The 55,571-nt window shown below is 58.4% G+C and carries 54 protein-coding genes and 7 pseudogenes (1 of these 61 running past the window's edge); 26 read left to right on the top strand and 35 right to left on the bottom strand.

What is annotated here, in order from left to right:
• Positions 1-175 precede the first annotated feature (175 nt).
• From EOHIBHHM_RS23685 to EOHIBHHM_RS23665, 5 genes are all read right to left on the bottom strand, one after another.
• Complete coding sequence (locus tag EOHIBHHM_RS23685) at positions 176-457, bottom strand: DUF7521 family protein (RefSeq protein ID WP_497258445.1); 282 nt, start codon at positions 455-457, stop codon at positions 176-178.
• On the bottom strand, positions 454-831 hold the full coding sequence (locus EOHIBHHM_RS23680) for a helix-turn-helix domain-containing protein (RefSeq protein ID WP_497258443.1): 378 nt from the start codon (positions 829-831) through the stop codon (positions 454-456). Before EOHIBHHM_RS23680 ends, EOHIBHHM_RS23685 begins: the two co-directional genes overlap by 4 nt.
• A 96-nt stretch (positions 832-927) precedes the next feature.
• A complete protein-coding gene (locus EOHIBHHM_RS23675) occupies positions 928-1,155 on the bottom strand; it encodes a transcriptional regulator (protein WP_497258441.1) in 228 nt (75 codons plus the stop codon).
• Between the two features lie 62 nt (positions 1,156-1,217).
• Positions 1,218-2,192, bottom strand: a complete 975-nt coding sequence (locus EOHIBHHM_RS23670; RefSeq protein ID WP_497258439.1) for a transcription initiation factor IIB — start codon at positions 2,190-2,192, stop codon at positions 1,218-1,220.
• A 206-nt stretch (positions 2,193-2,398) separates the two neighbouring features.
• Entirely contained in the window at positions 2,399-2,938 is a 540-nt protein-coding gene (locus EOHIBHHM_RS23665) for a plastocyanin/azurin family copper-binding protein (RefSeq protein WP_497258437.1), read from the bottom strand.
• 241 nt (positions 2,939-3,179) lie between these two features.
• Here EOHIBHHM_RS23665 and EOHIBHHM_RS23660 point away from each other — a divergent pair, with 241 nt between their 5' ends.
• The 7 genes from EOHIBHHM_RS23660 (at position 3,180) to EOHIBHHM_RS23630 (ending at position 10,999) form a co-directional block, all read left to right on the top strand.
• Positions 3,180-4,604 carry a cytochrome ubiquinol oxidase subunit I gene (locus EOHIBHHM_RS23660; RefSeq protein WP_497258435.1) on the top strand — a complete coding sequence of 475 codons (1,425 nt, stop codon included), beginning with the start codon at positions 3,180-3,182 and terminating at the stop codon, positions 4,602-4,604.
• Positions 4,597-5,598, top strand: coding sequence for a cytochrome d ubiquinol oxidase subunit II (gene cydB / locus EOHIBHHM_RS23655; protein ID WP_497258433.1), 1,002 nt, complete (start codon positions 4,597-4,599; stop codon positions 5,596-5,598). Before EOHIBHHM_RS23660 ends, cydB begins: the two co-directional genes overlap by 8 nt.
• 151 nt (positions 5,599-5,749) lie before the next feature.
• Positions 5,750-5,941 (top strand): hypothetical protein, encoded by a 192-nt coding sequence (locus EOHIBHHM_RS23650; RefSeq protein ID WP_497258431.1) that lies wholly within the window; start codon positions 5,750-5,752, stop codon positions 5,939-5,941.
• A 240-nt stretch (positions 5,942-6,181) separates the two neighbouring features.
• A complete protein-coding gene (locus EOHIBHHM_RS23645; protein ID WP_497258429.1) occupies positions 6,182-7,189 on the top strand; it encodes a hypothetical protein in 1,008 nt (335 codons plus the stop codon).
• Between the two features lie 147 nt (positions 7,190-7,336).
• On the top strand, positions 7,337-7,732 hold the full coding sequence (locus EOHIBHHM_RS23640; protein ID WP_497258427.1) for a hypothetical protein: 396 nt from the start codon (positions 7,337-7,339) through the stop codon (positions 7,730-7,732).
• 266 nt (positions 7,733-7,998) lie between these two features.
• The gene (gene ddh / locus EOHIBHHM_RS23635) at positions 7,999-8,934 is read left to right on the top strand and encodes a D-2-hydroxyacid dehydrogenase (RefSeq protein ID WP_497258425.1); all 936 of its coding nucleotides are present in this window, start codon (positions 7,999-8,001) and stop codon (positions 8,932-8,934) included.
• A gap of 277 nt (positions 8,935-9,211) precedes the next feature.
• Positions 9,212-10,999, top strand: coding sequence for a 5'-nucleotidase C-terminal domain-containing protein (locus EOHIBHHM_RS23630; protein WP_497258423.1), 1,788 nt, complete (start codon positions 9,212-9,214; stop codon positions 10,997-10,999).
• A gap of 74 nt (positions 11,000-11,073) precedes the next feature.
• Here the strand turns inward: EOHIBHHM_RS23630 and EOHIBHHM_RS23625 are convergent, their stop codons facing one another.
• Positions 11,074-11,382, bottom strand: coding sequence for a DUF488 family protein, N3 subclade (locus EOHIBHHM_RS23625; protein WP_497258837.1), 309 nt, complete (start codon positions 11,380-11,382; stop codon positions 11,074-11,076).
• Positions 11,383-11,797: 415 nt separating this feature from the next.
• Between EOHIBHHM_RS23625 and sugE the strand changes: the two genes are divergently transcribed.
• Positions 11,798-12,121 carry a quaternary ammonium compound efflux SMR transporter SugE gene (sugE, locus tag EOHIBHHM_RS23620; protein ID WP_497258421.1) on the top strand — a complete coding sequence of 108 codons (324 nt, stop codon included), beginning with the start codon at positions 11,798-11,800 and terminating at the stop codon, positions 12,119-12,121.
• 28 nt (positions 12,122-12,149) lie between these two features.
• Here the strand turns inward: sugE and EOHIBHHM_RS23615 are convergent, their stop codons facing one another.
• The 6 genes from EOHIBHHM_RS23615 to EOHIBHHM_RS23590 form a co-directional block, all read right to left on the bottom strand.
• The gene (locus tag EOHIBHHM_RS23615) at positions 12,150-12,614 is read right to left on the bottom strand and encodes a nucleoside deaminase (protein WP_497258419.1); all 465 of its coding nucleotides are present in this window, start codon (positions 12,612-12,614) and stop codon (positions 12,150-12,152) included.
• Between the two features lie 31 nt (positions 12,615-12,645).
• On the bottom strand, positions 12,646-13,380 hold the full coding sequence (locus EOHIBHHM_RS23610) for a uroporphyrinogen-III synthase (protein ID WP_497258417.1): 735 nt from the start codon (positions 13,378-13,380) through the stop codon (positions 12,646-12,648).
• A gap of 80 nt (positions 13,381-13,460) precedes the next feature.
• A complete protein-coding gene (locus EOHIBHHM_RS23605; RefSeq protein ID WP_497258415.1) occupies positions 13,461-13,802 on the bottom strand; it encodes a hypothetical protein in 342 nt (113 codons plus the stop codon).
• Positions 13,803-13,872: 70 nt separating this feature from the next.
• The gene (gdhB, locus tag EOHIBHHM_RS23600) at positions 13,873-15,174 is read right to left on the bottom strand and encodes a glutamate dehydrogenase GdhB (protein WP_497258413.1); all 1,302 of its coding nucleotides are present in this window, start codon (positions 15,172-15,174) and stop codon (positions 13,873-13,875) included.
• 2 nt (positions 15,175-15,176) lie between these two features.
• Entirely contained in the window at positions 15,177-15,320 is a 144-nt protein-coding gene (locus EOHIBHHM_RS23595) for a rubrerythrin-like domain-containing protein (protein WP_497258411.1), read from the bottom strand.
• Between the two features lie 113 nt (positions 15,321-15,433).
• Positions 15,434-18,316 carry a bacterio-opsin activator domain-containing protein gene (locus tag EOHIBHHM_RS23590; RefSeq protein WP_497258409.1) on the bottom strand — a complete coding sequence of 961 codons (2,883 nt, stop codon included), beginning with the start codon at positions 18,314-18,316 and terminating at the stop codon, positions 15,434-15,436.
• 259 nt (positions 18,317-18,575) lie between these two features.
• On the opposite strand from EOHIBHHM_RS23590, the gene EOHIBHHM_RS23585 reads away from it, so the two are divergent.
• The gene (locus EOHIBHHM_RS23585) at positions 18,576-19,808 is read left to right on the top strand and encodes an MFS transporter (protein WP_497258407.1); all 1,233 of its coding nucleotides are present in this window, start codon (positions 18,576-18,578) and stop codon (positions 19,806-19,808) included.
• A 265-nt stretch (positions 19,809-20,073) separates the two neighbouring features.
• On the opposite strand, the gene EOHIBHHM_RS23580 is transcribed toward EOHIBHHM_RS23585, so the two are convergent.
• Genes EOHIBHHM_RS23580 through EOHIBHHM_RS23570 form a run of 3 tightly spaced genes read right to left on the bottom strand, consistent with a single transcriptional unit; the run spans position 20,074 to position 21,388 of the window.
• On the bottom strand, positions 20,074-20,547 hold the full coding sequence (locus EOHIBHHM_RS23580) for a hypothetical protein (RefSeq protein WP_497258405.1): 474 nt from the start codon (positions 20,545-20,547) through the stop codon (positions 20,074-20,076).
• Positions 20,544-20,699: a hypothetical protein gene (locus EOHIBHHM_RS23575; protein WP_497258403.1), complete on the bottom strand. Its 156-nt coding sequence runs from the start codon at positions 20,697-20,699 to the stop codon at positions 20,544-20,546. Before EOHIBHHM_RS23575 ends, EOHIBHHM_RS23580 begins: the two co-directional genes overlap by 4 nt.
• On the bottom strand, positions 20,699-21,388 hold the full coding sequence (locus EOHIBHHM_RS23570) for a DUF6166 domain-containing protein (RefSeq protein ID WP_497258401.1): 690 nt from the start codon (positions 21,386-21,388) through the stop codon (positions 20,699-20,701). The genes EOHIBHHM_RS23575 and EOHIBHHM_RS23570 overlap by 1 nt, the downstream gene beginning before the upstream one ends.
• 243 nt (positions 21,389-21,631) lie before the next feature.
• Here EOHIBHHM_RS23570 and EOHIBHHM_RS23565 point away from each other — a divergent pair, with 243 nt between their 5' ends.
• Positions 21,632-21,973 (top strand): hypothetical protein, encoded by a 342-nt coding sequence (locus EOHIBHHM_RS23565; protein ID WP_497258399.1) that lies wholly within the window; start codon positions 21,632-21,634, stop codon positions 21,971-21,973.
• 13 nt (positions 21,974-21,986) lie between these two features.
• On the opposite strand, the pseudogene EOHIBHHM_RS23560 reads toward EOHIBHHM_RS23565, so the two are convergent.
• From EOHIBHHM_RS23560 to EOHIBHHM_RS23535, 6 genes and pseudogenes are all read right to left on the bottom strand, one after another.
• Positions 21,987-22,285: pseudogene (locus tag EOHIBHHM_RS23560) on the bottom strand (hypothetical protein).
• A gap of 55 nt (positions 22,286-22,340) precedes the next feature.
• On the bottom strand, positions 22,341-22,562 hold the full coding sequence (locus EOHIBHHM_RS23555) for a DUF8129 domain-containing protein (protein ID WP_497258397.1): 222 nt from the start codon (positions 22,560-22,562) through the stop codon (positions 22,341-22,343).
• Positions 22,563-22,612: 50 nt separating this feature from the next.
• Positions 22,613-22,888, bottom strand: a complete 276-nt coding sequence (locus EOHIBHHM_RS23550; RefSeq protein WP_497258395.1) for a DUF7389 domain-containing protein — start codon at positions 22,886-22,888, stop codon at positions 22,613-22,615.
• Positions 22,889-22,907: 19 nt separating this feature from the next.
• Positions 22,908-23,312 carry a DUF6166 domain-containing protein gene (locus EOHIBHHM_RS23545; RefSeq protein ID WP_497258393.1) on the bottom strand — a complete coding sequence of 135 codons (405 nt, stop codon included), beginning with the start codon at positions 23,310-23,312 and terminating at the stop codon, positions 22,908-22,910.
• A gap of 150 nt (positions 23,313-23,462) precedes the next feature.
• The gene (locus tag EOHIBHHM_RS23540) at positions 23,463-23,648 is read right to left on the bottom strand and encodes a winged helix-turn-helix transcriptional regulator (RefSeq protein ID WP_497258391.1); all 186 of its coding nucleotides are present in this window, start codon (positions 23,646-23,648) and stop codon (positions 23,463-23,465) included.
• Positions 23,575-24,327, bottom strand: a complete 753-nt coding sequence (locus EOHIBHHM_RS23535; protein WP_497258389.1) for a TrkA C-terminal domain-containing protein — start codon at positions 24,325-24,327, stop codon at positions 23,575-23,577. Before EOHIBHHM_RS23535 ends, EOHIBHHM_RS23540 begins: the two co-directional genes overlap by 74 nt.
• Before the next feature lie 457 nt (positions 24,328-24,784).
• On the opposite strand from EOHIBHHM_RS23535, the gene tnpC reads away from it, so the two are divergent.
• The 3 genes from tnpC (at position 24,785) to EOHIBHHM_RS23520 (ending at position 27,751) form a co-directional block, all read left to right on the top strand.
• Positions 24,785-26,335: an IS66 family transposase gene (tnpC, locus tag EOHIBHHM_RS23530; protein ID WP_497258387.1), complete on the top strand. Its 1,551-nt coding sequence runs from the start codon at positions 24,785-24,787 to the stop codon at positions 26,333-26,335.
• Positions 26,271-27,245: a deoxyhypusine synthase gene (locus EOHIBHHM_RS23525; protein ID WP_497258385.1), complete on the top strand. Its 975-nt coding sequence runs from the start codon at positions 26,271-26,273 to the stop codon at positions 27,243-27,245. The genes tnpC and EOHIBHHM_RS23525 overlap by 65 nt, the downstream gene beginning before the upstream one ends.
• Positions 27,246-27,583: 338 nt before the next feature.
• Positions 27,584-27,751 (top strand): DUF5786 family protein, encoded by a 168-nt coding sequence (locus EOHIBHHM_RS23520; protein WP_497258379.1) that lies wholly within the window; start codon positions 27,584-27,586, stop codon positions 27,749-27,751.
• A 162-nt stretch (positions 27,752-27,913) separates the two neighbouring features.
• Here EOHIBHHM_RS23520 and EOHIBHHM_RS23515 read toward each other — a convergent pair.
• Positions 27,914-28,003: pseudogene (locus tag EOHIBHHM_RS23515) on the bottom strand (DUF8072 family protein); the annotation flags it as partial.
• Positions 28,004-28,123: 120 nt separating this feature from the next.
• On the opposite strand from EOHIBHHM_RS23515, the gene EOHIBHHM_RS23510 reads away from it, so the two are divergent.
• Positions 28,124-29,398, top strand: coding sequence for an IS4 family transposase (locus tag EOHIBHHM_RS23510; RefSeq protein ID WP_497258377.1), 1,275 nt, complete (start codon positions 28,124-28,126; stop codon positions 29,396-29,398).
• 9 nt (positions 29,399-29,407) lie between these two features.
• On the opposite strand, the pseudogene EOHIBHHM_RS23505 reads toward EOHIBHHM_RS23510, so the two are convergent.
• A pseudogene (locus EOHIBHHM_RS23505) lies at positions 29,408-29,610 on the bottom strand (DUF8072 family protein); the annotation flags it as partial.
• Between the two features lie 307 nt (positions 29,611-29,917).
• Positions 29,918-30,337 (bottom strand): hypothetical protein, encoded by a 420-nt coding sequence (locus EOHIBHHM_RS23500; protein ID WP_497258375.1) that lies wholly within the window; start codon positions 30,335-30,337, stop codon positions 29,918-29,920.
• A 143-nt stretch (positions 30,338-30,480) separates the two neighbouring features.
• On the opposite strand from EOHIBHHM_RS23500, the gene EOHIBHHM_RS23495 reads away from it, so the two are divergent.
• Entirely contained in the window at positions 30,481-30,945 is a 465-nt protein-coding gene (locus EOHIBHHM_RS23495; protein WP_497258373.1) for a nucleoside deaminase, read from the top strand.
• A 67-nt stretch (positions 30,946-31,012) separates the two neighbouring features.
• Here the strand turns inward: EOHIBHHM_RS23495 and EOHIBHHM_RS23490 are convergent, their stop codons facing one another.
• Positions 31,013-31,333 (bottom strand): hypothetical protein, encoded by a 321-nt coding sequence (locus EOHIBHHM_RS23490; RefSeq protein ID WP_497258371.1) that lies wholly within the window; start codon positions 31,331-31,333, stop codon positions 31,013-31,015.
• 55 nt (positions 31,334-31,388) lie between these two features.
• Complete coding sequence (locus EOHIBHHM_RS23485; RefSeq protein ID WP_497258369.1) at positions 31,389-31,610, bottom strand: DUF8129 domain-containing protein; 222 nt, start codon at positions 31,608-31,610, stop codon at positions 31,389-31,391.
• Positions 31,611-31,880: 270 nt separating this feature from the next.
• On the opposite strand from EOHIBHHM_RS23485, the gene EOHIBHHM_RS23480 reads away from it, so the two are divergent.
• Positions 31,881-32,396 (top strand): hypothetical protein, encoded by a 516-nt coding sequence (locus tag EOHIBHHM_RS23480; RefSeq protein ID WP_497258367.1) that lies wholly within the window; start codon positions 31,881-31,883, stop codon positions 32,394-32,396.
• A 142-nt stretch (positions 32,397-32,538) separates the two neighbouring features.
• Here EOHIBHHM_RS23480 and EOHIBHHM_RS23475 read toward each other — a convergent pair whose 3' ends face one another.
• From EOHIBHHM_RS23475 to EOHIBHHM_RS23465, 3 genes and pseudogenes are all read right to left on the bottom strand, one after another.
• On the bottom strand, positions 32,539-32,817 hold the full coding sequence (locus tag EOHIBHHM_RS23475; RefSeq protein WP_497258365.1) for a DUF7389 domain-containing protein: 279 nt from the start codon (positions 32,815-32,817) through the stop codon (positions 32,539-32,541).
• A 23-nt stretch (positions 32,818-32,840) separates the two neighbouring features.
• A pseudogene (locus EOHIBHHM_RS23470) lies at positions 32,841-33,242 on the bottom strand (DUF6166 domain-containing protein).
• A 128-nt stretch (positions 33,243-33,370) separates the two neighbouring features.
• Positions 33,371-34,645, bottom strand: a complete 1,275-nt coding sequence (locus EOHIBHHM_RS23465) for an IS4 family transposase (RefSeq protein WP_497258363.1) — start codon at positions 34,643-34,645, stop codon at positions 33,371-33,373.
• A gap of 493 nt (positions 34,646-35,138) precedes the next feature.
• Between EOHIBHHM_RS23465 and EOHIBHHM_RS23460 the strand changes: the two genes are divergently transcribed.
• Positions 35,139-36,284 (top strand): ISH3 family transposase, encoded by a 1,146-nt coding sequence (locus EOHIBHHM_RS23460; protein WP_497258361.1) that lies wholly within the window; start codon positions 35,139-35,141, stop codon positions 36,282-36,284.
• A 25-nt stretch (positions 36,285-36,309) separates the two neighbouring features.
• Positions 36,310-36,462, top strand: a complete 153-nt coding sequence (locus EOHIBHHM_RS23455) for a hypothetical protein (RefSeq protein ID WP_497258359.1) — start codon at positions 36,310-36,312, stop codon at positions 36,460-36,462.
• Between the two features lie 464 nt (positions 36,463-36,926).
• Here the strand turns inward: EOHIBHHM_RS23455 and EOHIBHHM_RS23450 are convergent, their stop codons facing one another.
• On the bottom strand, positions 36,927-37,772 hold the full coding sequence (locus EOHIBHHM_RS23450; protein WP_497258357.1) for a formate/nitrite transporter family protein: 846 nt from the start codon (positions 37,770-37,772) through the stop codon (positions 36,927-36,929).
• A gap of 497 nt (positions 37,773-38,269) precedes the next feature.
• Between EOHIBHHM_RS23450 and EOHIBHHM_RS23445 the strand changes: the two genes are divergently transcribed.
• Positions 38,270-39,607 (top strand): MFS transporter, encoded by a 1,338-nt coding sequence (locus EOHIBHHM_RS23445; protein ID WP_497258355.1) that lies wholly within the window; start codon positions 38,270-38,272, stop codon positions 39,605-39,607.
• A 56-nt stretch (positions 39,608-39,663) separates the two neighbouring features.
• Here the strand turns inward: EOHIBHHM_RS23445 and EOHIBHHM_RS23440 are convergent, their stop codons facing one another.
• Positions 39,664-40,110: a universal stress protein gene (locus EOHIBHHM_RS23440; protein ID WP_497258353.1), complete on the bottom strand. Its 447-nt coding sequence runs from the start codon at positions 40,108-40,110 to the stop codon at positions 39,664-39,666.
• Between the two features lie 154 nt (positions 40,111-40,264).
• Here EOHIBHHM_RS23440 and EOHIBHHM_RS23435 point away from each other — a divergent pair, with 154 nt between their 5' ends.
• The gene (locus EOHIBHHM_RS23435; RefSeq protein ID WP_497257546.1) at positions 40,265-41,455 is read left to right on the top strand and encodes an ISH3 family transposase; all 1,191 of its coding nucleotides are present in this window, start codon (positions 40,265-40,267) and stop codon (positions 41,453-41,455) included.
• 302 nt (positions 41,456-41,757) lie between these two features.
• Here EOHIBHHM_RS23435 and EOHIBHHM_RS23430 read toward each other — a convergent pair whose 3' ends face one another.
• From EOHIBHHM_RS23430 to EOHIBHHM_RS23415, 4 genes and pseudogenes are all read right to left on the bottom strand, one after another.
• Entirely contained in the window at positions 41,758-42,198 is a 441-nt protein-coding gene (locus EOHIBHHM_RS23430) for a universal stress protein (RefSeq protein ID WP_497258351.1), read from the bottom strand.
• 118 nt (positions 42,199-42,316) lie between these two features.
• Positions 42,317-42,832 carry an HPP family protein gene (locus tag EOHIBHHM_RS23425; protein ID WP_497258349.1) on the bottom strand — a complete coding sequence of 172 codons (516 nt, stop codon included), beginning with the start codon at positions 42,830-42,832 and terminating at the stop codon, positions 42,317-42,319.
• A 1,040-nt stretch (positions 42,833-43,872) separates the two neighbouring features.
• Positions 43,873-44,762, bottom strand: a protein-coding gene (locus EOHIBHHM_RS23420; protein ID WP_497258347.1) for an IS1595 family transposase whose coding sequence is annotated in 2 segments (ribosomal slippage) — positions 43,873-44,294 and positions 44,294-44,762 — 891 coding nt in all. Because the reading frame shifts where the segments join, the coding sequence is not laid out codon by codon here.
• Positions 44,763-44,896: 134 nt separating this feature from the next.
• A pseudogene (locus tag EOHIBHHM_RS23415) lies at positions 44,897-46,028 on the bottom strand (IS630 family transposase).
• A gap of 57 nt (positions 46,029-46,085) precedes the next feature.
• On the opposite strand from EOHIBHHM_RS23415, the pseudogene EOHIBHHM_RS23410 reads away from it, so the two are divergent.
• From EOHIBHHM_RS23410 to EOHIBHHM_RS23385, 6 genes and pseudogenes are all read left to right on the top strand, one after another.
• Positions 46,086-47,663: pseudogene (locus EOHIBHHM_RS23410) on the top strand (VirB4 family type IV secretion system protein); the annotation flags it as partial.
• Positions 47,656-51,480, top strand: coding sequence for an ATP-binding protein (locus tag EOHIBHHM_RS23405; protein WP_497258345.1), 3,825 nt, complete (start codon positions 47,656-47,658; stop codon positions 51,478-51,480). The pseudogene EOHIBHHM_RS23410 and the gene EOHIBHHM_RS23405, both read left to right, overlap by 8 nt.
• Positions 51,477-52,361 carry a bifunctional DNA primase/polymerase gene (locus EOHIBHHM_RS23400; protein ID WP_497258343.1) on the top strand — a complete coding sequence of 295 codons (885 nt, stop codon included), beginning with the start codon at positions 51,477-51,479 and terminating at the stop codon, positions 52,359-52,361. Before EOHIBHHM_RS23405 ends, EOHIBHHM_RS23400 begins: the two co-directional genes overlap by 4 nt.
• On the top strand, positions 52,358-53,884 hold the full coding sequence (locus tag EOHIBHHM_RS23395; protein WP_497258342.1) for a primase-associated protein: 1,527 nt from the start codon (positions 52,358-52,360) through the stop codon (positions 53,882-53,884). The genes EOHIBHHM_RS23400 and EOHIBHHM_RS23395 overlap by 4 nt, the downstream gene beginning before the upstream one ends.
• Positions 53,885-54,425: 541 nt before the next feature.
• Positions 54,426-54,698 (top strand): annotated as a pseudogene (locus EOHIBHHM_RS23390) (DUF8030 family protein); the annotation flags it as partial.
• A gap of 284 nt (positions 54,699-54,982) precedes the next feature.
• Positions 54,983-55,571, top strand: the 5' portion of a protein-coding gene (locus tag EOHIBHHM_RS23385) for a transcription initiation factor IIB (protein ID WP_497258341.1). The gene runs 338 nt beyond the window's last position; the window shows 589 of its 927 coding nt (coding positions 1-589); the start codon lies at positions 54,983-54,985; the stop codon falls past the right edge of the window.

The raw sequence follows: 55,571 nt of genomic DNA, 5'->3' as shown, positions 1-55,571 counted from the left end.
TATGTATGCCGAATTAACGGCTGGTTCGCTCACTCAGCTGCCGAAACAAACACCTTGGGAAGTGTTCTATAACACCCTCTCTTCCAGCGATATTGATCCCCGAATCTCCCTAGAGACGTGATGATGCGCCTAATTCCAATGAATAGTACTGTCGTATCATTCGCTCCACACGGTCTCATCCACGTTCGAGATAGAGCGAGTATAAAACGATCGCCAGGCCAATTGCCACGAGGATGCTGTTGATTAGGATACCCATCTCCAATGAGACCGAGAGAATTTGATGGGCGATGCCTGCGAGCAGCACGCCGAACGTGATGACACCGAACCCGATGCCGAGTACGCGAAGCGATGGCGTTCCCGTGTTCCGATAGGCTCTGAAGGCGATATACGTGATCCCGCTGCCGATGAGGAGAATCACCGTCTTGACGACGACGATGGCTGTTTCTACCCAGATCATAGTTCGTCCCCCATCTTCGACCAGATGTCCGCAAGCCGTTCGTCGGCGTTCCGTGGCGGTCGCTCGACCGTTACCGAGAAGTCGTCGTCCTCGTCCATGGAGATCGTCACGTCGTCGAAGTCACGTTCGTATTTCGTGGTTCGACCCCCGCCGGGGTTGATTGTATCCTGTTCGTGGACGAGTGAGGCTTGGCTGAGGAGTTCGAGCTTTCGGTACAACGTTGATTTTGGGATGTCGCAGGTGTCGATGAGTTCGGTTGCGGTCATAGGTTTAGCTGTTTCACGGAGAATGGCCCGACAGTCGGCGTCGTCCAGCGCATCAAGGACAGCCTGCAGCGATGGCGAATCCTCAGATGACGCTGAATCACGCACCATTGTTTGAATTTGGCAGGTACTCGGGATAGGCTATCCGATTACGATTTACCAGGCGGAGAGTGGAACCAGCCTGTGAACGCTGTCATCCCACAGAGATTACGACTCGGAGCCGTCTCCAATCCGCCGTTTTCCGTCGTCAGTAATCTCGTAGAGGCCTCGACCGACAGGATGGATATGGCCCTGCTCATGGAGTCGGGCACACGTTTGGTCGACCGTGATTGGATGGCGATCTGCAGTGCGGGCGATATCCATGACATGGAGCGGCGACTCCGCGCCGAGTATGGCAAGGACTTCCCGGTCGAGTTCGCGACCAAGCTCACTCATCACATCCGTAGCTCGGCCAGCGGTCGCTCCCTTCTTGTGACGCGATTCTGCGTGCTTGGTCATCACGCATAGCCCCCGCTCTCTGCGTAGATCTCCAGCAGTTCCTGGTAGCGATTCCGAATCGTGACCCGGCTCACGTGGGCCGCGTTACTCACCGTCTCCTGTGTCAGTTGTTCGTTCGTGAGGTGCGTCGCCGCGTAGAGTGCGGCTGCGGCGAGACCGGCAGGACTTTTTCCACTATGTGCGCCCGCTGCCTTTGCCGTGGTAAGGAGATCGCGCGCTTGGCGGACGGCCTCGTCGCTTACATCGAGTGCTGACGCGAACTGGGGGACGTATTCTAGTGGATCCGCTGGTTCAATCCCTAGTCCGAGTTCCCTGGAGACGTATCGATAGGCGCGCTGAATCCGGATCTCTGCGACACGACTGACTTCAGCGAATTCAGCCAGCTGTCGCGGCGTCCCGTGTTGTCTGGCTGCAGCGTACAGTGCGGCTGTTGCCATGCCTTCGATGGACCGGCCAGGTAGGAGATCTTCCTCGACTGCCCGTCGATAAATCGCTCCTGCCGTCTCTCGAACTGGGTTCGGGACATCGAGAGCAGATGCCATCCGACTGATCTCGCCGAGTGCCTGTTTGAGATTCCGCTCGTGGGCGTCTTTCGTTCGGAACCGTTCGTCCCACGTGCGAAGGCGCTGGAGGCGAGCTCGCTTCCGCCCGGATACCGATTGGCCGGACGCATCCTTATCTTGCCAGCTAATCGTCGTACTGAGCCCCTTATCGTGCATGAGCTGGGTGGTCGGCGCGCCGACGCGGCTTTTCTCGTCTTTTTCATCGGTATAGAACGCCCGCCACTCCGGCCCATGGTCGATGGAATCCTCGTCGAGGACTAGGCCGCACTCTTCGCAGGTCGTTTCTCCGTGTTCATCGTCATGCACAATCTGCCCGTCGCACTCCGGACACGATGAGAGGGACTGAGATTCGGTGACTGTCTGCCCGTCATCTGTGCGGCCGTATTCGATATCGAGTTGTGTTTTAGTCATGAATACTGGGGTTCAGTACCGACGTTCGCTCACTCTGAATGGGTCTCTCTAGCAATGGTGGGGGTTGGGAGTCGAAGAGTATGCGGCGGAATCCCAAGCTTTGGGAATCCGCTAATATGATTTACCAGGACCAAATGAAGTATGCTAGCTCAAGAATGTAGCCACGTCTACTCGCAAAGTTTCAGCCAGTGTATGGTGTGGTGTCGTCACCCAGAGAAGTCGCTGTACGACACCGCTCCCTGGTCAACGATTGTCTGGCTCTCGGGGATCTCTCCGTCCGGCGGCATACTCCCTTCAGCTGGGCCGCCGGGTTCACCGACGACGATGCGGCCGATCATGCCGAGACCCTTGTGCGGGGTCCAGAAGTAGTCGTTTGTTCCTGCGGTCTCGAAGGTATGTTCAAACGTTGCGCCCTGTTCACTGAGAATGCCACTGTCGAAGGTTTCAGCCTCGCCTGGGATGCGTGTAACTGACGCTTGTCCGGTCCCCTTCTTGTACGCCGTCACAGAGTGGCTTCCGCTGTCGATCTCGAATGTGACCGATTCGCCGGATTCGACGAGGAGCCCGATCGGATCGAAGTAATAGTCGCTTCCCTCTGTGACCATCAGAACGGTGTTCGTTCCCCCGTTCGTCGGTGAATCCGTCTCCCCGCTTGCGTCGGGGGTCGAACTGCTACAGCCAGCTAGCCCGGTGAGACCGGTGGTTGCAGCCATTCCGGCCGCCTTCAGGATCTGTCGACGCTCCATACATGGACATCGGACCGGCGTAGATAGGCTACTTTGGCGGATTCCCACCCCTCGGGATTCCGCCATCGATTGACTGTCCCTGCGCTCGAAATTCAACCGATGGCTAAGCCATTCGTCTCTGTACCTTCCGGTCTCGTGGGACCGCCTGCAGGGCGAGAGCGAACTGACGACCAATCCCCGCACTCCTTCACCGCAAGACCCTCTACGTACTCGATTCGATGGCGCCACGGCGGTGATGTGGATGGTTGACCCGGTCATCGCGAGCCGCCTCCAGTTCGCGCTCACCACGATCGTTCACATCATCTTCCCGGTGATGAGCATGGGACTCGCCCCCTTCCTCATCTACTTCACGTGGAAAGAGATCTGCTCCGAACAACCGATTTACGAGCAATTGCGCCGGTTCTGGACCAAAATTTTCGCCGTGAGTTTCGTCGTCGGTACAGTGACCGGCCTCGTCCTTGAGTTCGAGTTTGGAACCAACTTCGCTGCGTTCTCGCGGACGGCCGGGGAGCTGTTCGGCGGCCCGCTCGCTCTCGAAGGGATGATGGCGTTCATGCTGGAAGCGACCTTCCTCGGTATCTTTGTCTTCGGCCGGGATCGCGTTTCGGACCGCCTCTACTTTCTCTCGAGTATCGCCGTCGGCCTCGGAACGTGGCTCTCGGCCGTTTGGATCTTGATCGCGAACTCCTGGATGCAGACGCCTCGCGGGTTCGAGATCGTTGTCGAGAACGGCCACCGCGTCGTGAAACTCACCGACCCCTTCGCGGCGTATCTCAACCCGCGATTCCCCTATATGTTCATCCACATGCAGAACGCTGCGGTGGAATCGGTCGCCCTCTTCATGGCGGGTGTCGCCGCCTACTACGTCTTCCGCCACCACGTCTGGGGCTACCCGATCCAACACATCGGCTTCTGGGAGAAGACGCTCAAGATCGCGCTCGTCGCACTTCTCATCACAGCGCCACTTCAAGTCCTACAGGGCGACGCCTACGCGCGCCACGTTGCCGAGACCCAACCCCAGAAGTTCGCCGCGATGGAAGCCGTCTGGGAGACCGAATCGTACGTTCCCGAGTACATCGTCGCCTTCCCGACGGACGTCAACGACCTTCTGAACCCCCGAACCAAGGATCTATTCGGAATCGGAATTCCGGGTGGTGCCTCGTGGCTCGCGAGCGGCGGGAACGCACAGGCGACGATACGGGGACTTGAGTCATTCGACACACGGGCACCACCAGTCGCGATCGTCTTCTGGGCGTTCCGCATCATGGTCGCCCTTGGATTCTGGTTTATCCTGCTCGCAGGGTGGGGCGCGTATCGCTGGTGGCGGGGCGAACTGTTCGACGACGATCTGCTCCACAAAGCGCTGATGGCATCCTCACTCCTCGGCTTCGTCGCCGTCGAGGTCGGCTGGATCGTCACGGAGGTCGGCCGCCAACCGTGGGTTATCCAAGGCGTCATGAAGACCGCAGCAGGCGTCTCTCCAGGGCTGACAGCAACGGAGGCGACCTTCACCCTCCTCGGCTTCGCCACCGGGTATGCGCTGCTGCTCGGCCTATACACCTACGTCGTCGCTCGCATCATTCGAGCCGGCCCGCCGGCACGTGACGACCTCGAACTAAGCGACCGCTCGGAATCGCCCCCGTCGGAGGTGACCACGAGTGACTGACATCGACGCGCTTGCCGCCGAGCCGCTGTTTGGCTTACCGCTGGCAGAGCTCTGGTTTGTCCTCTTGTTCTTCATCTTCGGGATGTTCCTCTTCCTGGACGGCTTCGACTTCGGCGTCGGGATTCTCTTCGCGACTCGCGACGACGACCACGAGAAGGAGCAACTACTCGCGGCCGTCGGGCCGTTCTGGGACGGCAACGAAGTCTGGCTCGTCGTCTTCGGCGGGGCCCTGTTCGCAGCCTTCCCGGCCGTGTATGCGAATCTCTTCAGCCGATACTATCTGCTGATGTTCGCGATTCTCGCCGCGCTTGGGCTTCGAGGACTTGCCCCCGAGATGTACGAAGAACGTGAGGATACCCAGTGGCGGCGATTCTGGGGTTCCGCGTTCGTCATCGGAAGCGCGATGACACCGTTCCTGCTGGGACTGTTCGTGATGAACTGGCTGCTCGGAGCGCCCGGCCTCATTACGGCCACGGGTATCCTCGGTGGCCTCGCAGTCGTCGCGCTCACCGTCGTCGACGGAGCTGCGTTTCTCGGCCTGAAGACTCGCGGAAGCCTCCGTGCAGAGGCCAGTACGTATGGAGTACGTGCCGCGCTGAGCTATCTGGGACTCGCCGTGCTCACGCTGGGGACCGCATACGCGACCGCCCCGGGCCTACGCGCGTCGTTCCAGTCACCGCTCGTCGGTGTGCTCGTAATCGCGACTGGCGTCCTCACAGTCGCCTATATCGTCGCCTTCCGTCGGCGTCGATACTACGTGGCGTTCGGGACTGCAGCCGCGCTCGTGTTCGCACTCGTCGGTCTCCTGGCCACGCTCATGTTCCCGTACATCAACCGAGCAGCAGGCCTCACTGTTCAGGACGCGATCGTCTCCACGCTCCCCCTCAATCTCATGTCGATCATGGCGAGCGTGCTCATCCCGATCGTTCTCGGGTATTTCGTCGTACTCTACTCAGCATTCAGTGGGCCTGTTGAAGCGGGTGAGACCTATTGATACCCCGAAAATCCGATTCCATAACCACCGTCTCATCGAATCTCGCACCCATTTCCGGAGGAGGGTGGGCCCGAACTGTGCGAGGGAGCGGGTGGGAGCAATGACGTCGTCACGGTCCGATACTGAGCCACAGTTGGTGTCACGGATTCTCGTGACCTGGATCGAAGTCACGGTCGTCGGTCTGACAGGCGGTGTCCTCGGGACCTCTGTTGGTGGTCCACCGGGACTGATCGTCTATCTCGTCACGACACTCCTCTCGCTCGGGATTCTGTTCTACAACGTGAACGAACTCATCAAACGATGGATTGCACACGAACTGCAGCCAGACATTGGTCTCAGTTGAGGCACCTCCAATGTGGATCCACGACCCGCTCCAAGTTCGACTGAATCAGTCAGGTAGAAGTGGTTCGTCGGCCAAGATTCGATAATGGCTCCGGAACGGTCTCCGCTTCGTGGCTCTCGTCGACCGTTCTCCGTTCTGCTCTGCGTTCTTATCGGACTTACACAGGTTCCTACAGTATCCGCCCATGGATCGACGGCGACTGGTGGTCTCTCTCAGGGGCATGGTGTCCTTCTCGCCATCGTGGGCATCGGTCTGCTCGGCGGAGCCAGCGTGCTCAAACGAACGAACCGCATCTCGCCGACGGTCGCCCTCTATGGCATCTTCGTCGGCATCGCTGTGACTGCCCTCGGTGCCGTCCTTTTCGAGGGGCTGTCACCGGATCCCACGTACACGGCGCGTTCGATGCCGTTTCCGCGATCGTGGTATCCCCTCATATCGGTCACAACTGGGTTCCTGATCATGCTGGTGAGTATGGTCGTCGGTTGGCTTCGCTGGCCGACCCGGCCACGGTATACCTTCCTCGGCATCCTCATGGGGTTGTGGATCACGTACCCCTACCTCATCCCCGGGCCAGCCAGCGACTCGCACCCACTCGGCTATGCGATCGTCTTGGGAACGCCAGTCCTCGTCGGCTACGTCGTCTGGACGGACGCTGGAAGCGTTCTACGCAGGATTTTGCAAGATACGGTTGTTCGGCGCTTCGGTATCAGTGTAGGGATCGTTATGGCGCTGTTCTTCTTCTCTGTCACCGGCTACCTCTCGTTCTTCCCGGAAGAAGGTCTCCCCCACGAGCGGGTGGTCGTCGTCATTCCGACGATTTACCAGCTCGTGACGTGGCCCGTCCTCGAGGTCTATCTCCCGCATATCCCCCTATTCGTAGCGATATCGCCCGCGCAACTCATCGTTGTCGGAATGCTGAGCACGCTAATCGGATTGAATGCGGCGCTCATCGCCCGCCACTGGCGAGTCGAAGAACGTGCCGGGCTGACGGAGGGCACTGCGGGAAGCGCTGCGATCGTGGGGTCGTGTACATGTGGCTGTTGTGGGCCACTCGTCGCCAAAATCGCGGTGCTGGCGGCGGGACCATCGATTGCCGCCCCGCTGTACTGGGTGTTTGTCGACTCCGCCTCCCCGGTCAGTACCCTGTTCATCATCGGGAGCGTCATTCTGTTTGCAGGGAGCCTGATCTTTTCCGTCGAATCCGCACAACAGGGCGGACAATCCGCGTCGATCGCTCCAGCCGATTAACTCCAGCACTGACTGGATCCCCTCTCCGACGGTCTACAACGAGTATCTGCGAACTGCCACTGGTATCCGTCCCGGAACAGCGACGAGTCGTGGGACGGGATGGCGCGAGTGGAAACTTATACGCCTCTCCCACCCAGGGGTTCGTATATGGCGAATTCCAGTCCATCCACGTTCATGCTGGGCATCGTGCTCGGAATCGTACCCGTCGTCTTGGGTGTCGGTGCGTACGTGCTCTCTGACTTCGCGAGTATCACGGCGCTCATTCCTACTATCTTCGGCGTTGTCGTCGCCATCTTGGGCGTGGTGGGGCGCCAGCAACCGACTCGGCAACGGCTCGCTGCCTACGGAATCGGCCTTCTGGCGGTGCTCGGTGTGCTGGGGTCGATGCGAGGGATTCCAGCTATTATCGCGTTGCTGACCGGCGACGCAGTCGACTCGGTTATCGCGGCCGTCTCCCAAGGCGCGATGATCGTCATCTGCTTTATCCTCCTCGCTACCGTAATCCAATTCGTCCGCGAGACGCGTGCATCGACGAATCCGTGACCAATTATCTCATCGGCGACATTCTTCCAGGAGCTGCGAATCTATTCTAAGCATTCCAGCGGAGTTGTGGTGCTCCTGAGTTGGGCCTGCTGTTACATCGGGCACTTTGAAAAACACTATTCGAGGTCAGCGCCCCGATTGAGGCTGAAGACACGTACTGATGAGTCCGCCAAGAGGCAGAGACTGTCACAACTCTGAACTTGGTTGTAGTACCCGTCCTGTTCCGGTTCGTTTCACACCCTTGAATACCCATTCGACTGAATACGATGAGTATGGAAGTCTCGAATATCGCCGTCGACGAGTCCGTCTCGACCGTCTTTCCCCCCGAACAGCTGCGGGACGTTCTCACGGACATCGTCGACGTGGCAATCATCGATGCTGGTGCCGGCTCGCTCGAGCCGTACGACGCTGTCGTCACAATGGGCTATCACGAGAGCTACCTCGAGGGAGTCGACTGGATACACTCGATTCAGGCTGGTGTGGATCGCTTCCCCTTCGACGAGTTGCGCGAGCATGGGGTGATCCTCACGAACAGCAGTGGCATCCACGGTCCGGCGGTCGGCGAGACCGTCGCTGGATACATGCTCTCGTTCGCACGTCGACTGCTGCCAGCCGTGAAATCGCAGACTCAGCGGGAGTGGTCGCCCCCTGCATGGGACGACGCCTATACGCTGGCAGACGAGCAATGTTGCATCGTCGGGCTAGGGACGCTCGGACGGGGCATCGTGGAGCGGGCGTCCGCGCTCGGACTCGACGTCGTCGGCATTCGTCGCTCCGGCGACCCTCTCGACGGGGTTCGAACAGTCTACACACCGGATGACCTCCATACGGCGATCCGGGATTCGAAGTTTGTCGTGCTCGCAGTTCCACTCGTCGACGAGACTCGCCATCTCATGTCCACCGAAGAATTCGCCGCGATGCGCGACGACGCGATTCTGATTAATGTCGCACGTGGCCCCGTAGTCGACCAGGCGTCGCTCGTCGACGCTCTCAAAGCAGGGGAGCTCGGTGGCGCTGCGTTCGATGTTTTCGAGACGGAACCGCTGCCCGAGGAGTCACCGCTCTGGGATCACGAGGACGTTCTCATCACCCCTCACTGCGCGGGGTTTACCAAGGACTATTATCGGAACGTCGCGGACCTTGTCCGGGAGAACCTCGCCCACATCGACGCCGGCGAGGACCTCGTCAATCGGATCGTATAGATAGGCACTCACGGCCGCTCACTCACCATTGAGTACCACTCTCAGACAATAATGCGGAGACGGTTCCTCGTGGCTACCTGAAGGGTGATTTGATTACAGTCACACCAACCAATGTTCGGGGTAACTTATACACTTGAATCAGCCGTTTCCTTCATTCAGCGCTCCTATCTTCTCCCTGTATTCGTCTGGATGGGGGCTCGTCATAGGACTGCCCTCTCTATCGAATCTCGCCCCAAATCTATGAGGACATTGCGGTCGAAGATTCACTTGCTTTAGCATGAGCCAGGAGATTCCCAGCAGTCAGTGGCGGCATCTCGACGGTGGTCTGGCTGAAGAGCGTGACGATAGTGGCGACCCAGATTTCGTGTTCGCCCATGTGAGTGATCTCCACGGGCAACTGGCCCCGCGTCACCAGGTCTATTATGATAACTCGACGTCAAAGCCTGCCTTCGACTTCGGGGGCGACGATCGAGTGATCGAACGAGGGGGTGGTGTGCCGCTCTTGTCAGCGAAGCTCACCGAACTCCGGGACGAATACGATGTCTGTACGTTGATGAGTGGCGATACGTTTCACGGCTCAGCCGCCACAACCTATACGAACGGGCACGTGATGCTCGCTCCAATCAACGAGCACGTCAAGCCAGACATCTACGTGCCAGGTAACTGGGACTACTCCAACGAGGCAGCGGAGGACGGAAATTTCCGTGATCTAATGGAGGGACTCGATGCTCCCGTTCTTGCAAACAATCTCTACGACTGGGAGACAAACGATCGACTGTACGACGAGTATGCAATCTTGGACGTCGCTGGCACATCGATCGGAATCGTCGGGATGACGAACCCATACGTCGACCGGATGGCCCCTGCGTTCCACGAAGGAAAGTACCGATTCGGGAAACACCCGGCGCTTCTCGAGGAATCCGCTCGGAAAGTACGCGAGGACGGAGCGGAGGTCGTCGTCGCGGTCACCGAGATTGGCCTACCCTGGATGGTGCAGGCAGCCAAGGACTGCACGAACGTGGATCTGATGTTCAGCGCCCACACCCACGAGTACACGTACGATCCGATTGTCATCGAGGGAACTGAGACTGTCGTCGTCGAGTCTGGGATGGGCGAAGCGCTCGGCCGCGTCGACCTCCGAGTTCGTGACGGCGAGATCCAGTTTCGACACCACCTTTACTGCCTGACCGAGAACGGCGACCGTACACCGGACCCGGATCCAGCGGCGATGGAGACCGTCGAGTCGGCACGGGAACCGTTCTTCGAGGACGAACCGGCGTTCGAGCGCGGAGCTGGAACACTCGACCGCCCCCTGGACACCGTCGTTGGACGCACAAAACAACCGCTCTATCGTCAGGCGTTTCTGGAGAGCGCATGGAACACACTGTTCAACGACGCGCTTCGCGCACACTTCGGTGCTGACCTCGCGGTATCCCACGGATTTCGGTACGGGACTGCCGTTCCGCGTGGAGAGATCACGCTCGAAGAACTGTACACGTTCTTCCCGATGGCGACGCCCGTCGCCCGAGGGGTCGCGTACGGCCAACAGCTCACGAATCAGATGGAAGCGTTCCTCGTGGACAACTTCACACCGTACCCCTACGACCAAGAGGACGGCCGAGTCCGGAACTACTCCTCGAACGTGGAGGCGACGATCGACCCGACCGCCAAGCGTGGCCGTCGCCTCGTGGAAATGCGGATCGACGGCGAAGTGATCGACCCAGAGGAAACCTACTCGGTGGCGACCTTCCGTCAGCCCGGTGCTCCTGAGCGCGATCTCGGCAACTGCGGGTTCCCATTCCAAGAAGTGACGGTCGACCACGGAACGATACCGGTAGACGTCATCGTCGACTACCTCGACGAACACTCCCCAGTCGACTACGAAGTAATGGGGTTAATCGAGACGACGGACGATGGCGGTGACGCCCAGAACACGCCGGCGGATGGGCCCTATCCATTCATTCAACCGGGTGTCGACTACGATGGCGGCAAGTCGTACTGTGAGACGTCGATGATCCCCAGTGGAAACGAATTCCCGATCGAGGGGCGAAATCGCTACCGGTAGTCACACCGAACGTGTACTAGGTAGACGTCAGAGGTGGTATTCGAACAGCGGAACGCATGGGACTGAATGACTGACTACAGTTGTGCAGCGAGGTAGTCTTCGAGAAGTGTTCGATGACACCGTTTCTGGTCGGTATTTTCGAAACAGACTAAGACGAGGTGTTCACCGTCCCGGAGCCTGTTCGTGAGTTCAGCGACTGCCTCCTGAGCATCCGTAACTTCGGTAAGATGTGTTCGGTACCGGTCTTCGACTCCAACCTCGTCCCAGACAGCATTATGCGCGCCTTCGTCACACATCCCCTGCATTTTGAAATGCTCGTGGCGTTGTTTGAACTCGTCGAGGAGGTCTGGAGGTGGTCCGAGTGCCGGGTAGTTCTCGTCGATTGTCGTTCTGAACTAGCCGGTTGGCCGTCGAACCACGCCCACGAGCGTAGCCTCTGGGGAAACGTCCACGAGATCATGCTGTAGCGCTGCGACGTACGTATCCCCAAGGAGATCTGAGGTGGTCACGATCTCTGTCTTAGCCGTTCGGCGCCCAGCGTAGTCAACCTCCCGGTGGATGTCTATGGCTCCTGCCCGGTGGGAATTTTGTGATAGTTCGCAGATCGAGAATATGGCCGGCCTATGCTGTCGAGACTGTCAAGCAGGCAGGACGACCGACATCGCTTCGGCCAGCGGATTGACGCACTACTGCCGGAGTACAATCCAATTAGAGACTGCGCGTCCAACAGGTATCGAATCGACGGCTGTCTGTCGATATCGAAAGCTATAGTCCGATTTGTGAGCAAGAGCTAGGGGAATGTCGTGGCTCGTTCTCTTCGTCGCTGGCCTGTTCGAGATCGCGTGGGCGATTGGCTTGGAGTATTCTGACGGGCTCTCGGAACCGATCCCAACGGTTGGCACAGTCATCGCGCTCGTCATCAGTATGGTGTTACTCGCGAAAGCGATACAAGACCTGCCGATTGGAACCGCGTACGCTGTCTGGACGGGCATTGGCGCTGTCGGAACTGCTTCGCTCGGCATCGTGCTATTCGATGAGCCAGCGACGAGTGCTCGCCTCCTGTTTATTTCCGTGATTATCTTCGGGATTGTCGGCCTCCACCTCGTCTCTGGCGGCCACTAACAACGATTCATCGGACGGAGTTCGGCGGTTACCAGTCGTACTCCTGGTGGATCTGGCGGCCCTCCTCGTTCAACAGCGGTCCGATATCATCGCTGACGCCATCCAGGATTTCCCCGCATCGAACTGTTGGCTCGTTCCCGGTGAACGCCGCGACTTCATCACCCCCGACACTGTAGACGACGCACCCGAACCCAGCTGTCACCATCCCGCCAGCACACATCGGACAGGGCTCGGTGCTCGTATACATGACCATCGCAGCACGCTCATCGGCGTCGTACTCTCGGCACGCACGAAACGCGAGGTGGAGCTCGGGATGGCGCCGGATATCCGTCTCTGTTCGCACACGATTTGATTCGGCCATGATGACGGTATCATCGTGGACGAGAACGGATCCGAACGGCTCGTCGCCGCGGGCCGCAGCCTCACGCGCAAGCTCAAAGGCGTCACGCATGTGCGACTCGTGTGAAAACTCCTCGAACAGGGGCGTGGTCATGGTTGTGTAGTGGGTTATGAGGAATCGGAAGTTAATTGCGGGTGGCGATTTCCTCCACAGTGTGTTCTGCGAGCTGGGAGAACCCAACTGTGTCTGGCATCACGTCCACCGTGATGTTGTGGTCCCGAATCGCACGGGCCGTTGGCGGCCCGATAGCCCCGATACATGTCTCCGCGACTCCCTGCTTGAGTGCGGAAACACCGTCTTGTTCGGCGGCGATTTCACAGAAATGGTCCACTGTTCTCGGTGACGTGAATAGTATTCCATCGAGTTGACCGTCAATTGCTTTCGTGACTGACCGACCTGCTGTGTCTGGTCGCTCCAAGCGGTACAATTGCGTTTCGTGAACATCTGCACCGGCGGCCTCTAATCCCTGTATCAATACATCGCTGCCGTGGGCGCTACGAGCGATCTCGATAGTCGATCCGTCAACTTCAGCTGCGAGTTCCTCAACGAGGCCTGCGGACGTGAACGTCGACGGCATGAGGTCGACTGGCACGCCGTAGTCTCGTAATGCCGACGCGGTCTGCTGGCCGACGGCACACACGGTTGAACCGCTCGGATACCACTCATGTTCTGCTGCGATCTGTACTCCGGTCCGGCTTGTGAAGATGCAATAGTCTGCTGTCACAGGCGTCGCCCCAGTCGGTCGGATCGTCAGCATAGGATCTGCGACTGGTGACACGCCGAGTGCGCGGAGATATTCGACTGCCTCGGCAACACGATTGTCATCGGGTCGAAGGACCGCTACAGTCGGCTTGGTCATACTTCGAGAGGTGGCGCTATTGAAGATGTTTGTATTGGAATTCATGCGTAATTAGCTGCGCAATCCGTATTTTCTGGACTCTACACCGGTCCGAGTTCAGCAAGCCACGTCAGGACTGGACCGGCCGTAACTCGGACCGTGGCTGCGCCGAATCCAAAGGCGATGAGACTCATCAAAAGGACGAACTCGGCGTTGGCATCCTTCATACTCGCCAGGAGTGTGAGAAACGTGAGTGACCCGGAGAGCAGACAGATGAGTCCCCCGATGAGAAAGCTCAGACTGGTGAACACCGGGTCTGAGAAACTCATTACTGGGAATGGGGGCGTATAGACACCGGTTACATAGAGGGCAATACCGATGGTCAGATACCCGACAAAGCCGGCCACTGTCACTACGCTTCCAACCGATGCCAGCCGGAACACACGATACAGCCCTCGCTCAAGCGGCGTCGATGGGTGCCACGTCCGAAGAGCGGAGGGGTGAGGCATCTGGCTACGGCCACAACCCACGTGCTTCATGCGCCTCAGCAATGCGGGACAGTGCCACGATGTAGGCTGCATCACGCCACGTAACGTCACGCTGCTCGAACTCCGATCGAACCGCATCCCAAGCAGCCTGCATCTCCGCTTCGAGTTCGTCGTTCACCCGTTCGAGCGACCACGCTCGCCGATTGATGTCCTGGAGCCACTCGAAATAACTCACCGTGACACCGCCTGCGTTGGCGAGAATATCGGGAATCACAGCGACATCCCGGTCAGCGAGAATCGAATCAGCCGTGGACGTTGTCGGGCCGTTTGCACCTTCGACGACAAGATCTGCGGCGATTACGTCCGCATTCTCTTTCGTGATGACGTTCCCCAGGGCGGCCGGAATGAGCACGTCAACGTCGAGCGTGAGCAACTCATCGTTCGAAATCACGGTATCCGCGTATGTGGTGACGGCTTCCGGCTCCTCGTCGTGCGACGGGACTACGGCCGTATCGATCCCGTCTGGCTCGTACATCGCTCCATTCACGTCGCTGATCGCGACGATGGTCGCACCCCAGTCGTCAAGGAGCCGGGCTGCATTCGCCCCGACACTCCCGTACCCTTGAACTGCTACAGTAGTATCCTCGAGCTGCCGGTCGTAGTACTCACACACTAGTTGCGTGATGATCGCGACACTCCGTCCGGGGGCTTCCTCGCGTCCTTCGCTCCCGCCGATCACCGGCGGCTTCCCGGTGACGACCCCCGGTGTCGTCTCGCCTTCCTGCATCGAATACGCGTCCATCAACCACGCCATCGTCTGAGGATCCGTACCCATGTCGGGGGCGGGAATATCCTGATTGGGGCCGATGACGTCACGAAGTTCCTGTGCGAATCGCCGGGTGAGCCGCTCTTTTTCCTCGGCACTCAGCTCCTTTGGGTTGACCGCGACACCACCTTTGGCCCCGCCGAAGGGGAGATCCATAACCGCGCACTTCCAGGTCATCCACATGCCGAGGCCGACACATTCGTCGCGGGTGACGTCGGGGTGGTACCGGAGTCCGCCTTTATATGGGCCTCTGACACTGTCGTGCTGGGCTCGATATCCCGTGAACACCTCGACCGTCCCGTCATCCCGCTCGATGGGGATCGTTACCTCGTGGACCTTTTTAGGATATTTGAGCCGTTCGACGATATTCGGGCCAATATCGAGATGGGTGGCAGCATGGTACAGCTGGCGGCGGGCCGTTTCGAGTGCCGACTCGGGTTCGGTCGAATCTGCTGTCTCGTCGCCTGACTCGTCGCGGGTACTATCGGATTTCGATGCCATGGTCATTCGAGCGGCATTAGACGATTTCGCATTGGTCCGCCACAGTCCGGACACCGACTAGGGCTGTTCACAGCAATGATGATACTGCCACACTCGAAGCACTCGTAGGGAGTTTCTTCGTTCGTTTTAGGGTCGACATCTCTCATTATGAGTTCACGAGCGCCGCCAGGTGGAATGGCGCACTCTAGGGATGCATAATAAGTGTATAAGGGAAAGCTCAGCCATTGACTACTAAACAAGCCACTGGCCCGTGGGTTTGTTATTTAACCGTCTTGGCGGGCGAGGCTACATGGAGATTGTTTTCGTCGAAGAGCGTTGCGAACAGCTTGCGCTGGACGGTCCGGGCGTGCTGATAGAACGCAGGCGGGGAGATGCCGAGTGTCTCCGCAATTTCTTCGCCCGTGCTCTCGCGTGGCGATTCGAAGAAGCCACTGTAGTACGCCGTCTGAATCACCTCCAGTTGCCGCTCTGTCACTGTATCGAGGAATTTCGAGTAGAGGTTGTGTTCTGCAGTTTGATCGAGTGTCTGCTTGGCGCGGAGTTCGACATCAGTGAAGGTCTCACGGACGAGTTGCATGATCGGCCGGACGTCGATGCTGTCCGGGATATCAATGACGAGCGTCGTTGTGGTCGGATCAGCAGTCGCTTCGCGGAAGACGGCACCGTGATCGGCCAGTTCTAAGGCGAGAAACGGCTGTGTGAGCCGGAGCCGCAGTACACCCCCCTCACCATCCGCGCTGATCTGTTGCACCTCGTCGATACCGACTAACTGCGAGGCGGCGTCTGTGACGTCAGCTACTGCCCCGTCTTCGACGGTCACAAACACGTAGCTGCCTTCCGTAGATTGCTGGACGCCACCCTGATACGAGAGGGTGCACCCCGCATCCTGTGCGAGCCGTGAGAGCACAAACGTTGGGTCGTCGATAGTAAATTCGATGCGTGTCATCGACGTCGTGAGCAGGGCATTCTTCCGTTCGATTGCACTGAGGGCGGATGCAATGGTTCCGCCGAGTTCGGCCAGGACAGCCTTTGCCGTCTCATCGAATGCACTCTGGGTCGGTGCGTACACCGTCAACACGCCGTGCGTGAGGTCGTTGTACACGAGTGGGATGCTCAATACGGACAGATAGTCCCGGGAGATAGCGTCTTTCCGCCACGCTTCGTCACGGAGACCAGCAGCGACGTTCGTCACCATCGTCACATCGCCAGTGGCTGCGGTTTGGCCGGCGGGTTCTGCACCCGACGCTTGGACGGCGAACGACTGACTATCTAAATACCCCTGTTCGGTGCCGGCCCAGGCCCGTGGCTCGAGGGTGTCACTCGTCGGATCGATCGTCCCAATCCAGGCGAATCGGAATCGATCGTCGGCGGTCAACAACTCACAGACTGTGTGATCGATTTCCTCGCGCGTCTCTGCCTGTACGAGGGCTTGATCGATTTCCCGGATCGTCTCGTTGATACGGTTCAGGGCGGTTAGCTGCTCGTTTTGCGTCTGGAGTGTTCGATCCTGTTCCCGGAGTCGTGATTCCCGTGTGACGCGGTCGAAGGCGGCTTCGGCAGTGGCCGCGAGCAGATCAGCTAACTCTCGCGTCACGCCGTCGAACGCACCGACCTGGTCCGAGCCCGCAACGAACACACCGTGGTTGCCGAGCGGGATGTAGGCCGCACTTCGGAGGTCAGTTGCTCGATTTTCGAGCCGGTCTGCGTCATGAACGTCGTCGAAGAACAGCGCCTCATCTTCGACGAAACTGTAGCTCGGAAGCGTTTCCCCGTCGGCGTGCACGGTCGGGAGTGGGCCGTTCAGCTCGGTCATCGTCGCCGAGTGGGCTGCGGGCCGAAGGTTGTTGGCCTCACCATCGAAGAGGTAGACCGCACTCGCATCGAGATCGAGCACACCTGGTGTATCGTTGACGACGTGCTGGGCGATTTCCTGGTGGGTTTCGGCGTACAGGAAATCGCGGGCCGTCTCGTGGAGCGTAGCGAGTGCTTCCTCGCGCTGCTTGCGTTTCGTGATATCCCGACAGCTAAAGAGGAGGGTGCCATCCTGAATGGAGACTTCGCGAACGTTGACGAGGAGCGTGTGCTCGCGCCCGGCTTTATCCGTCGCCGTCGTCTCGGTGTTCTTAAGGACACCGTCTTCCGCGAGTTCCTCCCGGTCAAAGAGGTCGTCGCCGAGGAGGGCGTCGATCGTCCCGAGGTCACGGATCTCATCGACTGTGTAGCCGAATATGAAGTGGACGTTGGGACAGACGTAGGTGTATTCGCCGTCTTCGTCCGTGATGAGGACGGTATCGGTCATGTTGTTGAGTGTGACGCGGTGGAGTTCTTCGGACTCTCTGAGATTCCGTTCTAGGTCGACGCGTTCGGTGATGTCAACGCCTTCAACGACGACCGAGACGAGGTCACCACGTTCGTTCTCGACGGGGCGGACAGAGAGGTCGATGACACGCGGATCATCGACTTCTGGCGGCTGTGGGACGACCGCGTTGCCGAATATCCCCTCGAGTGCTTTGTCCACGAGCTGGTGGACGTCTGTGTTCGTTGCATCGGCCTGTGACCACCACGGAAGCGTCCAGAACGGTTCGCCGACGATCGTGTCGACGTCTTCATCGACCATCTCTCGTGCTGTCGCATTCACACGGGCTAGTGCACCATCCGGGTCGAGCACCCACGTCGCAGTTCGCGAATCGTTGAAGATCGCGTCGAACTGTCTGGCCCGGTCTCGTTGCGTGGCCGACCGCTGTGCGGCCCGGATTGCACGCTCGGTGCGTTCGATGAGTTCGTCGGTCATCTGTGCTGGCGGGTCTGAGAGCGCGATGTAATCGGTGACACCGGCTTTGGTGGCCTCGCTGGCGATGGCTTCGCTCCCGGCAGTAGTTCCGAGGAGGACTGAGAGCGAAGGCGATTCCTTGCGGATTTCTCGGAGGAGGTCGAGTCCGGTTGTCTCTTCGAGTGCGTACTCGGTAATGAGACAGTCCGGGGGATGTGTTCGGATGGTGCCGATTGCCTCCGTCTTGGTTCGAACGTGTTGTACGCTGGCATCAGTCTGTTTCTCGAGCGTCGTGGCGAATTGCGTGAGCCACTCGTCTGTCCCGACGAGCAACACCGTCGACGAATCCAGAATGGGTGGGGAAGCGGTCATTATTCGACCATTGAGAGACGACGAATGGTCCTCTCGGGGTCGATTTGAATTCGCCTCCAGATCCGGTACTGGCCCGGGTCGGAATGTACGTCCATTGCTAGTTAACTATCTAACCGCCTCGCGCCAAAGACGTTTGTTGTTTAACTCCTTGAGATAGGGAGCGCGATACGGAATATGGAAACGCGATTATCGGGATTTCTCGCGGTCGACCAACTCTTCCCGATTTCAGCGATCCGCTATCCGACCAGACTCTCGAGGAATGACTACCCCCACCACGCATCCCGAAAACACCACGAGCAACAAACCGCAACAGCAGCGCCAGTCGGCGTGGAGACTCGTCGCTGGAGCGAGTCTCATCTCGATGGGGCTCGCTGCCTATGAGATCGTCCCGGCGAGTGTTACCCCGCTCATTCGCGACGCACTGAATATTGGGCCGACGATCGCAGGGTTTCTGGTCGGGGTCATGTTCGGCACCGCGGTGATCGCAAGCCTCCCAGCTGGAGCGGTGCTCGACCGGGCGGATTCCAGGACTGCGGTGGCACTCGCAGTGCTGACACTCGTTGTCGCCGGGACGTGGGGTTGGATCGGTGGGCGGCGAGGGGATTATCGATCAGTGGTTGCATCACGAGCGCTTGGTGGGGTCGCCTACGTCGTCGTCTGGAACGCTGGTATCGACATCGTGAGTCGGGCAGCGACCAGCGAGAATCGAGCAACCGCTGTCGGCATCTTCACCGCAAGTGGCCCAATCGGATTCGCGCTCGGTCAGGGGACCGGGCCACTGATTGCTCATCGGTTCGGGTGGCCCGCGATCTTTATCGCGTTCATAGGGCTCACAGTCGTCGGCCTCGTCTTGTTCTGGCCGGCCAGTCGCGGACTCGGAACGAGCCGGGGAGATGCTCCCTCGATTCAAGAGTTCGGTGCGGTCCTCCAGAACCGGAGGGTCTGGTCGGTCGGGCTGCTCGGCTTTCTCGGCTATTCCCTGTACCTGTTCGTGAATAGCTGGGGTGCGTCGTATCTCACCACCGAACTTGGTCTGTCACTCGCAGTGAGTGGCCTTTTGGTGGCAGTGTTCCCCGCAATCGGGGTGGTCTCCCGGATCAGTAGTGGCCTCCTGTCTGATCGTGTCTTCGGTGGCCGTCGCCAACCCATCGTCCTTGGATCCTTCGCAGTTGCGGCTCCGCTCGTGCTCGTCTTTACTCGGTTTCGGTCGCTCCCACTGCTCGTCGTGCTCTTACTCCTCACTGGATTTGCGGTCCAGCTGACGCTCGGCCTGTCCTTTACGTACGTCCGGGAGGTGGTTGATTCGCGGGTCGCTGCGACAGCGGTTGCGTTCCAGACGAGCATTGGGTTGGCAGGCGCGTTCCTTGCCCCGATTGCAGGCGGCGTTGTTGTCGATCTGGCCGGCTTCGATACGGCGTTCCTCCTCGCTGGACTCCTCGCTCTCTGCGGGATTGCAGTCGCGTGGCGAGCACCTGAGCCAGCGCGCTTGTAGCAAAATCCCCGCTATCGAACGGCGTCGACACCCGATAGCACAAACACAGCTACGACGACGTGTCCCGGTCGTTGCTGAGTCTCACCTGGGTCGTTCATCACGGCTGCGAAACACTCGTTGAAGTCACTTTCTCGCTGTTTGGATGCTTGAGAAATTCGTTGCAGTCGCCACTGAGGCATTCGACACCTACCAATTCTTGAGATTAACCATCGGCTTGCCGATGCCGGCGTACCTGCTCTGGATTCGGCACCCACGGATGGGCATCTCAGCAGTGGAGGGCGTGGTCTCGTGGTGTGTCGAACAGCGCCTCCCAAGACCCACACTCGTAGATCGTCTCGGGCCAGCGTTCGGTGACGAACATCACGGTCGCCGTCGTTCTGACTGGGTCTGGGGCGGTCGACCGCCGAACGTAGTCGTACCCGATCACCGTCCGTCGACGAAGAGCTGACCGCGTCAGCCGGACGGGCTTGTCCGCCGGGAGATACACCCAGCGGACGAACGCCGCTTCTGAATCCTTCGCCGAGGGGTGGAGAATGAACCATCGGTCGTGCTCGTCGCGGTACAGGCACCGTTCAGTACCTCGGTTCTGAAGATAGAGCGGCTCGCCACGACCGGGGATTAGCCGAAGTCCCACGGTCGGCGAGATCGGGCTGAGAAGCCGCTCTTCCAGCGTGAGTGAGCTGGATTCACTGGACGACGTCTCGTCCTTGAACTCGTCGAGCGTCGCTTCGACGGTCATGAGTCGCCGGGACTCGACTCGTCTGGGCCTTCCCCCTGTGTTCGCTCGTGCCGGTCGTTGTATCGCTTGAGTTTCCGGCCGATGCACTCCAGTGCCTCGACAGCCTGTTCGATCAGCTGGTAGGTAGTTCGGGAGAGACGAAGAGCGTCCATCAGGTGTCCTCCTCGTCCGGTTCGACGAGGTCGTTGCTCTCAGCGACGAGTTCCTCCACGGCGGACGCAGGATCTGCTTCGACCGGCAGCGTTCGATGATCGAGCGGAGCGGGATACGCGCGGTGGCCCTGTGCACAGAGTATGAGCAGCCACTCCTCGCTTCCGTCGCCGAGGACGACGTAGTGGTCAATGTCCTGGCGCTGGAAGAGTGTTCGATCTGTCCGGCTGACGGCACTCCAATTCGCCGGCAGCGACGTCGACGAGACGCCATCGTCCGGCGTGAGGGCGTGATGTTCGTTGAACTCGGCGAGTGCGGCCTCGATGACGTCACCGGTGAGATGCCAGCAGTCGGCCGGGCCATCACACACCAGCTGACTCACGACCGCATTGCGGAACTGGATGTAGTGCTGGTGAGCGACGCTCTCGTCGTCGTAGTAATCGAGGAGGAGTGCACAGGCGAGTTGCGCCGGGCCGCTCCCCGTATAGCCCCAGTCGAATCCTCCCGGGCTGTGTCGCACGAGTTCGAGGTTCCGATCCGGAGTGAGGCGCTCATGGTCGGTGAGCTTCAGCACCAGCGGCGTCCCGTCGACGCGCAGCCCGACGTATTCGACGTGATCTCGATTCGCCTGCGACCGCGCCTGAGAGCCAGACGCGTCACTACCGCTCTTGTTCAGTGGACTTCCCGTCATAGGTCGAATGCAGGGAGTTCGATCCCCCCGCACCCCTCTCAGGGGGTTAGAAACGAGTACTCGGAACACTCGGTCCGGCAGGCTTTTGCGTTGGCTCACCGGATTTGGATCTGTCACGGCTTCTCGCAGTCCCGGGTATCGCTACCATTCGTGGATAGCTCGATACGAATGTGACCAGTCATGTGTCCCTCGCTGAATCGGCGCTCCCGCGTGACTGCGGGAAACCGGGACGCGAGACAACCAATGCAATCAGACGGCATCCCCCAGATGGAACCGCTCGAACCGATCGTCGACCAGATGCGTGAGCTCGCCCAAGACGAACTCCCGTCGCCGAGAACCTGTAAAATTCGGCTCTGGGACGACGACACGTTCGATGTCGTCATCTACCACTCGATGGACGACGACGAGAGACAGGCGCTTCGATACGAACGGACGACGAGTGAGATCCTCTGGGAACACGTGCAGGGCGCCGACTGGAACGCACACTCACTCTCGGGGAACGAAACTCTCTATGAACCCACGTGTGAGGCGTCCGAGATCCGCGTCGTCGCCACGGTTGAACCTCCGTACTCCAAGGAGGAGTAGCGGGGCACCTCGGTCACTCGTGGTAAAGGCACTGGGCGGCCGCATTCTCACCGCCGAGCGTTGCTGGTCTTCGGCTGTATCGGCGAAGAGGGCTGACTGCTCTCCGTCGGATGCTTGGTCTACTTCGGGCCGATCGTCGACGCCGAAGTCACTAGCTTCGGGGCGATCGAGCCGCGAGTCTCGGTCGCGATGATCGACGTCTGCACCGAAGTCCTCGAGCGAAGTCTCGACGCTCGTCTCGGCCAGTTCGAGCTGGCCGTTCTCACCGAACGCAGTCTGTCGTTGAATCTCAATCTCGGGTCGGTCGCTCATCTATTTTGAAGCCTCCACCCATGGTGGCGTCGATAAACAGTCCACGAGCGTCCCGTCAGGTGTCTTCTGACCGAAGCTCGCTGACCCGGTCATCGAGCCGGCGAAGGATCTGGACGCGTTGCTGGTGGGTGTTCTCGTAGGCGACGCACGCTCGCAGCGTCTCCATGTCGTTGATCGTCGCGATACCGGCGTTGATGAGCCGAGAATTCGGTGGGTCGAGACGCTGTTCTGGGGACAGTTCGCTCGAATCTGGATCGTGCTCTCCTGTGTCGCTCACTCCTAATCGCCTCCACGCCTCCTGAGGCGACGAAAAACAGCACTCGCCCGCTACTCGTCGTTTCCTGGTTGGATCTGGCGAGCGTCCTCGGCGAGGTCGTGGATGTACTCCCGAAGCGTCTCCATGTCCTCGCGGGCCTCTTCGAGCGTTTTCGCCTTCACTTTGGCCGTGAGCTTGTCCTGATCGCGGGTGCCAGTACCGCGAGTGAGCTTCACGGTGAGTGAGACGCCGACATCGCTTCGCTCGACGTACTCAGTTGGTGCCTGTTGCTCACTGTTCTCGGTCGATTCTGCGTTCGTACGGGATTGCTGGGCGGGTTCTGACATGGATTGATCTCTGTGAACGTTAGTTGACGGACGGTGCGACTGGTTCACCGACTGTCTCACGAAGGGCGGCGTCGATCTCGCGTCCGGTAAGTCGCCAGCAGCCGTCGGATTCTGTACACTCCAGCTGGCTCACCACCTCGTTCTTGAATGCCATGTACTCCTCGAGGGCGACGTCCTCATCGTCGGTGTAATCGAGCAGGAGAGCGAGCGCGAGCTGGGCTGGCCCGCTGCCAGCGTATCCCCATTCGAAACCCGAGGGACTGTGGTTCGCCAACTCGAGACTCCGATTCGGTGTGAGCTGTTCCTGGTCAGGATGTTTCTCGACCATGGCACGGCTTCGACGACGGTAGCCGACGTAGACGACGTCGACGTCATCTGAGGCGCCTCTCTGTACGTGCGAGTGTAAGTCGGTGATTCCACTCATCGTTCTGTTCGTGGGATGCTCGTTCGAGCACCCCCGCACCCCTCAGGGGGCGAAAAACTCTCAATGCGGTAGAATCAGCTATCGAGATTTGTCTTATGCCGAACACACCACAGAGGAGAACCGATATCAGCTACAGGACGACTCTTGGAGCTAGCCTTCTCCCCAGGTATCCATTGCTTTGATGACCAGTTCGAGCGAGGCGCCTTGGTCGGTCAGGGAGTATTCAATTCGGGATCCGAATCTATCTCTGATTTGATCGCAACTAGATGAATTGGTCTTGCTCTTCGAGATCTTCCTCGTGTTCTTCGACAGCGCTTTCGTGTGATTCCATGTCACTTGCGTCGCGGTCCGAGAGTTCCTGCAATCGATCTTCTTTCCCATAGAGCAGTACCGTATCACCGGGCTTGATCTCGGTATCTGATCCGGGTGCTCCGATGTAGGAGCTATCCCGATAGATGCCGAGTAACAGAATCCCTTCTTCAGGAAGGTCGCATTCGTCTGATGTTGTGTTTGCGAGCCAGTCGTCCTCCTCCACGACAATTTCCGCAACCCGATACTCTCGCTGGAGACCGAGCATTTCTGTATAATCTCGAAGTTCGAGGTCCGTCGTCCGTTCGAGTGACCATTCAATGAGCGGAGTCAGCAATCGATTCAACCACTCGCTACGCGCGGCGAGGACGAGTAGAACGACCCCGGTAAGGATGTAGACGAGGTTGAGAGCGTTTCCTCCCTGAGCATCGGTGAACGAGAGGATAAGTGACGCGATGACACTCACTAACCCAACGCTCCCGAGCCGGATGAGCGCCTTGATGATTTTCCGCCGTTCCGGTGTCGCCACTGTCTGTTCCGCCTCTTCTGTCGTAAATCCCGCACCGGAGAACGCCGACGTCGATTGAAACGAGGCGATATCCGGAGACAGCCCCGTCATCCGAAGTGCGATCGACCCGATCCGGACGATTAGCAGTGACAGGGCAAAGATGACCAGCAACGAGATAACTGATTCCGTGGCGACCATAACCTGTGAACGTTGGCCGCGATACCAGGTAAAACACCCCCAGAAGGCGTCGAAGGTCGATTACATCGGAACTCCTCCCGTTTGGTCGTGCTCCCCCGCCTATTCGTGGGATGCGGAGAATCACATCGTCCGTCGCTGATCGACAACTTTGGGGATATGTACGGATCTATCGGAAGATCGGCCCCTCGAATCGTCCCCACAATTGCTCTCGAACGCGACGGAATCGGACTAGCACCTTACTTGATTCCCCGTGAAGAAACAAGTATGCCGAGAACGCCGCGGTTTAGACTCAGTGTACGTGTTTAGCCCCGTCTGATTTCGTCACTGTTTCGTAGGTGGTGGCCTGTGACAGACACATGGTCTGTCAGCAGGGAGTCAGTCTGCATCCTCCGGGATGGTCTCCGAGCAGCGGAGACCATCCCGTCGGCCCTGCTGTCGTCGTTTCGAGGTGGAATCGATGAGCTGGGACGATCTCTCCAAGGACGAACTCCTCTCGCGGTTTCTCCAGATGGAGGAGCGAATCGATGAGCTGGAAGAGAAGATTGCCCAGAAGGACAAGCGGATCGAAGAACTCGAAACACGTCTCCGGAAGTACGAGAATCCACACACTCCACCCAGTAAGCGACGGTCGGGGACCGACGAGTCCCCGACCTCGCAGGACGACGAAGACGACGATGTCCGAACTGATGGTGGTACTCCCGGTCGAAAGGACGGTCACAACCCGGAGTGGCGCTCTCCGCCCGATCCTGATGAAGAAATCGAGGTCACCTGTGACTGTTGTCCCGAGTGTGGCGACCACTTCGACGAGTCGGTGGGCGTCAGCCCCCCGACTCGTCGAAGAAGTCCCGGATCCACAGCCACCAGAAGCACCCAGTACAACCGACACCGCTACCAATGCGACTCCTGTGGAACTGAGACGGTTGCGACTCACCCCGACTGCCCCGATGAGGGGCAGTTCGGGGTGAACGTCATCGCGCAATCTGCCCTGTCACGGTACGATCACCGCCTTCCCTACCGGAAAATCGCGGACCGCTTCGAGCAACTGAACGGACTCGACCTCTCAGGTGCATCCGCGTGGCACGCGACCGAGCGCGCTGCGCGCGCCGGTCGCTGTGAGTACGAGCAGATCCGTCGAGAGATTCAGGAGGCTGAAATCGTCCACGTTGACGAAACCGGCATCAAGCGTGACGGTGACCAAGCGTGGACCTGGACGTTTCGGACGGACGAGCATACGCTGTACGCGGTCAGAGAGAGTCGTGGGAGTGATGTTCCCGCGGAAGTCCTCGGCGAGGACTTCGCGGGAACGGTCATCTGTGATGGGTGGACGGCGTATCCAGCGTTCAGCAGTACGCTTCAGCGGTGCTGGGCACATCTTCTCCGGGAGGCTGAAGACGTTGCTAGTGACCACGAGGAGGCAGAACCGGTGTACCGGTATCTCAAGCAGATGTTCGTCGGTCTCCAGTCGTGGCTGGAGACCGACCCGAGTACTCGTGAGCGAGCACAGATGCATCGAGCGTGTCAGGACGGCCTCAGATCGCTCGTTGAGCGGTCAGTGACCGACGAACCAGTGGCAACACTCCTCGGGAAGATCGAAGGTGGACTCGACCACTGGCTCACCTTCATCGGTGAGCCAGCGGTCTCACCGACGAACAACGCTGCCGAGAACGCGCTTCGTGAGCCAGTCGTACTCCGGAAAATCATCGGTACGCTCCGCAACGACCGCGGGATGTTCGTTCACGAGACGCTGCTGTCCCTGCTGGCGACGTGGCGCCAGCAGGAACGCAACCCATACGAGGAACTTACGCGGGTTGTCCACGACAACGAAATGATCTCACGAGAGCAGACTGTGCCGGTTGTCGAGCCCGCGGTAAACACGTACGGTGTACCGAGAGTTGTGCGACGATTCCGGATTCTTCAAATCACTCGTCCGGGTATCCATTTGTATGGACAACGACGACTCGCACGACCACGTCGTCCCTGGGAGCGAGGAGGAACTCGATACGCCTGACGTTCGTGGCTACGACTTTCGTGGCGAGTTCGACTTCCAGGAGATGCTCGACTCCTACGCGACGACAGGATTCCAGGCAACGCAACTGGCGGAGGCTATCGAAATCGCCGAACGAATGCAGGAGGCGGACGCCACAGTCTATCTCACGTGTACCTCCAACATCATCTCCTCGGGCCTGCGTGAGACCGTCGCCTACCTCGTGCGAGAAGGATACGTGGACGTGCTCATCACGACGTCTGGATCGCTAGCCGAGGATGTTATCAAGACTGCTAAACCGTTCAAGATGGGCGAATGGGACGCAGACGAGACGATGCTCCGTGAGCGTGGCATCAATCGGCTCGGCAATCTCTTCGTCCCGTCTGATCGGTATGTGTGGTTAGAGGAGTATCTCTACGACTTCTTTGATGATTTCTTTGCGGAGGAGAAAATTCGGACGCCGACGGCGTTCGCACGCGAGTTAGGCGAGACGCTCGACGACGAGGACTCGGTGTTGAAGCAAGCGGCGGACAACGACGTGCCGGTGTACTGTCCGGCATTGACGGACGCTGAGGTCGGGAACTTCCTCTACTATTATCGCCAGGGCTACGATTCAGACGTCGGGATCGAGATTCTGGACGACTACGATTCGCTCATTGAGGACGGATTGCTGGCGGACACAACGGGGCTAATCGCGGTCGGTGGTGGTGTTCCGAAACACCACGCGATCATGACGAATCTCTTCCGTGGTGGCGCGGATTACGTCGTCTACATCTCGACGGGGATGGAAGGGGATGGATCACTCTCTGGAGCGCCGCCGAACGAGGCCGTTTCGTGGGGGAAAATCAAGGAAGATCGAACGAATTACACACAGATCGAGGCAGAAGCGACACTTGTCTTACCACTGCTTGTAGCTGGTGCATTCAAGCAGTAACAAGTATCAAGACTTGGTTCTCGACTATCAGATATCGAGCGGAAATGAGCCACCGCTGGCCGGTGGAAATACCGCAAGATCCTCATTTTGTTTATTTTACTATCAATCCTAGAGCCTTCCGTGTGGATGTTTCGCCATTCTGGAGTACGTTTATATAAGGTCTGAAATCATCGTTGGTATTCATGTTTCGTTTGCGGATTTTGGATTTGCCGAGAGATTCACTAGGAGCGTGGTCATCAACCCTTTATTAAATATCATGAACGCAATCTTTGCGAGACATTATCAGACAACCGCTGTGCTTATCGTTATCCCATTCCAAGATTGAGTTTCAAATGGGTATGGGCAACTTCGATGAACGCGAGTACGAACGCCGTGAGAAGAAACTCTCTGAAATTGAATCTGACTCCGAAGAGCAGCCGGAGGAATATAGGGGTAAAATGACGTTTGAGACGGATGATTCGACAGAGGCTTTGCTTGATCGTCTTAAGGAAATGAAGCCCAAATGATAGACCGGCGAGCCCTTAAATCGAATTGACGATATTTGACAGCATCGGCCTCACTATTCAAGATGACGCTGCTGCATATGTCGCATATTCATCCACAAACGGACTTGGGAACCTCCTATCTACACGTTGATTTCTTAAATAACAAACTAATCGATGCGGATGTTATTCTGTTTCAACTACACCGATCTCGCGAATGCGACCGATCATCGACCAGGTATCCTCATCTGAATCCTTTCGTCCAACAAGAATAGATTCGTCATCCGTCTTTAGCTAAGCGAAGAACCGCACGACAGCAGTCGCTTATCGTCGCTTCTTTTCGGAAGGAATGAGGAAGCCGAGTCTGTGCACAACTCCGGCTCCTCATCGAGAATCATGCGGCGACTCACTACACTTTTTCCCTCGACGATGCTCCAAGAGCACGCCGAGGAACTCGGCGTGGTCGAACGCGATGGCAAGCTCCAGATTCCTGTCCTCGTCTGGGCATTCGTGTTCGGCTTCGCCGCAGGCGAGAGCCGAACACTCGCTGGATTCAGACGCAGTTACAACTCTACAGCCGATGAGACGCTCTCGCCCGGCGGGTTCTATCAGCGGCTCACGCCACAACTTGCAGAGTACCTCCGCGACCTCGTCGAGCGCGGCCTCGACGAGGTCGCTGTTCCTGACGCTGTTGACGCTGATTTCGATCGATTTCGAGACGTGATGATCGCTGATGGAACGGTGCTACGGCTGCATCAGTTCCTCTCCGATGAGTACGAAGCACGGCACGAGGAGCAGGCTGGAGCGAAGCTCCACCTGCTCCACAATGTCACTGACCAGACGATAGAACAGTTCACCGTCACAGACGAGAAAACGCACGACAGCACGCTGTTTGAGACAGGATCGTGGCTCGAAGGACGCCTTGCTCTGTTTGACCTCGCGTACTTCAAGTACCGCCGGTTTGCGCTGATCGATGAGAACGGCGGCTACTTCGTGAGTCGGCTGAAAGAGAGTGCAAATCCGGTGATAACGGAGGAATTACGCGAATGGCGCGGGCGCGCCATTCGCTTGGAGGGAAAGCAAGTGTACGACGTCGTGGACGATCTCAAGCGTGAGTACATCGATGTGGAGGTAGAAGTGTCGTTCCAGCGGCGTGAGTACGAAGGAACGCAGTCGTGGGATACGAAACGATTCCGCGTCGTCGGCGTCCGCAACGAGGACGCCGACGACTACCACCTCTACATGACGAATCTCTCTCGTTCGGAGTTTCTCCCGGTAGATATAGCGAGGATCTATCGGTGTCGGTGGGAAGTTGAGCTGTTGTTCCGGGAACTGAAGACGCGATACGATCTGGATGAGTTCGACACGAGCAAAGAACACGTGGTAAGAATCCTGCTGTACGCAGCGTTGCTGTCGCTGTTGGTGAGCCGGTCGTTGCTGGATCTGCTCACCGAACAAGCCGATGAAGAGATCGTGTTTCCGCCGGAACGCTGGGCGGCGACCTTTCGGTCGCACGCCCAGCTCATCCTCCACGAACTGGGTGAATACCTCGGCTACTCACCGCCACCGCTGCTGGAGCGGTTGATTGAAGACGCTCAGAAGATTCACAAGCACCGACCGATCCTCCAAGAGAACCTCGCTACCGCTACACAACCGAGGGCTGAGTCTTAGCTAAAGACGAATGATAGATTCGTTATCTTCACTCGACACGAACCGGTATAGACTTTCTTTGGTTTCGCGGTACCCTCAGCCTGAAATTCCTGCTGGAAAAACTCCGCTTCGGAGATATGATACACTGCTTGCGATCCATCGTGAAGTGTTATCTTAACGGGTCCAGGACTGAGGTTGTGGATCTGTTTAGCAATGGGATTAAGATCTGCCATACGATGCCTACGAGCGGGTATAGATAAACCGTGACGATCCGCAGTATCTGGCATCCCTGTCACATTTGTCCTGCGCGGACGAGACTCGCCTGAGAGTCCGAATCTTCGTGGAGCAAATTGACAAGCGCGAACTGCGCCCAGGTATTAAACTAACACTCCTCGTTCGAACACCAGACGTCGGCATAGGCGATATGGGTCTGCTCGCCTATATAGACGGGTTTCCAGATACCAAGCTGTGAGTCGCAGTCGTCACGGGGGCAGATCGGCTCGATCCGCGTAAACGTGGGCGTGTCTTCCATTGAATTCATCAGTACGTGTCGTAGCTCGGCGTGATATCGCCGGTCAGGACACTGCTCTCGACGGCACCACTCACGCCGCCTTCGAGGTCGATGATGCGATAGACGGCGTCACCGCTCCACTCGCAGTCCTCGTCGGAACACCTCGCGCTTGCGTACGCACCGTTCTCGTTGTCCAGATGGACGCTCAGGAGCTCGAGTCGCTCGCCGCAGAGCGGACAATCCGCAGGGACCTGCGCGTAGCGATAGCCCGTCGCGACGGTGACGTCGTCCTGGTCCACCTCGACACCGTGGCTCTCCACGAGTAGATCTCGGAAGTCTGCGCGGAGATCTTCTAGGAGTGCATGGCGTACATCCTCGCCGATGGAGAGGTTGACGCTGTCGATGGTGATTGTGAGCCGATGCGCTGCCGTTCCGTCTGGGTTTTCCATTGTGGTCACCTCTAGGGGCACATTCGCTCGCGCCCGCGCCCTTCTCGGGCGCTCAAAAAACAGCCTTCGCTCGACAGCTCTCAAATCACGCTGTTACGCGTCACCCCAACGACTTATCTGGCCACTCGGACCAGCATACAAGCGTGACTGACACGAACGTCGACGACTTCGACCATGACTCACATCTACGCAGGACTTTCGACCTCGCTCGTGAGGCTGCTGACCGCGGCGACAAGCCGTTCGGCAGCGTTCTCGTCCGCGGCGATACGGTCGTCATGACCGACTCGAACCGTGAGGTCACGGAGAATGACGTCCGCTGGCATCCCGAACTGCATCTCGCCTACCGCGCATGTCGCGAACTCGACCCGGACGAACGTACGGAGACGGTTATGTACACGAGCACAGAACCGTGCCCGATGTGTGCCGGGGGAATGGCCACGGCCGGATTCGACCGCGTCGTCTACAGCGTCGGCAGCGACGAGATCGCGGAATTCACGGGTAACGAACCGTCGGTTCGATCGGCAGAAATCCTCGACGGCGTCAGCGACGTCGTCGGGCCTGTTCTGAACGACGAGGGGCGGCAGATCCACGAGGAATTCGACTGGTGACCCAGCGATGATCTGAGCCGCTATGGGGGAACATCTCTAGTTCATCACCAGTGCGGTCGAAGACGAGTTAGCAGGTGTCGTCAGCCTCACCGTCCTCGAAGAGACACTGTCCGGTAGCCTGCTCGCCCGCGAGCGTCTGCTGATCCTCGGTAGTATCGGCGAAGAGGTTCGACTGATCACTCTCGGACGATTGCTCTACCTCTGGACGGTCGTCGACGCCGAACTCACTCGCCTCGGGCCGGTCGAGCCGTGAATCACGGTCACGATGATCCACGTCCGCACCGAAGTCCTCGAGCGAAGTTTCAACGCTGGTTTCGGTCACTTCGAGCTGGCCATCCTCGCCGAAGGCGGTCTGCTGTTGAATCTCGATTTCTGGTCGGTCGCTCATGTGAATCGAGCCTCCACCCACTGGGGGCTCCGACAAACTGCCCACGAGCGCCGTCTCAATCCTCCTGTGAGCGGATTTCGCTGGCTCGGTGTTCGAGACGCCGAAGGATCTGGACTCGCTGCTGGTGTGCGTTTTCGTAGGCGACGCAGGCCCGCAGCGTCTCCATATCGTTGACCGTCACGATCCCGGCGTTGATGAGACGCGAATTGGTGGGTTCGAGGCGCTGTTCGGGTGAAAGACCGCTCGATTCCGTGGATTGCTCGGACGAGTTGCTCACTGGGTGTCGCCTCCGCCCCTGCTGTGGCGACAAAAAACAGCGCCGGACTGAGAATGTCAGAGAGTAGTTTGCGCATCCTCGTTTCGCGTCGTGTGGCGAATAGGCTGAACGCTCAGTACAGAAGATGAATTCAGCAACTGCCGCTCTATTTTCTCACCTTGCCGCTTTCTGTCTCCAGAAGACAACTGAAACCCGCAGGGAAACGTGCAGGGATTCGAGAATTGGATCATAGCGAATATCCGGGCATGTCGTGAATGGCTGCATGGAGATATGGACCCATCAACAGACCACGTTTCCACACGACAGAGAGACGGCGTGTCGAAATCCCGTCGAGGTGTTCTACGAGCGGGTGCTGGTCTAGCAGCAACCGCCGTAGGCATTACAGCACTCAGCGGACAAGTCGCCGCGCACTTTCCCCCTGGTCTCAAGGTCGATATCAAGCCAGGAAGTGAGGAAAACTCGATTAACCCGAACAGCCACGGGGTCACTCCGGTCGCCGTTCTACAGACGGACGAGTTCGATCCGACGAATGAGGCTGTCAGGTATCGGTTTGGAGCCCCCGACGTCGTCGCGGAAGGTGGCGGCGCACGCCCGGCGCACGGCGGCCATATCGAAGATGTAGACGGCGACGGGCAAGACGATCTCGTGCTTCACTTCCCGACAGACGAAACCGGGTTCGACGGTGATGAGTCCGAGGGCCGACTCGACTGGGAGCGGACCGAGGAGGGTGCCCATGGACTGTCCGGGACAGATACAGTCAGGCTCGTAGGTCGAGGCTCCAAATAGGCTCTTCCGTTGACCGATTTGCCGTTCCGAGGTTGCGCGGGGTGGCTGTGCTAACTATATACTTATATTGAACAGATGAGTCAGTCAAAACGATTCGAAATTCATGTCCTGGCAAATCGTTCTATGACACCCTCCGGACTGCTTACTCGCCTTCCTCCTCTGGCTGGATCTGACGGGCGTCCTCGGCGAGATCGTGAATGTACGCTCGAAGCGTCTCCATATCATCCCGAGCATCTTCCAGCGTTTTCGCCTTCACCTTGGCCTTGATCTGGTCTTCATCTCGTGTCCCGGTTCCGCGTTTGAGCTTCACGGTCAACGAGATACCGACGTCAGTGCGCTCGACGTGCTCCGTTGGTGACGGCCGCTCATTGGTTCCTGTCGATTCGACATCTGCACGAGACGGCTTGTTGTGTTCCGACATGTGTGACTCTCGGTGATCGTTGCTCAGATGGATGGTACGACCGCTTCGTCGGGCGTCTCGCGAAGGACGGCGTCGATGTCGCGGGCGGTGAGCCGCCAGCGTCCGTCGGCGCTATCACAGGCCAGCTGGCTCACGACCTCGTTTTTGAACTCGGTGTATTGCGCTAGCGCAACCTCCTCGTCGTCGGTGTAATCGAGCACGAGTGCGAGCGCGAGTTGCGCCGGGCCACTCCCACCGTATCCCCACTCGAAGCCCGAGGGGCTGTGATTCGCCACCTCGAGACTCCGCTCCGGAGTGAGCTGTTATTGTCCAGGTAGCTTTTCAACGATGGCACGTCTCCGCTGTCGGTAGCCGACATAGACGACGTTACGGTCCCTTCTCGGGCGTGTCTGTTCGGTCGGTTGTGAGTCGATGGTTCCACTCATGGGTCTGTTCGAAGGTACTCATTTGAGTACCCCGCACCCCTCAGGGGGCGATAAACTCACTGCGGTCGTTTGAGGTACGGAGAGGATGTTGCACGCGTTAACCAACAGTACCGACCATTCGTCTTTAGCTAAGACTCAGCCCTCGGTTGTGTAGCGGTAGCGAGGTTCTCTTGGAGGATCGGTCGGTGCTTGTGAATCTTCTGAGCGTCTTCAATCAACCGCTCCAGCAGCGGTGGCGGTGAGTAGCCGAGGTATTCACCCAGTTCGTGGAGGATGAGCTGGGCGTGCGACCGAAAGGTCGCCGCCCAGCGTTCCGGCGGAAACACGATCTCTTCATCGGCTTGTTCGGTGAGCAGATCCAGCAACGACCGGCTCACCAACAGCGACAGCAACGCTGCGTACAGCAGGATTCTTACCACGTGTTCTTTGCTCGTGTCGAACTCATCCAGATCGTATCGCGTCTTCAGTTCCCGGAACAACAGCTCAACTTCCCACCGACACCGATAGATCCTCGCTATATCTACCGGGAGAAACTCCGAACGAGAGAGATTCGTCATGTAGAGGTGGTAGTCGTCGGCGTCCTCGTTGCGGACGCCGACGACGCGGAATCGTTTCGTATCCCACGACTGCGTTCCTTCGTACTCACGCCGCTGGAACGACACTTCTACCTCCACATCGATGTACTCACGCTTGAGATCGTCCACGACGTCGTACACTTGCTTTCCCTCCAAGCGAATGGCGCGCCCGCGCCATTCGCGTAATTCCTCCGTTATCACCGGATTTGCACTCTCTTTCAGCCGACTCACGAAGTAGCTGCCGTTCTCATCGATCAGCGCAAACCGGCGGTACTTGAAGTACGCGAGGTCAAACAGAGCAAGGCGTCCTTCGAGCCACGATCCTGTCTCAAACAGCGTGCTGTCGTGCGTTTTCTCGTCTGTGACGGTGAACTGTTCTATCGTCTGGTCAGTGACATTGTGGAGCAGGTGGAGCTTCGCTCCAGCCTGCTCCTCGTGCCGTGCTTCGTACTCATCGGAGAGGAACTGATGCAGCCGTAGCACCGTTCCATCAGCGATCATCACGTCTCGAAATCGATCGAAATCAGCGTCAACAGCGTCAGGAACAGCGACCTCGTCGAGGCCGCGCTCGACGAGGTCGCGGAGGTACTCTGCAAGTTGTGGCGTGAGCCGCTGATAGAACCCGCCGGGCGAGAGCGTCTCATCGGCTGTAGAGTTGTAACTGCGTCTGAATCCAGCGAGTGTTCGGCTCTCGCCTGCGGCGAAGCCGAACACGAATGCCCAGACGAGGACAGGAATCTGGAGCTTGCCATCGCGTTCGACCACGCCGAGTTCCTCGGCGTGCTCTTGGAGCATCGTCGAGGGAAAAAGTGTAGTGAGTCGCCGCATGATTCTCGATGAGGAACCGGAGTTGTGCACAGACTCGGCTTCCTCATTCCTTCCGAAAAGAAGCGACGATAAGCGACTGCTGTCGTGCGGTTCTTCTCTTAGCTAAAGACGGATGACCGCGGAAGTAGGATTAACCGAACACGGATGGTGCTTTGACGTAGGAACCCAATATGCCCCTATGGGAAGACAAGCGTATCTGAAAAACGGCAGTTACTTATCAGTTACAAGTATCCCAGATTTATCGCAGCACTGCTTTAGGCGATAATGGACCGCAACTGATGAAGTCAGGAAACGACCACGACGACAACGTAGTCCCCAACAGCGACGCAGATTTAAAGTGGACAGACGGTACAAACGCTGACCGAAGGAAGCGATTGTTACTTTGATCTTGTCTGTGACACCGTCAAGGTTGGGGAGCGTGATGGATTTCAGGGTCAATAAAGAGATTCAGTCGATCACATCGAGTTAGAGTGAGTGTCTGCTCGGATATGGTGTGCACCCAAACCAAGCAGACAGTGAACTAAAAGAAGAGCACCTGCTTAATTTTGTTGTCAACAGTCTCGGACACGAACTTCCGATTGACCTCGCTGAGAACGTGAAGGTCACCTCCGATGAATTGTACGAGGTCCTCGCCGGCGCCAGCGCCGGCGGGACCTCGATCAATCACGTTTGCGAGACAACCGACGAGTCGCCCCACGCCAATACCGTCCGTGGACATCTCACCGATCAGTTCGACCTTGAGACCGTCGAAGAGGTCGGCAATACGCTCCTTCAACGGGACGTCCTTGAGACGCTTCCAGATCGACCGGTGGAGGTCGTCGCCGACCTCCACCTCGATCCCTACTACGGTGAGGAAGACGAGACGGAGTCACTGTACTTCTCCCAAGCGAAACGAGGAACCACCGCGTTTCACGCCTATGCCACGCTCTACGCACGCGTGCGCAACAAACGCTACACGCTGGCGGTCCGCCAGCTGGAAGCTGGCGAGACCACCAGCGATGCCCTCGCACAGTTTCTGACGCTCCTCGACGGCCTTGACCTGCGCGTCAAGGCCGTCTATCTCGATCGCGGCTTCTACAACAGCACTTGCCTCGAGCTGCTGTACGCCCACAACTACGCCTACGTTATGCCAATCGTGAAGTGGGGAGAAACGATCAAAGCCGAACTTAGCAGGGGCTGGAGTCGCGTAATCGAGCACGACCTCGCCGGGCGGGTGACGTTCCCTGTGTTCATCGACTGCGTCTACCAGCGAGGCCGGTACGACGAACATGGGGTGGCGCGTCACGGCTACGCCGTCGACGCGCCGTTCATCACGACGCCCCGAGAAGCGCGACACCACTACAGCAAACGCTTCGGCATCGAAGCGAGCTACCGATTAGCCAAGCAGAGCCTCGCTCTCACCAGTTCTCGGGACGCTGGGCTTCGGTTGCTGTTGTTCGTCGTCAGTTTGTTGCTTCAGAACGTCTGGCGGTATCTCCACTGGATGTACGTGGCGGCGCCCCGCCGCGGGGGGCGCCGCCTCTGGCCGTGGTCGTTCAGAGAGTTCTGTGAGATGGTGGTTCGCGCTGCCTGGACAGCGCTCGGTGTCCGCAGGGCTGTCCCAGCGAATCAACCACTCGACGACCGGTTCTTCCGGTAGTCTGCCCCGAGTTGGGGCGACGCTCGTGAGTGGAAACGCTGTCGCGTCGGCGGCGGATCGCCGCCGACAGCGACTGTCCAGTGCCGAAAATCACCGTCACTATCTCTTCGAGACGATCCGAGCACACCTCAAGCAGATTCAGCGCCTACTGGACGAGATCGTGTGGCTGTCGATGTGATCGACTGAGATTGGAGAGATTAAACGCAACTACCCTCTTGTAGCTGATCAAGAGGAAGTGTGATAGTATTGAGCGCTGATGACAGAGACTAGTGAAAGGAAGGCTGTAAGATAGCGACAGCGAACCTCAGTCTGAGTATATGGAACCTGAAACAGACAATCAGCGGGGACGATGATTGCCTTATACAATGATATAAATAACACGACAACACCAATTCCAAAGACAAGCCCAAATACTACTGTTTCGGGTACTCTCTCGGTAAGTCCCAGCAGGAAAGCAAGTACCATCATCGTGGCCATGGCTAGTAGTATATATGGGTTTTGATGCCACCCTGCAAAGGACTGAGGTAGAGGAATCCGAGAGACAATAAACGCTTCCAGCAACAGCATACTGAGCGAACTAACCACCCCAAAAAGTAGAAACCAGTTTTTCAATCTCATAGAGTTCCAGATTTGGGTTCGAAATTACTCGTTGTGGTCCACTGCCTCAAAATCGACATCCTGTTCTTCGCCAGCTAAGGCGACGTGGCCATAGTTGAGGAGGCCAACAAAGACAGCCCCACCGACGATATTTCCAGTTGTTGTCCAAAGGATAAAATGTCCGTAATCGCCTAACGAGACACCTTGGCCCAGCAATATCGCAGAGAGAATCTCCGTCGTACCGAGAATACTGTGATGAAAGGGGCCGGATCCGATGACTGCCGTTCCAATAAGGACGAAAAGGATACGACCGACAGTATCTCGACTGGCCGCAGACAGCCACGTCACTAATCCCATCAGCCAGCCTGCGATTACTCCACTGAGGAAGATCACCCACCACGCGTAGGGGAGCAATGAGGACGCTAACGTGCCAAACGCTTCTGCATTGATGATCCCCATCTGTGGACCGACGAGTGCGATGAGTCCAGCAAACAATGCACAGCCTACGAGATTTGAGACATACGTTACGCTCCAGACTCGACCAATATCGCCGATTGTTGCTCGATCGTCAAGGACTGGCAGAATCGCCATCGTCGAATGAGCGGTAAACAGCTCCGTTTGACCGATGACGACGAATAAGAACGCGATTGAGGAGACTCCACCTAGAATGGCCTGTTGAACGAATTTAGATTCGAACCCACCAGAATAGGTCAAGACCATCGCCATTAGTAAAGCACCGAAGCTGAGGTTGAGTCCAGCAGACAATCCAGAGAGGAACACGCCTTTTGGAGGACGATTAATCTCCTTAAGGGCGTTTTCCATCTCCCGCTCCAGAATATTCCGATAGGAAAGCGAAGCACCAGACGGTTCAGTATCAGATTCCGTAGTCATGCGTCATTTATAGACTATCTCTGGGGTGCCAGTTAAAACATCCCCACCGAATTACGGGCGATTCCATTCAACAACGCGTCTCAACCTACTGATTCTGGCACTATACATCAAATTATTTATATTTTCTCAACATCCCAAATAGAAGCGAGCTTGTTTCTGAGATGATCTATTCTGCGCACCGTCGTCAGTAATTGAATTCGAGAAGCACGTCCGACATTTCACTCTATTAAAACGCCATGTATTTATTTTTATATTATGCCAATCCGCAGCAGCCCAACACTACCTACGAGGAACTGAGATTGCAAAATTCGAGTTTTCAAAAATTGACACCCAAAAAATAATTCGACAAAGACAAGGGGCCATCGCCGAGATATATACTGTACGAGAATGGGTACAATACATTCCTCATCTGTAGAGCGAAGACAATGCTGTATAGCTACCTGGGTAGACGGAGCTCTTGTCAATATTCATAGACTATTGACAATAACTACTGAATAATGACTGAGTCAGAACAACTCGCAGAAGAGCATGGCGTTCGAGGGACACCTAAACGCGGGCTCATCATGTCCACGCTCGTCTTCTACGCGGGCCTAACCACCATCGTCTTCTACGGTGCTGCAGGGCCTATACTAGAAGAACACTTAGCACTCGCCGGCGTGCTCCATGGGCTTCTACTGGGATCACCGCACCTCAGTAAAGCAATTCTCAGGATTCCCTTCGGTGCATGGGTGGACGAAGTCGGTGGCCGGAAACCGCTTCTCATCCTCATGGCCTCGACGATCATTGGGACAGCAGGGCTAGTTATCACGCTGTTCATGACCTATCCGGAGAACTTCGACATGAGTCTCTACCCTATATTGGTGTTCTTCGGATTCCTCGCAGGTGCAGGAGGTGCGACGTTCTCCGCTGGAATCACACAGACCTCATACTGGTATCCCAGCGATAAGCAAGGGTTCGCGCTCGGTGCATTCGCTGGTGTTGGCAACATCGGTCCGGGGATGGTCGTCTACGTCCTTCCCGTCCTCATCGGCATCTGGGGACTGACGATGGCCTACTCAACGTGGTTAGTGTTCCTACTGGTCATCACCGCAATCTACGCAGTGTATGCGGTCGATCCGTACTACTTCCAGCTCCGAAAAAAGGGTAAATCTCCGGATGAATCACAAGAAATAGCTGACGAGCTCGGTCAGGACATTTTCCCGTCAGGTGGTACGTGGGACTCGCTGAAGACGTCCGCAAGAAACCGCCGAACGTGGGTTCTCGTCTTCCTCTACACAGTCTCCTTCGGCGGAGGGTTCACTTCTCTTTCAGCTTGGTTCCCCACCTATTGGGCAGAGTTCCACGAGCTCGGACTCTCAATGGCTGGCCTTCTCGCAGGTATCTTCATCGTCTACGGGTCTCTCATCCGGGTTCCCGCAGGCAGTGTCAGCGACAGATTCGGCGGCGAACTCGTTGCCATCATTAGCTTCGGTGTGATGGCTATCGGCGGTGCAATTATGACCTTCTTCACCGGATTCTGGCCCGCTATCCTCGGCATGATGGTCCTCGGAACAGGAATGGGATTCGCCAACGCAGCCGTGTTTGAGCTGGTACCGACGTTCGTCCCGGAGGCCGTTGGTGGAGCGTCTGGTTGGATTAGTGGCATCGGCGGCGGCGGCACTCTCGTTATCCTCCCACTGATGGGGCTCTTCGTGGACATCTACGGCCACATCGGGTACGCGCGCGGATTTGCCGTCTTCGTCGTCTTAAGTGGGCTCTGTGTTATCGTTGCAGCTGCCCTCAAATGGTTGATCTCGGAACCCGAAGAGACTGCTGACGAAGCTACTCTTCACTAAACACTCCCCTACACATCCATCTCACGAGGAGGGTAGACAGTGTTGGAGTCCGTATCTTACTCTTCAGGGTCTCGGTGAACAGTTAACACTGGGATCTCGGAGTGACGCACGACGTTTTCGGTAACGCTCCCGAGGAGGGCTCGTTTGACCCCAGTACGTCCGTGAGTCCCCATGACGATGACGTCGATATCGTTATCCTCTGCGTAGCTGAGAATGTCATCATTGGGGTTTCCACGACGAACGGCAGCTGTCGTTTCGATATTCCGCTCTCTAGCCTGTTCCACGACCGCTTTCGTTGCTTGGTGGCCTCGCTCCTCAAGTGCATCCAAGAGATCATCGAGGCCAGAGAAGCCCTCCCCCATGCCAGAGACAGTTGTGGGTTGGTCAACGATATAAAGCACGTGAAGCATCGCCCCATGCGTTTCTGCAAGCCCAACTGCCATCTCGACCGCGGGCCGGGCTGGATTACTACCATCTGTCGGGATGAGGATTCGGTCGAACATTCTCTGAGTTGTCCCTAAAGACGAATAGTTGATGACACGGTATAACGTTCGCTAGTTGTCCACTCTGGCTCAGGACTCCAGCAGCTGATACGTAGTACTGAGTGAAGCGGGTGAATCAGGGACCTGATTCATCCGCTGTCCGGATACGCACCTGATGAACTTTCCACAACTCAAGCAGGTGCTTACAGATCCGGACGAGTTCATTACGAACAGCCAACTCAAGACTCTTGCTCTGGAAGTGCTTGAGTTGATTCCGATGCCAGGAATCGAGGGCTCGCCCCTCGATTCCGGCGATATCATGGAAGTCGTTCTCCGTGCGGCTGTCGGCACAACCTCGGTCAACGGCGTCACGACCAACACAGACGAGACACCCAACAGAGAACCCGTCATGGAGTGGCTCCATACTCTCGACAAAGAGCCGATGCTGGACGCTGTCAACGACATTCTCGCGACGTTGGCGATGTCGGTTCTCGACCGCGACCGGTCGAGAACCGTCTGCATCGATTTCATGGACAACCCGTTTCACGGGCACCCAGCGGACGAAGACGAGTTCAGGCGAATGCAAGCGCGTGATGGCACGACGAAGTGCCATCGGTACTGCACGGCGTTCGTGCTCGCGCAGGGAAAGCCGCTGACGCTGGCGGTTGAACCGGTTGCTGGCGACGATAGCGCTGCCGACGCGGTCGAGCGCGTGCTCGCCCGCGTCGAACTGTATCCGTTCGAGTTCGACCGGATTCTCATGGATCGAGCAGCCTACGTCGGCGAGGTGATCGGCGTGCTTCGGGCGACAGCGCCGCCAGTCTTCCCGGTCAAGACCGGGAAAGACTCGCTCCGGAAGAAACTTTCAGCGACAGCGTCGTACATGACCGAAGAGACGATCTGTGAAGGCAAAGAGCACGAACAGACGTTTCCGCTGGCGGTGAACGTAACCTACCAAAACGGTGATCGCGGGAAGTCAGGACTCAAACAGACTGGATACGCGGCGTACGGTCTGGAAGACCGCACGCCGCGGCAAGTGGCGCGGATCTACAACAACCGCTCACGGATCGAGAAGAGCTACGAGAAGTTCCGGGAAGCGCGGGCCCTTACGACGACGCCATCGACGACAATTCGGCTCTTCTACGTGGGTGTAGGGTTCCTGTTAGAGCAGTTGTGGCTGGTGGTGCAGTGGGCAGTGCTCGCCCGGCCACGGCGTGGCGGGCGAGCACTCCCGGTAGATTTCACGTTCAGTGATGCGTTTCTCCATGGGATCGAACAGGTGTTGGATGACGAACTGGGCTGGAAGAGGAAGCATCGGACGAACGGGGAAGGACTGCCACCAGGATACGAGCACGGACTCGGGTGAGCCGCCTCGCTTCGACCGAAGCGAGGCTGGCGGGGAGCAACAGCTGTCTTCTGAGAGCGGTTTGAGCGATGGCCACAGCGGAAAACAACCAGATCTGAGACTCTTCTCGCAGTCTCTGTAGTGCCAAAAGTGTCCTTCGTCTCGTTTCGGCGTTCTCACCATGTCAGACCAGCCTCTTGCTGCCGCCGCTATCGAGAGAGTGGACAACTAGCGACGTTGGTCACAACTACCTCGCACTGACCAACACCAATCATTGGTTACGGAGACGAAAATGCTAGCTAACAGCTAATCAGCAGCCGTAGTTACTCACCAGCAGCATCCTTTCGCACGGTGAGTACAGACGCAGCGGCATGCCGAACGACTTTCTCGGCGACGCTTCCCAGTAGATGTCGGTCAAGTCCACTTCGCCCGTGTGTCCCCATGACGACGAGATCAATATCGTTGGCCTCGACGTACTCGAGAATTGTCTCAGCAGGCTCCCCTCGCTGGACAGACCCAGTGACAGATGAGATAGATGCCTGTCGTGCTCGGTCAGTTGCATCACCAACTACGTCTTCGCCTTCTTTTTCGAGACGGTCAAACGACGCATCCGAGCCACGGACGTTCAGTACTGGTTCTGTTTCGTCAACGACGTACAGAGCGTTAAAGGCTGCATCATACTTCTTTGCGAGGTCTATCGCTTGTTCGACTGCCTTATCGGCTGTTTCGCTTCCATCTGTTGGGAGTAAGACTCGGTTATGCATACGGTAGCCGTTTGATGCAGACGTCGAAAACACCTTTGGCAAGCCAGCACACCCCGTCGACTGTTCAGTTCAAGCATCGAGGCATTCGTCTCGAACGGCCCGGAAAGAGACCCACTCTTCACGACTCGCGCTGATAAGGGAGATCCCAAATCGGAAGTCGTTTTCCGAACAGTTCGTGGGTGCCAGCGACGATCAATACAGCTACGAAGAACACGATAGCGGCTGTGAGATCGTTAATGAACCCGAGCGCGATGATGAGCGTCGTAGCGTAAGCAGGTGGATGCACCCAATCGGTGACGAACATGCCAGCAGTCGTGAGAATTGCAGCCAGAAACGTTGAGAGAACTTGGCGGAGCCCGAGGAGCGACCGTGGGGGAATCGGTTCCCCTACTATAGGGTCACCGACGAGAATCTGGAATGCGATAATCGCTGAAATTGCGCCAATAAACTGCCCACCGATAATCCGCTGTGGATAGTTCATATCATCGTCGGGAAGCGTCGCAAAGAGAAATATCGAGGGGCCTAGGCTTGGAAGTAAAAATCCGAGCCCGGTAAACCAAGAGAGGGCCCCGAGGATAGCGAAATGAAATGCAATGTACGTACTTACATCGATACCTATCGATGGCCGTTTCATGAGTATCTCTGGAGATGAGTGGAGGGTAGGTAAGAGTCCTGAATAACCGTCGCCGATCTCGGGCAGTTGATGGTATCGACAAGGAGGCTGGTCAACTCGAGGAGATCCATTGCTAAATCGAGAAGTAGGGACCTTGTCATCACTGAAGGGTTTGTAAAGATCGTGAACAACACTGACGGAACCCTCGGACTGTGTCATTTCGACGAAAGGCCTCCAGACGAACGGAGTAGCGTCGATGTGACGGGTTCGTTTGATGAGGTCGGTGACGCGACCGTGGTTGCGCATCAACTCGGGCGGAGTCAGAACATCAGTTCCTGGTAGATGAGGTGAATCCCTCGGTCCAAATAAAGAATCCGAGGAGTCCCAGCCAGGCGACGAGGACAACAACGCTTGCTATTACTGCGGTAGCTGGGGTGTAGGCCGACGGATTGAACGACTCACTGTTAAGGGTGAGCGACCAAACAATTCCCACTACCCCGACGTACAGACCAGCAGCAAACGCCAAGACGAGCTGCTTTCCCTGAGATAGTGCGAATAACCCCTGTATCCATAGTATCATTTATTCCCGGATCCGATGGCAACGCTCACTATCATCGTCTTCATAGAGTGCAGCTTGCTGTTCGACGTACCGCTCTGGCCACTCGTTAAAATGGACTCTTAACCGATTAGCACCCTTTTCAACGCCATTCTGTACTGTTGAGCCTACAGATCTTGTGGCATTCACGAGATACCGAAGGGCAGGCGTGTCCTGTACCATCGATCTGAGTGTTTTGGTTAACGAGGTATATATTATCGGGATTGTCGACCGCTATAGTTGAAGACAAAAATACATACCCAAATATATCAATTCAATATTATAATTGAATTTTTATTAGTATTATGAATAACAAGACGTACTTTGAGAGATTAACCCCTCGACTCACCCCTCTCTTCTAACAGGTATCCGAGAGTTCCAAGAATGGGCTGAATCGAGTGTGCGAGTTTTGTAGACCGCTTACACTGAAGTCAGTGACGCCTAGCACCCGAAAAACATCCTCCGCTCATCCCGATACATTGTAACACAGCAGTTTCTCGAACCAGTCGTCCGGTGAGTTGAGTTTCAGTGCGAGAAAGCGGAGGTATTTCTGGAGGTGATACTTCGAGACGCCTCTGAACTTCGCCAGCCACTGGCGAAGGAAGCTGTGACGGTTCTCGCAGGTGTTTGTGTGGGCGTCACCGATGACGTAGGTGTCGGAGTGGGTGACGGCCAGATGGCCGTCCACCCCCTCCGTCTCCTCGATGTCGTCATAGATTGTGTAGCCGTCGGTACAGAGGATGACGCTTCCGTCGCCGTACTCGGAGATGTCCTCGTCAGCCTCTTGCAGATCCTCACAGACGAGAAATCGAACTCGTCCGTCATCTCGACGGACGAGTGTCAACACTGGCGGTTTGTCTGATTCGAAGGTTCCGCGCCCCTTTTTGAGAGTCCGCGCTCGCGCGGACTCCCATCCTCGTCCTCGTCTTCGAGTCCTTTCTCACCAGCAGTCACATAGACTTCGTCAGCTTCACACACATCGGAGAGGCTGAAGTCGTCGATATCACCACTCGCCTCCTGCACTTTGTGGACGTAGTTGAGGACGGCTTCGTAGTCTCGATCAAGGTCACGAGCGATCTGAGCGGTCGGCTCAGATCGCATCTCCTTGACGATGTAGAACATCTCTTCGAGACCGAAACGATGCTGGCCAAAGATCGTCTTTGTGAGGTCGTTAAAGTAGGTTTCGCAGTCCTTGCACCAGTACTGCTGAGCGTCCTTACCGGTCATTCCTCGCTTGACAACGTCGTCGCTCTCGCAATGGACACACGTCACCGTCTCGCCGAACCGGGCGAGACGGAGACGTTCAAAACATCGCTCTCGCGGTGGAAGGAAGACCTGAGCTGACTCCTGGTCCATCGTTGACCGCTACATGATTCGCCAACAGAATTGGTGTTACGATCTATCGAGATGAGCGAACATCCTCAGTACCTCACAAAGCATCCTCGGCTAGCTGTTTCTGAAGCCTGAGTGTAGCTTCAACCGTGGTCTCGCTAGTTCTCTTCCAACTCGACTGGGTAGAGTCGGCGTAGCTTGATCCGGGCGTCGTCGGTCGTGAATTGCCAGTCGATGAGTCGGTCAGCTGCGTTGCGATGCTGCTGCCACGCAGCGACCTCCGACCGGAGGGTCGCTGCGTGATAGATGCGACGGTTGAGGCACTGGCGTTTGAGGACGTTTAACTCGATCTCGGCCATGTTCAACCAACTGCCTTTCTTGGGGACGTAGTGGAACTCGAACCGATCAAGGTACGCTTGGGCTTGGTCTGGCGGGAAGAACTGATAGAAGCCGGCAGGGTTGTGCGTGTTGAGCTGATCGACCACAACCCGGATGCAGTCCGCATCCGGGTAGTGGTCGTCTGCGAGTTCGACCATCCGGTCGATCCATTCAACGGTGCGTCTCCGCTCGGTAATCGCGACGGTGACCCAGCCGGTCAACGGTTCTGTGGCGAGGTGAATCCGCTGTTTCCCGTTGCGTTCGTAGCGGTGATCAACACGTGCGACCGCTCCCGGTCGGGCCGGGAGCGGATCGCTCTCATGGCCACGGAGTGCTTTGCTGGACTCGTCGAAGCAGATGACCGGTCGGTTCTCGTTGTACGGTTCGTGATAGAGGTCGAGTACGTCCTCCATGTAATAGACGAAGTCAGCGTCCTGTTCAGGTGGAATCGCCCAGTAGTCGGAGAGATGCGGTTTGAGGGTGTTTTTTTAGGCGCTGTCGAACGGTTTCGTGAGAGATCGACTCAAAGTCGATCTCGTCAAGAGTAACGAGTTCGTCGGCGAGCAAGTGAAGTGTCCAGCGAGAGAGCCCTTCCGGCGGCTCACTACAGGCGAGTTTGATGAGGTGTGCTTCAGCTTTCCCGTCCATCTTGAGGTCGTACTCGCGGTCGGGCTTGCGGCGATGAATCGCCGCGAGCCCTCGTTCACAGTAGTTTTTACGTGCGTTGTAGGGAGTGCCGATTGAACAGCCGAGGTGCTCACAGATCTGGACATCTGTGAGCCCCTCGTCAGCTTTCAGGAGGATGCGCGCTCGGGTGATATCTTCGGCGTTGCGTTCACCAGTCGAAATGAACCACTTGAGCGTTCTGCGTTCTCCGTCAGAGAGTTCGACAACGTGCTTCTTTCTGCTCATTCCGGTAGAGAGGCGCTCAGAAAGCATGAACTAGCGAGTACAAACTTGAAGCTACACTCAGTCCAGAAGGTCAAGAGTGCGCTCCGCGACGACCCGGCAAACCTCACGCCGAAGACCGCGATCTGCCGGCAGGACCTCGCGCTGCAGTCGGCAGCTCCCATCGGTGACAACGTATTCGGGCGCGAGTCAATCGCCCTCGGTGGGGCCGTCGGCGCACTCCTTTCGTCGCCGCATAACGCAACCATCCTCGAAGAGGGCGGGGTCGAGTTCGGTATCCACAAGGACAACCAGAGTCCCGTCGTCATCGACCCGTTCGCCCGTGACAACGGGTATGCGATGTTCACCGTCGGCGATACTGGGTCTGGGAAGTCGTTCGGCTCGAAGCAGAACTTCATCCGCTCTATCGAGCAGAGTAAGGACCGCATCGGTATCATCCTCGAACCGCTCAACAACTGGGCAGGCGTCTCCGAAGCCCTCGGAGCGAAACGCATCACGGTCGGTGGGACGCTCGGGCTGAATCCCCTGGAGATTCGCCAGACGCCCGACCACGTCCAGCGAGCGATGGGCGAGGACGCGAGCCCGTTCAACGAGAAGCTCGACGACGCGATGAGCTTCCTGACGAACTTCTTCGCACTGCGCGGTATCTCACTCGGTGACCGCCGGACAACGCTTGAACTCGGCCTCAAACGCGCCTACAAGCGCAACGACATCACCGACGATATCTCGACGCACAGCAATCCCAGTCCGACCATCCGAGACATGATGGACGTCTTCGAGGACATGGTCGACGATCCAGAGTCGTTCGTGGTTCGGTCCGACGAGGAGGCCGGGAAGATCCGCGAGGACGCAACGTGGCTTCTCGACCAGCTTCGCCCCTTCGAGGAGGAGGGTCGCCACGCCAATCTCGGCAAGTCCTCGGAGTTCGATATCCGTGACGAGAAGGTCATCTATCTCGACCTTGCACAACAGGAGGGCAGCGTCGACAGCAGCACGGCGCTGACGATGCAGTTGCTCATCTCGCTCGTGTACGAGCGGGCGAAAGAGACTGACAAGGAGGTCGTGTTCGTCATTGACGAGGCCCGGTACATCATGCAGGACGCCGCGAGTCTGGCATTCTTAGAGACGGTGTTCCGCCATCACCGCCACCACGACCTCTCGATTCGTCTCGTCACGCAGACCGTCGACGAGTTCTTCGAGCACGCCGAATCCGAAGCCATTCTCGATCAGTGTGCCGTCAAGCAGTTCCATCGCCTGGACGGGATGGACGACCAGTGGGCCGACGAGTTCGGCCTGAATTACGCCCAGATGCGCTACGTGCAGGACGCGGTCCCCGGGAACGAGGATGCCGGATTTTCCGAGGCACTCGTCGGCGTCGACGGCGAGTGGCGTGGCATCAAAGTCGAGGCGATGCCCAAGGAGAAGCAAGTCATCGACTTCGACCCGACCGAACAGCGGCGGTCTTCACTCCCCGGTGCTGGCGACGACGCCGTCGATAGCAAGATGCAAGAGTTCCAAGCGGAGCTCGAGGCCCGAGCGACGAACGGAACGAAGGGAACGAAGGAAACGAACCGCGGATCAGACGCCGTCGAAGCTGAGCCAGACGGCGGGTCAACGGAGGGGATCAACGATGGCTGAGTACCTGCGCGTCACACCGACATCCGAGCGACTGAACCCGGAGAGCATCTCCCGCGTCCTCGACAGTCTCCACAAGCTGACCACGCCCGGCTCGTCGGGCCTCGGGGCGAAGCTGAACCCACTCCACAGTGAGACACCACCCCGATTCGAGTTCTTGGCTATGAGTGATGGCCCGGACGACCCGGTAGAGTTCTTCTACGGGGCCGATGCGCACCTCGATACACTCGAGAAGCGCCTCCGCTCCATCTATCCGGCCACATTCGACATCGAGCGCGTCGACGTCGACGTCGCCGCCCGGCTCATTCAACCAAGCGAGTTCACATTGCAGGAGTTCGTCGAACACTACGAGGCCGGGCGGCTGCAGTACGAGTTTGGCCCGGCAGAACAGTACGAGATCGTCGACGAGGAATCAGGGGACTCCGAGCCAGCCGAAGCGGACCCCGTTGTCGACGGCGGTACGGCAGCCACGAGCGTCCCCGATCATCACGTGACTGTCGGGGACTCAGCCCTCGAACTAGCGCCGCCCGATGCACTTCCAGACGACGAGGAAGAGCGACGGGCCATCGAGAAGCCGACGATGACACCGGCGGGAACGATTCTGGCTCGCCCGGCACAGGATGCTGTCTCGCCGCTCGGTGTCCGGTGGTGTGGCTCCGTGTCACGGAAGCAGGACTGGATGACCTCGCTGACGCCGTTCACAGCAGAGGAAACTGACGGCGACCTCTCGTCCGTCGACGAACCCGGCGCGGCGCTGGCGTCGCTGATCGACCATCTGATGGAGGCGAGGGCGCCGACCGCCTTCCAGGTGGTTTTCCAACGGCGTGCCAGCTGGCAGTCCGATGCGGAGGTGCGGAAAGAGGACCTCGTCGACGGCCGCGACACATTCTTCCAGGAAGTCGTCGGGTCGCTGCTCGAGGTCGAGGACCAGCGGAGCGACCAGGACGACCGGCAGCTCAGCGAGGCCGTCGAGAAGCGCATCGAGTACATCGACGCGAAGAACGCCAAACGGTCGTTCACGGTCAACATCCGGGCCGTCGGTGTCCCCACCGACGACACCCACGACGACCTCGATGGCCGGATGGACTCGCTCCTCCCGGTGTTCGATCCGCTTGATGGACCGTTCTACGAGGTCGAGGGGCAACGCCTCCGGGACAGCGGCTTCCGTGAGAAAACGAAGGAGAAGAAGGCACGAGCCGCTCTTCAGCGCCTCCTCAATCGCGAGTTGACGACGGGCCGGGGGAAGACACGCCCCGAGCTGGTCCTCTGTGGGACGGAGCTCGCGAACTTCGTCCTCGTCCCCTCCTCCGAACAGCTGACCGTCGAAGGGACGCGGGGAACGAGGGCCGAACAGCAGAGTCGGAATCCGCTCCCGTGGCCGAACCCGGATCTGATCCAGCAGTTCCAGGACGGGATGGCTATTGGCTACGCGCTCGACGAAAACGGTGAGCCACGGCCGGACCCCATCCGGATTCCGCCGGACCTGTTGCCGACGCATTACGGCCGGTTCGCGTCGACGGGTGGCGGGAAGTCGAAGGCCATCATCAACGACGCCCTCTCGCTTCGCGAGTCGACTGGTGGCCCCGTCGTCCTCGTCGACCCGAAGGGCGACGGGATGTGTGAGAACTACCTGCGCTGCCACTACGAACGATTTGGGGGCCTCGACGACGTCTACCACTTCCGCGTCCCGGAGACCATTCCCGCGTTCTCCTTCTTCGACATCCGGCCCGCGCTCGAAGCGGGTCGCAACCGTGAGGACGCGATTCAAGACAAGGTCGACCACTTCCACGACATCCTCCGGATGATTATGGGCCGCGAGCAGTACGGCCAGGCGTTCGTCGCGAACGAGATTCTGAGCTACCTTATCAAGGCGCTGTTCGACGAGGAGTACGGGAGCGACGTGTTCGGGCTGGACGATCTCTTCGCTGCTGCCCTCCGGATGCAGCGCGACCAGACGATTCCCCCGGTCTCGGCGGACAACCAGAACATCGAGGAATCGCTGACGCGCCACTTCGCGAAGGACAACCACCAGTTCCAGGTGTCGATGGACGCCGTCGGGAACCGCCTCGACAAGCTCAAAGAGGACGCGCATCTCCGACGGATCTTCAGCCACGTCCCCGAGCAGAACGACGCCGGCGAGTACGTCGACAACCGCTTCGACTTTCGCGAGTTCCTCGATGAAGACGCTACCATCATCTTCGACCTCGGCGACCTTCGCCCGGAGGCACAGCGAGCGATCACACTCCTCCTGTTGAGCAACCTCTGGGACGCCGTGCAGGTGCGCCGTCGCGACGGCCAGACCGACTACGAGAAGCTCACGAACCTCATCATCGAGGAGGCGGCGCCGGTCGCGTCGACGAAGCTCGTCTCCGAACAGCTCCTGCCGCAGGGCCGGTCGTTCGGCCTGAGTATGGGGCTCGTGATGCAGTTCCCCGAACAGGTGCGGAATCGGAACGAGCGGGCTTATGACGAGGTGCTGAACAACATCAAGACGAAGCTCATTGGCAACATCTCGATCGAGCGCGACCTCGCGGAGTCGCTTGCCCACGAGGACCTCAGCCCGACCGAACTCCGCAACCGAATCAACACGCTCCCAAGTGGCGAGTGGATTGCGCAGCTCCCGAGTCCGTCGTTCGGGGAGACTGGGCCGCCGCCGTTTTCGCTGAAGCCGCTGCCGATTGCGCCGGGGCATCCAGAAAGCGACCAACCGCTCACAGAGCCCCAGGAAGACCATTTCGAGTCCGTGTCCCGACCACGGATGGTCGAACGGACACAGGCCCAGTACGGGCTGACAGAGCCGACTGAGTCGGATACTGATCCGGAGGAGACTGGCTGGGGGAGTACGGGGGCCGAGACGACGGGTGCGGCTGCCGACGGCGACTCAGGAACGGACCCGACGCAATCCGCGTTCATCAGCGAATCGACGACCGAGGACGCGTCGACGTCGACCACCCAGCCCGCAACGGACAGCGACCCAGATGCGGACATGTCAGAGATGAGCCCCCTGTTCGGACAGGCCGCCGAGACGGACGAGGAACCAGCTGGTGACCAAGCAACGCAGCCGGAGAACGGGGCAACGCCCGTTCAGGAAAGTAGCGTGCCCGTCCCCGATGACGAACTCCAACAACGCGGGCTCAGCCGTGACGACGTCCGGTTCCTGAATCGGGTCCTCGACGTGATGAACCGAGAGGACGACGAGTACACGCTACTGGACAGGATGAGCCAGCTTCGGGACGAATACGACGACCTCCATATGGAGCGGCTCACGGAACAGGACCTCCTGGACGCGGACTCCGCGGCGGGGCGCAAGTACTACACCGTCCTCCCGGACGGTCGAGACCTCCTCGGGAGAGAATTGAAGGCGGGGCCAGGAGCGGGCGATCTCGGCGAGAAAACGCCACACAAGGTTGGCGTCCGGCTCCTCGAGCTCTGGCTCCAGCAGCGGGACGACGTGGTTCGCGTGGAACCGTACTACGAAACCGACGACGGCACCGTACTGGACGTGGCCGGCTTCGACGGGGACGGCGAGCTCGTCTGGGCCGGCGAAGCAGAGCTCGCGAGTAACAACCGGCACGCCCCGGTCGAGGATTACGACAAACTCAGCGCGGTGGACGCCGACGCGATCTGGGCCTTCAACAATCGCGAGACTGCGCTCGACGTCCTGGAGAGCCTTGCCGACACGGATCGGATCGACGAGCGGGTCAGCGGGCGGGCGGCACGGTCGTTCGCGACCATCAGGGACGCCGTCGACGAGTTCGATGCTAGTGGGCTGACCACCGTTCGGGGCTTCAAAAATCTCGATCAGGAACTCAACCCATGACCTGGCGACAGGCGACCCGCGAGGAGATTTACGCCTACTACGCCGAGGAGTTTCCCCGCTATCTGGACGACCTGCCGGAATTCATCACGGCGACCGGCCCGAAACAGTACGCCGTCGCCTTCCGCGAGTCCCATCCGGTCCGCAAAGACAAGGTGCCGGCCAAGGACTTCATCCGGCGGGATACGTGGCAAACAGATCCGTCGGGGGACCGAACGACGCCCGAGTTCGACGACTTCGAGGACGTCGTCGAGTTCATACGACACCCCGCTCGCAACGACCCGCTGGGACGAAGCGAGTTCGCACTCGCTGATCCGGAGGTGCTGGAGCAGCCGGACCCACGGCCCGACGCCGTCTACTATGCGCTGGATCACTGGGAACGACCCTGGGTCCTCCTCGTCGACATCGACGCCAAAGAGATCGCCCGAGACCGAGCGGACGAGATGGTGTCGGCGGACGTCGACGATCGGGACGACGATGCGCTCCTCGACGCTGCGGGGATCCTCGACGCCGCTCCCGAGGGGTATCCGTACGCCTTCGAAGACGTCGACCGCGCCATCGAGTACGGGTTCGAGGTGCGCGACATCTTCGAGGACAATTTCGACGCCGAGGAGACGATGGTCGTCTACAGCGGGCAGGGGGTCCACGTCTACCTGCTGGATACCGACCCGGCGCACCGATACGACGAGCAGAGTCGCGAAGTGTTGAACGACCTCCTCCTTGAGACGTACGACATCCCCATCGACCCCGTCGTGACGGCCGACCGCCGGCGGGTCGCCCGCCTGCCCTACTCACTCCACGCCGACGTCTGTAGCATCGTTCAACCCATCGAGAGCCCGGCATTCGACGTTCGGTCGGCGACACCCGAGGTGATCGACGAATGAGTCCGAGTACGCCCACCGACGACCAGGACATGGCGTATCGAGTTGCGGCACTCCCGCTGGAGTACGGCGAGACCCGCATCAACCAGCTGTTTACACGTAGCTACAACCGATACATCGTCGACGGCGAGGACCAACCCGAGGACCTCGTGAACGACGTCGAGCGGTTCGGGACGGCGGCGTTCAAAGAACAGGTTCGTGCCGACGCCGCCGAGGAGCCGTTTGTCGACGAGCCGGGGACGCTCGCCGTGCTCGCGACGTTGAGTGCGATCTGTGTGAAAGCACACCCGAAGTTCGAGCACGCGTCACCACGGAACATTCAGGTACTCTACGACATCCGAGAGCTGTACGTCAACAATCTCGCCTCCCTCATCCGCGCCCACGGAGATGGGTCGCTCCAACAGGACATCGCCGACGTGCTGTACAGCAAGGAGCCCGGTGAGGATGGCCCGCATCCGGGTCGAGTCTGTACGGGTATCACGGAGATGCCGGAGTTCGGGGAGGGCCTGTACCTCGAAATCCCGATGGCGGCGGCGTCACGCAGATGTCTCGTTCGAGTGGAGGACGAGGCGTCGACGGGGAGTGACGATAGTGGGGAGATACTGACGCGAGTGAAAGACAACAAGCTGTACGTCCCGGTCGGTGATTTCGACAGCAAGTATCGGGACTACGCTGAGCGGGCGTTCAAGAAGCTCCTGCGGGTGCAAGAAGACGGGCTCTCCGACGACCAGCTGACGTGGCTGACCACGAACGAGTCGGCGATCACGGAGCGGATCGACCGCTTCCTCGAGACCGGCCACCACGAGCGCATCTGGCGGAACTGGGACCGTGGGGAACGGACGATCCGCGTCCTCCGACGAGCCCTGAGTGACGCGCCCGATGACGTGGCGCAAAAGGGTGAGTTCCATACGGCGAAGGCGCTCTATCGAGCGGTCGAGGCGTATGAGGCCGAGGACGAGTGGGAATCCTCTGTAACGGACTGGATCTCGAGTCCGAGCAGTCTCGCGAAGACGCTGGCCGACCACGAGTCCCACTCGGCCGTCACGATCGACCGCGACGGGCGCGTCAATACGTACCGAATCGGACGAGCCGGAACCGGCGCCGAACAGATCGAAGTGCGAGAGATCGAGGACCTCTTCGAACTCCCCTGTATGGCGAATATGGAGGAGCGACTACACGAGAAGAAGCCCGTGCGGAAGGACCTCTACAACTTCGCCCGGATGGTGATGTGGCTGCCGCAGTACCAGGACAGCAGCCTCGACGAGATCGTCGCGGACCTCAAGGACGTCTTCTCCCGGTGGCCGTGGTACGACGAGCAGGAGACCGAGTACCAGGTTCGCTACGAATTCTCGAACACGATCGACGGCGACACGCCGTTGCCGATGAACTGCGATAACGACGATCTACAGCGCTACTGTATCGGCCAGGACCAGTGTCCCTACTCGATCTGGGGCAGTCTCCCGTTTCCGGATGAGATGTACGAGCAAGTGGACGAGCAGTCCGCCGGTCCCGCTGAGCAATTCTAGATCATAGTCTTCCCTCAGATTGTCGAAAATTGTTTGCAGACCAAGGACACCCCCTTCTGAATCCTCGTCGAGCAATTTTCAGCGTCTAACACGGCCAGAATCGAGAGAATCGGGGGTAATCCACAATTCGAAGTACCGAGACGGATAACCTCAAGGAGCTCAGAATAGGTGAAGCAGTAACCCCAAAGAAGTCGGATATCGCCGATATCACCTTTGTTACCCCGCCGTCGAGCAATTTTTGTAACCACAGGGTTATTCCGGAACTCGTCGAGGTACTTTCTACGCCTTCAAATCGGCCCGACGAGTTTTTCCTTCGGTTTGAGGGCGTTATAGTGTCTTGCATATCGCGGTTTTCGTCCAAAGAAAGAGGCGATATGCAATGTGCGAAGGCCGCCGGCTCTCTCAGGCCGAGGGGCCATTACAGGGGTAGCGGAACTACAGAATTATCAGGTTTAGCGCATAGGTTGGCGGGGTGCGTTTCGGAGGTGTCTGTCGCCCCCACGAGGGGGTGGCGGGGCGCATCACGTGCCCCCGATAGACGATGGCTTCGGAACGACGCAGCACGAGACGAGCAGCGGATCACGCAGCAACTACGCCCGACGGTGAGGCGCCGTGGGCGGACCTCGAGATGGCGGTTCCCACCGACCGGGATCACGCGTCGGTCGTCGCCCTCGTGGAGTGTGCCCTCGTCGAACTCACGCACGAGACCGTGGGCGCCGTCTTCATCTCCCGGCAGGTCGGGCGGTCGACGCGGACGCAGTCCGTCGCCCGCGACGACGTCGGTGAGCAGTTCCAGAAGCGGCACGTCGACGACCCGTTCAAGACGAGCGCATCACCCAGCTCACGCGGTCGGCATCGACACGAACCGACGGGCTGCGGACCGAACGGGAACCGGCCCCAGCTTCACCGGCAAATCGGGGATGCCCTCGAGACCCCCCGACCGTCGGCTTAACCAACAACTCTGTGTTCCCCGTCGAAGCGTTGGTTAACACCTCGGCGCCGTCGACGTCGGAGTTGCGTCGACAGCTGTCCAGTTTGTCACCCCCGAGAGGGGTGCGGGGCGCGCTGCATCGGCGTCGCCGCGAGAAGGTGACACTGATGACGATGAGCGAGATCTACGATCGTGATTTCGACGAGGACGTCCAGTGCGGTCCAACTGATCCCTGTCCCGAGTGTGGTGGGCAGGTCAGAACGAACACGGCCGAAACCGTCTGTGACGACTGTGGCCTCATCATCGGCGAGCAGGCAATCGACCGCGGGCCAGAGTGGCACGTCGACGAGGGCGCCGACACGGCGAAGCGAACCGGCGCGGCACTCACGCCCGCCCGCCACGATCGCGGCCTCTCGACGGAGATCGGGACGCACCAGGACGCGAACGGTAACACCCTCGATGGCGAGACGCGTCGCCGCCTGTCCCGGCTCCGCCGTGAACACGCACGCAGTCGCTGGCGATCCAAACAGGAACGCAACCTCGGGCATGGCCTGACAGAGATCCGGCGGATCGCGAGTGCACTCGGCCTGAGCGACTCGGTACGCGATCAAGCCTGTCGGCTATTCCGAACGGCGCAGACCCAGCAGTTGCTTCCAGGACGATCGATTGAGGCGATGGCCGCCGCCAGCGTCTACGCAGCCTGTCGGTGCAACGGCCAATCGTGGCTCATTGCCCACGTGGCACCGATGGCGCAGG

The organism is Halogranum roseipondis, assembly GCF_059695585.1.
This window is presented reverse-complemented; position numbering and strand designations above follow the sequence as displayed.

What these genes read in the sequence shown, in the direction of transcription:
- EOHIBHHM_RS23440 (WP_497258353.1), bottom strand. Translation starts at nt 40,110, where the DNA reads ATGTTCGACCGAATCCTCATCCCGACAGATGGTAGTAATCCAGCCCGG.
- sugE (WP_497258421.1), top strand. Translation starts at nt 11,798, where the DNA reads ATGTCGTGGCTCGTTCTCTTCGTCGCTGGCCTGTTCGAGATCGCGTGG.
- EOHIBHHM_RS23450 (WP_497258357.1), bottom strand. Translation starts at nt 37,772, where the DNA reads ATGACTACGGAATCTGATACTGAACCGTCTGGTGCTTCGCTTTCCTAT.
- EOHIBHHM_RS23550 (WP_497258395.1), bottom strand. Translation starts at nt 22,888, where the DNA reads ATGTCAGAACCCGCCCAGCAATCCCGTACGAACGCAGAATCGACCGAG.
- EOHIBHHM_RS23665 (WP_497258437.1), bottom strand. Translation starts at nt 2,938, where the DNA reads ATGGAGCGTCGACAGATCCTGAAGGCGGCCGGAATGGCTGCAACCACC.
- EOHIBHHM_RS23425 (WP_497258349.1), bottom strand. Translation starts at nt 42,832, where the DNA reads ATGAAACGGCCATCGATAGGTATCGATGTAAGTACGTACATTGCATTT.
- EOHIBHHM_RS23510 (WP_497258377.1), top strand. Translation starts at nt 28,124, where the DNA reads ATGCGGCGACTCACTACACTTTTTCCCTCGACGATGCTCCAAGAGCAC.
- EOHIBHHM_RS23480 (WP_497258367.1), top strand. Translation starts at nt 31,881, where the DNA reads ATGGACCCATCAACAGACCACGTTTCCACACGACAGAGAGACGGCGTG.
- EOHIBHHM_RS23435 (WP_497257546.1), top strand. Translation starts at nt 40,265, where the DNA reads ATGAACTTTCCACAACTCAAGCAGGTGCTTACAGATCCGGACGAGTTC.
- EOHIBHHM_RS23405 (WP_497258345.1), top strand. Translation starts at nt 47,656, where the DNA reads ATGGCTGAGTACCTGCGCGTCACACCGACATCCGAGCGACTGAACCCG.
- EOHIBHHM_RS23660 (WP_497258435.1), top strand. Translation starts at nt 3,180, where the DNA reads ATGGTTGACCCGGTCATCGCGAGCCGCCTCCAGTTCGCGCTCACCACG.
- EOHIBHHM_RS23525 (WP_497258385.1), top strand. Translation starts at nt 26,271, where the DNA reads ATGGACAACGACGACTCGCACGACCACGTCGTCCCTGGGAGCGAGGAG.
- EOHIBHHM_RS23465 (WP_497258363.1), bottom strand. Translation starts at nt 34,645, where the DNA reads ATGCGGCGACTCACTACACTTTTTCCCTCGACGATGCTCCAAGAGCAC.
- tnpC (WP_497258387.1), top strand. Translation starts at nt 24,785, where the DNA reads ATGAGCTGGGACGATCTCTCCAAGGACGAACTCCTCTCGCGGTTTCTC.
- EOHIBHHM_RS23670 (WP_497258439.1), bottom strand. Translation starts at nt 2,192, where the DNA reads ATGACTAAAACACAACTCGATATCGAATACGGCCGCACAGATGACGGG.
- EOHIBHHM_RS23615 (WP_497258419.1), bottom strand. Translation starts at nt 12,614, where the DNA reads ATGACCACGCCCCTGTTCGAGGAGTTTTCACACGAGTCGCACATGCGT.
- EOHIBHHM_RS23400 (WP_497258343.1), top strand. Translation starts at nt 51,477, where the DNA reads ATGACCTGGCGACAGGCGACCCGCGAGGAGATTTACGCCTACTACGCC.
- EOHIBHHM_RS23475 (WP_497258365.1), bottom strand. Translation starts at nt 32,817, where the DNA reads ATGTCGGAACACAACAAGCCGTCTCGTGCAGATGTCGAATCGACAGGA.
- EOHIBHHM_RS23640 (WP_497258427.1), top strand. Translation starts at nt 7,337, where the DNA reads ATGGCGAATTCCAGTCCATCCACGTTCATGCTGGGCATCGTGCTCGGA.
- EOHIBHHM_RS23535 (WP_497258389.1), bottom strand. Translation starts at nt 24,327, where the DNA reads ATGGTCGCCACGGAATCAGTTATCTCGTTGCTGGTCATCTTTGCCCTG.
- EOHIBHHM_RS23610 (WP_497258417.1), bottom strand. Translation starts at nt 13,380, where the DNA reads ATGACCAAGCCGACTGTAGCGGTCCTTCGACCCGATGACAATCGTGTT.
- EOHIBHHM_RS23685 (WP_497258445.1), bottom strand. Translation starts at nt 457, where the DNA reads ATGATCTGGGTAGAAACAGCCATCGTCGTCGTCAAGACGGTGATTCTC.
- gdhB (WP_497258413.1), bottom strand. Translation starts at nt 15,174, where the DNA reads ATGGCATCGAAATCCGATAGTACCCGCGACGAGTCAGGCGACGAGACA.
- EOHIBHHM_RS23500 (WP_497258375.1), bottom strand. Translation starts at nt 30,337, where the DNA reads ATGGAAAACCCAGACGGAACGGCAGCGCATCGGCTCACAATCACCATC.
- EOHIBHHM_RS23520 (WP_497258379.1), top strand. Translation starts at nt 27,584, where the DNA reads ATGGGCAACTTCGATGAACGCGAGTACGAACGCCGTGAGAAGAAACTC.
- EOHIBHHM_RS23675 (WP_497258441.1), bottom strand. Translation starts at nt 1,155, where the DNA reads ATGAGTGAGCTTGGTCGCGAACTCGACCGGGAAGTCCTTGCCATACTC.
- ddh (WP_497258425.1), top strand. Translation starts at nt 7,999, where the DNA reads ATGAGTATGGAAGTCTCGAATATCGCCGTCGACGAGTCCGTCTCGACC.
- EOHIBHHM_RS23490 (WP_497258371.1), bottom strand. Translation starts at nt 31,333, where the DNA reads ATGAGCGACCGACCAGAAATCGAGATTCAACAGCAGACCGCCTTCGGC.
- EOHIBHHM_RS23570 (WP_497258401.1), bottom strand. Translation starts at nt 21,388, where the DNA reads ATGACGGGAAGTCCACTGAACAAGAGCGGTAGTGACGCGTCTGGCTCT.
- EOHIBHHM_RS23575 (WP_497258403.1), bottom strand. Translation starts at nt 20,699, where the DNA reads ATGGACGCTCTTCGTCTCTCCCGAACTACCTACCAGCTGATCGAACAG.
- EOHIBHHM_RS23595 (WP_497258411.1), bottom strand. Translation starts at nt 15,320, where the DNA reads ATGAGAGATGTCGACCCTAAAACGAACGAAGAAACTCCCTACGAGTGC.
- EOHIBHHM_RS23630 (WP_497258423.1), top strand. Translation starts at nt 9,212, where the DNA reads ATGAGCCAGGAGATTCCCAGCAGTCAGTGGCGGCATCTCGACGGTGGT.
- EOHIBHHM_RS23395 (WP_497258342.1), top strand. Translation starts at nt 52,358, where the DNA reads ATGAGTCCGAGTACGCCCACCGACGACCAGGACATGGCGTATCGAGTT.
- EOHIBHHM_RS23565 (WP_497258399.1), top strand. Translation starts at nt 21,632, where the DNA reads ATGCAATCAGACGGCATCCCCCAGATGGAACCGCTCGAACCGATCGTC.
- EOHIBHHM_RS23580 (WP_497258405.1), bottom strand. Translation starts at nt 20,547, where the DNA reads ATGACCGTCGAAGCGACGCTCGACGAGTTCAAGGACGAGACGTCGTCC.
- EOHIBHHM_RS23445 (WP_497258355.1), top strand. Translation starts at nt 38,270, where the DNA reads ATGACTGAGTCAGAACAACTCGCAGAAGAGCATGGCGTTCGAGGGACA.
- EOHIBHHM_RS23430 (WP_497258351.1), bottom strand. Translation starts at nt 42,198, where the DNA reads ATGCATAACCGAGTCTTACTCCCAACAGATGGAAGCGAAACAGCCGAT.
- EOHIBHHM_RS23590 (WP_497258409.1), bottom strand. Translation starts at nt 18,316, where the DNA reads ATGACCGCTTCCCCACCCATTCTGGATTCGTCGACGGTGTTGCTCGTC.
- EOHIBHHM_RS23545 (WP_497258393.1), bottom strand. Translation starts at nt 23,312, where the DNA reads ATGAGTGGAATCACCGACTTACACTCGCACGTACAGAGAGGCGCCTCA.
- EOHIBHHM_RS23680 (WP_497258443.1), bottom strand. Translation starts at nt 831, where the DNA reads ATGGTGCGTGATTCAGCGTCATCTGAGGATTCGCCATCGCTGCAGGCT.
- EOHIBHHM_RS23585 (WP_497258407.1), top strand. Translation starts at nt 18,576, where the DNA reads ATGACTACCCCCACCACGCATCCCGAAAACACCACGAGCAACAAACCG.